At 73.3% G+C, this 57671-nt stretch carries 9 protein-coding genes (1 of these 9 running past the window's edge); all 9 read right to left on the reverse strand.

Annotated features, from left to right (window positions below):
• Positions 1–22943 (reverse strand): SDR family NAD(P)-dependent oxidoreductase (locus ABGB14_RS47270; RefSeq protein WP_347650446.1); only part of this gene is annotated, 22943 nt, incomplete at its 3' end.
• A 57-nt stretch (positions 22944–23000) separates the two neighbouring features.
• Positions 23001–23891 (reverse strand): VCBS repeat-containing protein, encoded by an 891-nt coding sequence (locus ABGB14_RS47275; protein ID WP_347650447.1) that lies wholly within the window; start codon positions 23889–23891, stop codon positions 23001–23003.
• A gap of 233 nt (positions 23892–24124) precedes the next feature.
• A complete protein-coding gene (locus ABGB14_RS47280) occupies positions 24125–24913 on the reverse strand; it encodes an ABC transporter permease (protein ID WP_347650448.1) in 789 nt (262 codons plus the stop codon).
• Positions 24910–25809: an ABC transporter ATP-binding protein gene (locus ABGB14_RS47285; protein ID WP_347650449.1), complete on the reverse strand. Its 900-nt coding sequence runs from the start codon at positions 25807–25809 to the stop codon at positions 24910–24912. Before ABGB14_RS47285 ends, ABGB14_RS47280 begins: the two co-directional genes overlap by 4 nt.
• Positions 25810–25857: 48 nt before the next feature.
• Positions 25858–27294 carry an isochorismate synthase gene (locus tag ABGB14_RS47290; protein ID WP_347650450.1) on the reverse strand — a complete coding sequence of 479 codons (1437 nt, stop codon included), beginning with the start codon at positions 27292–27294 and terminating at the stop codon, positions 25858–25860.
• A 27-nt stretch (positions 27295–27321) separates the two neighbouring features.
• Entirely contained in the window at positions 27322–28908 is a 1587-nt protein-coding gene (locus ABGB14_RS47295; protein ID WP_347650451.1) for an AMP-binding protein, read from the reverse strand.
• Positions 28909–28968: 60 nt separating this feature from the next.
• On the reverse strand, positions 28969–38643 hold the full coding sequence (locus ABGB14_RS47300; RefSeq protein ID WP_347650452.1) for a type I polyketide synthase: 9675 nt from the start codon (positions 38641–38643) through the stop codon (positions 28969–28971).
• Between the two features lie 33 nt (positions 38644–38676).
• On the reverse strand, positions 38677–49869 hold the full coding sequence (locus ABGB14_RS47305) for a type I polyketide synthase (RefSeq protein ID WP_347650453.1): 11193 nt from the start codon (positions 49867–49869) through the stop codon (positions 38677–38679).
• A 246-nt stretch (positions 49870–50115) separates the two neighbouring features.
• Positions 50116–57671: the 3' portion of an SDR family NAD(P)-dependent oxidoreductase gene (locus tag ABGB14_RS47310; protein ID WP_347650454.1), read on the reverse strand. It continues 6313 nt past the right edge of the window; only the last 7556 of its 13869 coding nucleotides appear in the window; its start codon lies off the right edge, out of view; it ends in the stop codon at positions 50116–50118.

Consider the following 57671-nt stretch of genomic DNA (forward strand, 5'->3'; position numbering starts at 1 on the left):
CCCAACCCATAGTCGTGATACATCACCCCCGCGAACACACCCGTCCGACTCCCCCGCAACCCCACCGGATCAATCCCCGCCCGCTCAACCGCCTCCCACGACGCCTCCAGCAACAACCGCTGCTGCGCATCCATCGCCAACGCCTCACGCGGCGAGATCCCGAAAAACCCCGGATCGAACTCAGCCGCGTCATACAGGAAGCCACCCTGGCGGGTGTAGGTCTTCCCCGGCGTGCCGGGCTCCGGCCCGTACACTCCTTCGACGTCCCAGCCGCGGTCGGCGGGGAAGTCTCCGATGGCGTCCTGAGCCTGTGCGACCAGCGCCCACAGATCCTCCGGCGACAGCACGCCGCCGGGGTAGCGACAGGCCATTCCCACGATCGCGATCGGCTCGTCGACCGCGGTGGCCGCCACGACGGCCTGCGCCGACTGCCCGCCGAACAGTTCGTCCGCCAGGAACTCCGCCACCGTCTCAGCGGTCGGGTAGTCGAAGATGAGCGTGGCCGGAAGCGGCAGCCCGGTGGCCGCCGTGAGCTGGTTGCGGAACTCGACGGCCGTCAGGGAGTCGAAGCCGAGCTCCTGGAACTGGCGTTGCCGGTCGATCGCCGACCCGTCCGCGAAGCCGAGGACCGTGGCCGCGGTGCCGCGTACGAGGTCCGAGAGCGCCGCCAGGCGTTCTGCCGGGCTCAGCGCGGCCAGGCGCTGCGCGAGCCCGCCGGACGAACCCGCGCGGCGCACCGCAGCGCGGCTGCCGGCCCGGGTCTGGACGAACCGTGCGGGGATCAGCGCGGCCCTGCCCGAGGACACGGCGGTGTCGAAGAGGGCCAGCCCGTCGTCGATGGACAGCGGCTTCACCCCCGCGCGCTCCATGCGGCGCAGGTCGGACTCGTCGAGCTCACCTGCCATGCCGCCGGTCGCCCACAACCCCCAGGCCAGCGAGGTCGCCGGCAGGCCGTGCACCTGACGGTGGTGGGCCAGGGCGTCCAGGTAGGCGTTGGCGGCGGCGTAGTTGGCCTGGCCCGCGCTGCCGAGCACCCCGGCCAGCGAGGAGAAGAGCACGAACGCTTTCAGGTCGAGGTGCCGGGTGAGCTCGTGCAGGTGGTGGGCGGCGTCGGCCTTGGGCCTCAACACCCCGTCCATGCGCTCGGGAGTGAGAGAGGCGATGACGCCGTCGTCCAGGACGCCGGCCGTGTGCACCACCCCAGCCAGCCCGTCCACGCCCTCCAGCAGCCGGGCGAGCGCGTCACGGTCGGCCACGTCGCAGGCCGCCACGTCCACCTCGGCACCCAGTTCGGACAGCTCCGCAGCCAGGTCGGCCGCGCCAGGCGCGTCCAGCCCGCGCCTGCTGACCAGCAGCAGCCGCCTGACCTCGTGCTCGGCCACCAGGTGACGCGCCACCAGCGCGCCGAGCCCGGCCGTGCCACCTGTGACCAGCACCGTGCCGTCGGGGCCGAACACCGGCGCACGATCGGCCAGCTCCGCGACCCGGCCCACACGCGGCACCAGCAGCCGGCCATCCCGCACCGCGACCTGCGGCTCGCCGGTCGCGAGCGCGTGACCGACCGTCTCGGCGTCCAGCCGCTCGGTGTCGGCGTCCAGCAGCACGAACCGGCCGGGCTGTTCGGACTGCGCGGCCCGTACCAGGCCCCACACGGGTGCCAGGCTCAGGTCCACGTCCTCGTCCGCCTGCACGGCCACCCCGCCACGGGTGACGACGACCAGCTGCGACGATGCCAGGCGCTCGTCGGCGAGCCACTCCTGCACCAGGGCCAGCGCCGCGCGGGTCGTGGCGTGCAGGTCCGCGCCCGCGCAGCGGGCCACGACCGCGTCCGGGACGTCCGCCGCGTCGATGGAGGCCAGATCCGGGTGGATCTCTGCCCCGGTGCCCAGGTCGTCGGTCCCCAGCACGACCCACCGGGCCGCGTCCTGCTCGGCGGCGGCCGGGGCCGCGGACCACTCGAGCTGGTGCAGCAGGCCCTGGCTTTCAGCCACGCTGAGCTCGGCCGCCGACACGGGCCTCAGGGTGAGGGCGTCGATCTCGGCCACCGGGGCGCCGGTCTCGTCCGCGATGCTCAACCTGACGCTGGTCTCGGAGGAGCCGCGGGTGACCTTGACCCGCAGGCCGGTCGCACCCGCCGCGTGCAACGACACGCCGCTCCAGGCGAACGGCAGATACGGCCGCCCTTCCGCCCCCGGCACCAGACCACCCAACGCCGCGGCGTGCAGCGACGCGTCCAGCAACGCCGGATGCAACCCGAACCGTCCCGCATCAGCGTGCCCCTGCTCGGGCAGGGCGATCTCGGCGAACACCGCGTCCTGCTGCTGCCAGGCAGCCACCAACCCCTGGAACAACGGCCCATACTCCAGACCGATCGCCGCCATGTCGTCATACAGGTGCCCGACATCAACCGGCCGGGCACCCGCCGGCGGCCACTGCGCCAGCCCGAGCAGCGGCTGCTCCGTCTGTCCGGCCAGGATGCCCTGCCCGTGCTGGACCCACTCGCCCGCGCCGGCGTTGCGGGAGTGGATGCTCACCTGGCGGCCACCCGACTCATCGCATGGCCCGGCCACCAACTGGACGTGTACTCCGCCGTCGGCCGGCACCAGAAGGGGCGCCTGGAGGGTCAGTTCGAGCAGGTGCGGGGAGTCCAGTTCCTGGCCGACGCGGAGCGCCAGCTCCACCAGCGCCGCGCCCGGCACCACCACCCGGCCGTTGACCTGGTGATCGGCCAGCCACGGCTGCGCGGCGAGCGACAACCGGCCCGTGAAGGTGTGGGTGTCGGAGTCCGGTGCGGAAATGGCGGCACGAAGCATGGGATGGTCGATGGCGCCCAGTCCGGCGGCGTCCACATCACCGGAGTCAGGGCTGACCGGCACCCAGAACCGCTCGTGCTGGAAGGCATAGGTCGGCAGGTCCACGAACCGGCCCGAAGCGAGGACCGCTTCCCAGTCCACGCCGACGCCCTCGACGTGCAGCCGCCCCAAAGCCTCGACCAGCGCCCGGACCTCGTCCCGATCCTTACGCACAGCCGGCACGAACACCGCATCCACGCTCTGCTGCGCCAACCCCGTCAGCACCCCATCCGGACCCACCTCCAAGAAATGAGCCGCCCCGCAAGCCGTCACCCCATCCGCGAACCGCACCGCACCACGCACGTGCTCGACCCAGTACGACGGGTCGGTCAGCTGACCAGGCTCAGCCAGACGACCCGTCACGTTCGAAACAATCGGCAGGCCCGGCTCGTGGAAGCCGATCCCGCTGATCGCCTCGGCGAAGTCGGCCAGTATCGGCTCCATCAACGGCGAATGGAACGCATGCGACACCCGCAACCGGCGCGTCCTCGCCTCCACCTGGCCCTCGATCTCCGCGATCGCCGCCTCGTCACCGGACACCACCACCGCAGCAGGACCGTTCACCGCCGCGATCCCCACCCGGTCCTCACGACCAGCCAAGAGCGGCAGGACCTCGACCTCCGGGGCAGCCACCGCCAGCATCGCCCCACCAGAAGGCAACGCCTGCATCAACCGCGCACGAGCCGCCACCAACGTGCAGGCATCCTCCAACGAGAACACCCCCGCCACATAAGCAGCAGCAATCTCCCCGATCGAATGCCCCACCAACACATCCGCCCGCACACCCAACGAAGCCAGCAACCTGTACAGCGCCACCTCGAAAGCGAACAACGCAGGCTGCGTCATCCCGGTTTCGTTGAGCACACCGTCCGGGTCGGCGAACATCACCTCACGCAGCGAATGCGGCAACAACGAATCAAACCAGGCGCAGATCTCCTCCAACGCCTCCGCGAACACCGGGAACGCCTCGATGAGGGAAGCCCCCATCCCGACCCGCTGACTGCCCTGACCCGCGAACAACAACGCCAGCTTCCCGCCAGAACCGCTACCCGAGATCGCAGCAGAGGGATCGTCAGCCAGCGCCCGCAACCCCGCCACCAACTCGTCCCGATCGCCGCCCACGACGACCGCACGCTGCTCCAGCACCGCCCGGCCCGTCGCCAGCGACCACGCCACATCCGACACCGACACCGGCACCGGCACCGGCACCGGCACCGGCACCGACGACCGCGACTCCACCCACGACGCGAGCCGACCGGCCTGCGCCCGCAACGCCCGCACATCCTTCGCCGACACCAGCCACGGCACCACCGGCGCCTGTCCCACCGGCTCAGGCTCCGGCTCCGCGACCGGGCCCTGCTCGATGATCACGTGAGCGTTCGTGCCACTGATGCCGAACGACGAGACGGCGGCGCGGCGTGGCCGGTCTGCCCGGTCCCACGGGCGGGCCTCGGTCAGCAGCTCGACCGCGCCGGCCGTCCAGTCCACGTGCGGCGACGGCTCGCCCACGTGAAGCGTCTGGGGCAGCATGCCGTTGCGCAGCGCCATGACCATCTTGATCACACCGCCCACACCGGCGGCGGCCTGCGTGTGACCGATGTTCGACTTCACCGACCCGAGCCAGAGCGGCTCCTGCCGATCCTGCCCATACGTGGCGATGAGCGCCTGCGCCTCGATCGGGTCACCGAGCTTCGTGCCGGTGCCGTGTGCCTCGACCGCGTCGACGTCCGCCGCCGACAGCCCTGCGTTGGCCAGGGCCTGCCGGATCACCCGCTGCTGCGAGGGCCCGTTCGGGGCGGTCAGGCCGTTGCTGGCGCCGTCCTGGTTGACCGCGCTGCCCCGCACCACGGCGAGCACCTGGTGCCCGTTACGTTCCGCGTCGGACAGCCGCTCCACCAGGAGCATGCCGACGCCCTCGCCCCAGCCGGTGCCGTCGGCGTCGGCGGAGAACGCCTTGCACCGGCCGTCGGGGGACAGGCCGCGCTGCCGCGAGAACTCCACGAAGGTGCCGGGCGTGGCCATCACCGTCACGCCGCCGGCCAGCGCCAGATCGCACTCGCCCGACCGCAACGCCTGGACTGCCAGGTGCAGGGCCACCAGCGAGGAGGAGCAGGCCGTGTCGACCGTGACGGCGGGGCCTTCCAGGCCCAGGCTGTAGGACACCCGGCCGGAGGCGATGCTGCCCGAGCTGCCCGTGCCGATGAGCCCTTCGAGCTCGCCCGGCACGGCCGACAGCTGGGGCGCGTAGTCGTGGTACATGACTCCGGCGAACACGCCGGTCCGGCTGCCGCGCAACCGGGTCGGGCTGATCCCGGCCCGCTCGATGGCCTCCCACGACGTCTCCAACAGCAGCCGCTGCTGCGGGTCCATGGCGAGGGCCTCACGCGGCGAGATCTCGAAGAACCCCGGGTCGAACTGGGCGGCGTCGTAGAGGAACCCGCCGTGCCGCGCGTACGAGGTGCCGCGGCTGTCGGGGTCGGGGTTGTAGAGCTTGTCCAGGTCCCAGCCACGGTCGGAGGGGAACTCCCCCACCCCGTCGCGGGCCTGCGCCACCAGCTCCCACAGATCCTCCGGCGACAGCACACCACCCGGATAGCGACACGCCATCCCCACGATCGCGATCGGCTCGTCGACCACCTTCGTGGCGGTCACGGCGGCCTGGGCGGCCTGCCCACCGGCCAGCTCGCCGGCCAGGAACTGTGCCACGGCCTCGGCCGTCGGGCAGTCGAAGACGAGGGTGGCCGGCAGGCGCAGCCCGGTGGCCGCGTTCAGCTGGTTGCGGAACTCGACGGCCGTGAGGGAGTCGAAGCCGAGCTCCTGGAACCGTTTGGCCGGCTCGACCGCCTCCGCGCCGTCGAAGCCGAGCACGGTCGCCGCATGGGTGCGGACCAGTTGGAGGAGGTCGGTCGGGTTCGTGCCCACCGTGCTCGTCCTGCGCGCGGGCACGCGGACCAACCCGTGCAGGAGCGCGGGCAGCGTACCCGCCTGTGCCTGGGCCTGGAGAGCCGGGATGCTCAGCACGGCCGGGACCAGGACGGGGTGTTGTGCGCGTACTGCGACGTCGAACAGGGCGAGCCCGTCGGCGACGGGCATGGGCATGATGCCGCCGCGTTCGAGGCGGCGCAGGTCGGACGCGTCGAGCTCGCCCGCCATGCCGCCGGTCGCCCACAGACCCCAGGCCAGCGAGGTGGCCGGAAGCCCTTGGGCCTGCCGCAGCTGGGCGAGCGCGTCCAGCGAGGTGTTGGCGGCGGCGTAGTTGCCCTGGCCGGCGCTGCCGAGCACCCCGGAGATGGAGGAGAACAGCACGAACGCCTTCAGATCGAGGTGCTGCGTGAGTTCGTGCAGGTGCCAGGCGGCGTCGGTTTTGGGCTTGAGCACGGCGTCCAGGCGCTCGGGGGTGAGGGCGGCGATGACGCCGTCGTCCAGGACGCCGGCCGTGTGCACCACGCCCGCCAGCTCGTCCACGCCCTCCAGCAGCCGGGCGAGCGCGTCGCGGTCGGCCACGTCGCACGCGGCCACGTCCACCTCGGCACCCAGTTCGGACAGCTCCGCGGCCAGGTCGGCCGCGCCAGGCGCGTCCGCCCCGCGCCTGCTGACCAGCAACAGGTCTCGGACGCCGTGCTCGGTGACCAGATGGCGCGCCACCAGCGCACCCAGCCCACCCGTGCCACCGGTGACCAGCACCGTGCCGTCGGGTCCGAACACCGGGTCGCGATCGGCCGGATCGGCGACCCGGCTCACACGCGGCACCAGCAGCTGACCGTCCCGCACCGCGACCTGCGACTCGCCGGTCGCCAGCGCCTGGGTCACCACTTCCGCGGCGTCGGTGTCCGCGTCCAGGTCCAGCAGCACGAACCGGTCCGGCTGCTCGGACTGCGCAGCCCGCACCAGGCCCCACGCCGCCGCCTGCGCCGGGTTCGGGACATCGTCCTGTCCCACCGCGAAGGCTCCGCGCGTGACGACGACCAGCCGCCGCCCCGGCTCGTCGGCGGCGCCGAACTCCTGCAGCGCGGCCAGCACGTCGTGCGTGGCCCGCCTGGTCGTGTCCGGGGCCGGCGTCTCGGACACCGGCACGTCGAAGATCTCGTACGGCGGCTCGGACCGAGCGGCGCGGCCGGCGGGCCGTACCCAGCCGACCGTGAACAGGCTGTCGTGACGGGCCGTCTCCTGTACGGCGGCGCTCGGGCGGAGCGTCACCGAGCCGACCTCCATGACGGGCGCCCCGGCGGTGTCGGCCATGGTCAGGACGACCACACCGTCGTTACCCGTGGGCGCGATCCTGACCCGCAGGACCGTCGCGCCATCCGCGTGCAGCGTCACCTGGTTCCAGGAGAACGGGACGTACGGCCGTCCTGGCTCGGCCCGCGGCAGCAGACCGGCCATGGGAATGGCGTGGAGGGACGCGTCCAGGAGCGCCGGGTGCAGCCCGAAGCGCCGGGCCTCGGCCTGGGCCGTCTCCGGCAGGGCGAGTTCGGCGTAGACGGCGCCGTCCCGCTGCCAGACGTTCTGGAGGCACCGGAAGGTGTCGCCGTACTCCATGCCGGTCGCGGCCAGGTCGTCATAGACGCCGCCCGTGTCGACGGGCTGAGCGCCGGGAGGCGGCCACTGCGCGAGGTCGAGGCCCGGCTCGGGGACGGCCTGGGTGAGCACGCCCTGGGCGTTCTGCCGCCAGTCGGTGCTCTCCTCCGCCCTGGAGTAGATGGTCACCTGGCGGCTGCCCGATTCGCCGGGCTCTGTCACCACCACCTGGAGATGCAGGCTCCCCCGCTCCGGCAGGACCATCGGCGCCTGGAGAGTGAGCTCGTCGAGCATCGAGCAGCCGGTCTCGTCGCCGGCCCGTACGGCGAGCTCCACCTGCGCCGTCCCCGGCACGATCACCTGGCCGGCCACCACGTGATCGGCCAGCCACGGCTGTTCCGCCAGCGACAGGCGGCCGATGAGCGTGAGGGTGCCCGTTCCGGGGGCGGGCACGGTGGCGGTCAGCAGCGGGTGGTTCACGGCCGCCAGCCCGCCGCCCGAGGCGACGTCGCCGGTGGCGTAACCGGCGTCGAGCCAGTACCGGCGGCGCTGGAACGCGTAGGTGGGCAGGTCGACGAATCGGGTGGGGACGCCGGCGAAGTAGGCGTCCCAGTCCACGGTGACGCCTTCGACGTGCAGCCGCCCCAGCGCTTCAACCAGCGCCCGGACCTCGTCCCGGTCCTTACGCACAGCCGGCACGAACACCGCATCCACGCTCTGCTGCGCCAACCCCGTCAGCACCCCATCCGGACCCACCTCCAGGAAATGAGCCGCCCCGCAAGCCGTCACCCCATCCGCGAACCGCACCGCACCACGCACGTGCTCGACCCAGTACGACGGGTCGGTCAGCTGACCAGGCTCAGCCAGACGACCCGTCACGTTCGAAACAATCGGGATCACCGGCTCGTGGAAAGTGATGTCGCTGATCGCCTCCGCGAACTCGGCCAGCATCGGCTCCATCAACGGCGAATGGAACGCATGCGACACCCGCAACCGGCGCGTCCGCACCAGCGCCTGGCCCTCGATCTCCGCGATCGCCGCCTCGTCACCGGACACCACCACCGCAGCAGGACCGTTCACCGCCGCGATCCCCACCCGGTCCTCACGACCAGCCAAGAGCGGCAGGACCTCGACCTCCGGGGCAGCCACCGCCAGCATCGCCCCACCAGAAGGCAACGCCTGCATCAACCGCGCACGAGCCGCCACCAACGTGCAGGCATCCTCCAACGAGAACACCCCCGCCACATGAGCAGCAGCAATCTCCCCGATCGAATGCCCCACCAACACATCCGCCCGCACACCCAACGAAGCCAGCAACCTGTACAGCGCCACCTCAAAGGCGAACAACGCAGGCTGCGTCATCCCGGTTTCGTTGAGCACACCGTCCGGGTCGGCGAACATCACCTCACGCAGCGAATGCGGCAACAACGCCTCGAACCGAGCGCAGATCTCCTCCAACGCCTCCGCAAACACCGGGAAGTGCTCAACCAGCACAGACCCCATCCCGACCCGCTGGCTACCCTGACCCGCGAACAACAACGCCAGCTTCCCGCCGGAACCACTCCCGGCGATCACTCCCGCTGTGTCCTCGGCCAGCGCCCGCAACCCGGCCACCAGCTCGTCCCGATCAGCACCCACGACCACCGCGCGCTGCTCCAGCATGGACCGCGCGGAGATCAGCGCCTTACCGGCGACGGCGGGTTCGACGTCGTTCGCCGAAGCCCAGGCGGCGAGCCTGCCCGCCTGTTCGTGCAGCGCGCCGGCGTCGTTGGCCGAGACCAACCACGGCACGGCGGGCAGGACGGGAGCGTCGGCGGGCTCGGGAACGGCCGGGCCCTGCTCGACGATCACATGGGCGTTGGTGCCGCTGACGCCGAACGACGAGACGCCGGCGCGGCGCGGACGGTCGAGCTCGTCCCACGGGCGGGCCTCGGTCAGCAGCTCCACCGCACCCGCCGACCAGTCCACATGCGGAGAAGGCTCGTCGGCGTGCAGCGTCTGGGGCAGCACCCCGTGCCGCATGGCCATCACCATTTTGATGATCCCGCCCACACCGGCGGCGGCCTGCGTGTGACCGATGTTCGACTTCAGCGACCCGAGCCAGAGCGGCTGCTCGCGGTCCTGCCCGTACGTGGCCAGAATGGCCTGCGCCTCGATCGGGTCACCGAGCTTCGTACCGGTGCCGTGCGCCTCGACCGCGTCCACGTCAGCCACCGACAGGCCGGCGTTGGCCAGCGCCTGCCGGATCACGCGTTCCTGGGAGGGCCCGTTCGGGGCGGTCAGGCCGTTGCTGGCGCCGTCCTGGTTGATCGCGGTCCCGCGTACGACGGCGAGGATGTGGTGCCCGTTGCGCTGGGCGTCCGACAGCCGCTCCACCAGGAGCATGCCCGCGCCCTCACCCCAGCCGGTGCCGTCGGCGTCGGCGGAGAACGCCCTGCACCGGCCGTCGGCCGACAGGCCGCGCTGCCGGGAGAACTCCACGAAGACGTTGGGCGTGGCCATCACCGTCACGCCGCCGGCGAGGGCGAGGTCGCATTCGCCCGACCGCAGGGACTGCGCCGCCAGGTGCAGCGCCACCAGCGACGACGAGCAGGCCGTGTCCACGGTCACCGCCGGCCCTTCGAGGCCGAACGTGTACGCGACCCGGCCGGAGGCGATGCTGCCCGCGCTGCCGTTGAGCACGAACCCCTCGAATCCGTCCGGCGCCTGCGGCAGGCGGGTGCCGTAGTCGTGGTACATCACGCCGGCGAACACGCCGGTGCGGCTGCCCCGCATGGCCTTCGGGCTGATCCCGGCCCGCTCGATCGCCTCCCACGACGTCTCCAGCAGCAACCGCTGCTGCGGGTCCATCGCGGTCGCCTCGCGTGGCGAGATGCCGAAGAGCCCGGGGTCGAACCGGTCGGCGTCGTGCAGGAAACCGCCCTCACGGGCGTAGCTGGTGCCGTGGTGGCCGGGGTCGGGATCGTACAGGCTCTCCAGGTCCCAGCCACGGTTGTCGGGGAAGGTGGTGATCGCGTCGCCCGCCTGGGTGAGCAGCCGCCAGAGGTCCTCGGGGGAGGCCACGCCGCCGGGATAGCGGCAGGCCATGCCGACGATCGCGATGGGCTCGTCGGCGGGCGCGGTCCGCACGGCTGCCTGCTCGGCCCTGGAGGCGCCGCTGAGCTCCGCGTACAGGTGCTCGGCCAGCTCGCCGGGGGTGGGGAAGTTGAACAACAGGGTGGCGGGCAGTCGCAGGCCGGTGGCGGTGTTGAGCCGGTTGCGCAGCTCGACGGAGCTCAGCGAGTCGAAGCCGAGGTCCTTGAACGCGGTGCCGGTGTCCACCGTGTCGGCGTTGGCGTGGCCGAGCACGTGCGCGACGTTCGTCCGGATGAGGGACAGCAGCGCGCCCCTGTCGGCCCGCGCGCTCGCGGACCTGGGCGCGGCCGTCTTCCGCGCCGGCGCCTTGACCAGGGCGCGGAAGACGGCGGGGATCTCGTCCTGGCGGCGCAGCGCGGCCGTGTCCAGGCGAGCCACGATCTGCACGGGCTTGTCGAGGGCGATCGCCGCGTCGAACAGGGACATGCCCTCCGCCACGGGGAGCGGCGCGAGCCCGACCCTGCTGAGCCGCGCCACGTCGAGCTGGCTGAGCGCGCCGGCCATGCCGTTGTCGGACTCCCACAGCCCCCACTGGAGGGAGACGGCCGGCAGTCCCCGGGCCCGGCGGTGCAGGGCCAGGGCGTCCAGGTACGCGTTGGCGGCCGCGTAGTTGGCCTGCCCCGCGCTGCCGACGGTGGCGGCGACCGACGAGTACAACACGAAGAACGACAGGTCGAGGTCCTGGGTGAGCTCGTGCAGGTGCCAGGCCGCGTCCGCCTTCGGCCCGAAGACCCGGTCGACGTGGTCGGGCGTCAGCGAGGTCACGGCGCCGTCGGCCACGATCCCGGCCAGGTGCACGACGCCCGTCAGGGGATGTTCGGCGGGGATGCCCGCCAGCAGGGCGGCGAGCTCGTCGCGGTCCGCCACGTCGCAGGCGGCCACGGTGACCTGCGCGCCGAGCTCTGTCAGCTCGCTCACCAGGTCGCCGGCGCCGGGCGCCGCGGGACCGCGCCGGCCGGCCAGCAGCAGGTGGCGTACGCCGTGCTCGGTGACCAGCCGCCGCGCGGCCAGCGCGCCAAGATCTCCTGTGCCGCCGGTCAGCAGCACCGTTCCACCCGCCGCCGCACCCGGACGCTCGGTCGCGGGCGGGCTCGTCACGGGGACGATGCGGGGCACGTGGATCTGCCCCTGCCGCAGGGCGGTCTGCGGCTCGCCGGACGCGCAGGCACGCAGCATCGCGTCCGCCGAATCGGGGTGCTCGTCGGTGTCGACGATGACGAAGCGGCCGGCGTGCTCGGACTGGGCTGAGCGCACCAGCCCCCAGACGGGCGCGGTGGACAGGTCCGGCGCCTCGCCTTCCGTCACGCTCACCGCGCCGATGGTCACCAGCGCCAGCCGGGACCGCGCGAACCGCTCCTCGGCCAGCCACTCCTGGAGGAGCGCGAGCACCTCGTACGTCCTGTCGCGGCCGTCGCCGGACCCGACCGGCGCCAGGACCAGGTCGGGGACCTCCTGGTCAGATCCGACCGCATCGCCCAGTGACGACAGGTCGTCGAGCATCAGCACCCGCTCCGGCACCGGCCCGGCGGCGGTCGAGGTCACCCAGTCCAGCGTGTACGGGATGCTCCCGGCCCGCAGGGCGGTCGTGACAGGCCGGACCACCAGCGAGTCCACCGTGAGGATGGGCGCGCCGGTGTGGTCCGCGACGCTCAGCGCCAGCTCGCCCGGCCCCTTCACCGTCGTACGGACACGTGCCGCCGTCCCGCCCGCCGCGTGCGGGGAGACGCCGGACCAGGCGAAGGGCAGGTAGGGCTGGCCCGGCTCGGTACGCGGCAGCAGGTCACCCAGCGTGATGGAGTGCAGCACGGCGTCGAGCAGCGCCGGGTGGAAACCGAATCGCTCCGCGCCCGCCTGTGCCTGCTCGGGCAGCACGATCTCGGCGTAGACCGTGCCGTCGTGCTGCCAGGCGCCCGCCAGTCCCTGGAACGCGTCGCCGTACTCCAGGCCCGTCACCGCGAAGTCGTCGTAGAGGGCGCCGACGTCGATGGGCCGCGCGCCGGGCGGCGGCCACTGCGCGAGATCGAAAGCGGGCTCAGCGGCGACCGGGCCGAGGGTTCCCTGGGCGTGCCGCTGCCATGCGGGGTCGCCTTCCGTACGGGAGTACACGGCGACGCCGCGCCGCCCCCCGTCATCCGGCCCGTCGATGACCACCTGGAGTTGTACGGAGTGCTCGTACGTGATGACGAGCGGAGCCTGGATGGCCAGCTCGGAGAGCGTCTCGCAGTCCTCGGTCTCCGCGGCGGCCCGCAACACGATCTCAAGGAAGGCGGTGCCGGGCAGGATGACCGTGCCGTTGACCACGTGGTCGGCGAGCCAGGGCAGCGCGGCCAGCGAGAGCCGCCCGGTGAGGGTGATGGAGTCGGAGTCGGGCGCGGGCACGGCGGCGCTGAGGATCGGATGCTCCACCGCGCTCAGCCCGGCGGCCGTCACGTCACCGACCGACCTGCCCGACTCCAGCCAGAACCGCTCATGCTGGAACGCGTACGTCGGCAGATCGACCAGCCGGCCCGGGGCCAGCGCCGCCGTCCAATCCACAGCAACGCCCTCGACGTGCAGCCGCCCCAAAGCCTCGACCAGCGCCCGGACCTCGTCCCGGTCCTTACGCACAGCCGGCACGAACACCGCATCCACGCTCTGCTGCGCCAACCCCGTCAGCACCCCATCCGGACCCACCTCCAGGAAATGAGCCGCCCCGCAAGCCGTCACCCCATCCGCGAACCGCACCGCACCACGCACGTGCTCGACCCAGTACGACGGGTCGGTCAGCTGACCAGGCTCGGCCAGACGACCCGTCACGTTCGAGACGACCGGGATCACCGGCTCGTGGAAAGTGATCCCGCTGATCGCCTCCGCGAACTCGGCCAGCATCGGCTCCATCAACGGCGAATGGAACGCATGCGACACCCGCAACCGGCGCGTCCGCACCAGCGCCTGGCCCTCGATCTCCGCGATGGCCGCCTCGTCACCGGACACCACCACCGCAGCCGGACCGTTCACCGCCGCGATGCCGGCGCGGTCCTCGTACCCGTCGAGCAGCGGCAGGACGTCCGCCTCCGGGGCAGCCACCGCCAGCATCGCCCCACCGGAAGGCAGCGCCTGCATCAACCGCGCACGAGCAGCCACCAACGTGCAGGCATCCTCCAACGAGAACACCCCCGCCACATGAGCAGCAGCAATCTCCCCGATCGAATGCCCCACCAGCACATCCGCCCGCACACCCAACGAAGCCAGCAACCTGTACAGCGCCACCTCAAAGGCGAACAACGCAGGCTGCGTCATCCCCGTCTCGCTCAACACACCCTCGGGATCGGAGAACATCACCTCACGCAGCGAATGCGGCAACAACGGCTCAAACCAGGCGCAGATCTCCTCCAACGCCTCCGCGAACACCGGGAACGCCTCGATGAGGGAAGCCCCCATCCCGACCCGCTGGCTACCCTGACCCGCGAACAACAACGCCAGCTTCCCGCCAGAACCGCTACCCGAGATCGCAGCAGAGGGATCGTCAGCCAGCGCCCGCAACCCCGCCACCAACTCGTCCCGATCGCCGCCCACCACGACCGCACGCTGCTCCAGCACCGCCCGGCCCGTCGCCAGCGACCACGCCACATCCGGCACCGGCACCGACGACCGCGACTCCACCCACGACGCGAGCCGACCGGCCTGCGCCCGCAACGCCCGCACATCCTTCGCCGACACCAGCCACGGCACCACCGGCAGCCGCCGGTCCTCGTGGACGGTCTCGCCGACGGGATCGCCCTGCTCGATGATCACGTGAGCGTTCGTGCCGCTCACGCCGAAGGAGGAGACGGCGGCGCGTCGGGGGCGGTCTGCCTGGTCCCACGGGCGGGCCTCGGTCAGCAGCTCGACCGCGCCGGCCGTCCAGTCCACGTGCGGAGAAGGCTCGCCCACGTGAAGCGTCTGGGGCAGCACCCCGTGCCGCATGGCCATCACCATCTTGATGACCCCCGCGACGCCGGCGGCGGCCTGGGCGTGCCCGAGGTTGGACTTCAGCGAGCCCAGCCAGAGCGGCTGGTCCTGCCGCTCCTGGCCGTAGGTGGCGATGAGCGCCTGAGCCTCGATCGGGTCGCCGAGCTTCGTGCCGGTGCCGTGCGCCTCGACCGCGTCGACGTCCGCCGCCGACAGGCCCGCGTTGGCCAGCGCCTGCCGGATCACCCGCTGCTGCGACGGGCCGTTGGGGGCGGCCAGGCCGTTGCTGGCGCCGTCCTGGTTGATCGCGCTGCCCCGGATGACCGCGAGGACCTGGTGGCCGTTGCGGCGCGCGTCGGACAGCCGCTCGACGAGCAGCACGCCGACACCCTCGCTCCAGCCGGTGCCGTCGGCGTCGGCGGAGAACGCCTTGCACCGGCCGTCAGGGGACAGGCCGCGCTGCCGCGAGAACTCCACGAACGTGCCCGGCGAGGCCATCACCATCGCGCCGCCGGCCATCGCCAGGTCGCACTCGCCCGACCGCAGGGCCTGCGCCGCCAGGTGCAGCGCCACCAGCGACGACGAGCACGCGGTGTCCACGGTCACCGCCGGGCCCTCGAACCCCAGCGTGTACGACACCCGCCCGGAGGCGACGCTGGCCAGGCCGCCGGTGAGGAGATAACCCTCCACGTGGTCGGCGCCCTCGTACCGGCGGGGGCCGTACTCCATGGGCGCGATGCCGGTGAACACCCCGGTCTGGCTGCCGCGCAGCGTGGCGGGGTCGATGCCGGCGTCTTCGAGGGCCTCCCACGAGGCCTCCAGCAACAACCGCTGCTGCGGATCCATCGCCAGCGCCTCGCGCGGCGAGATGCCGAAGAACGCCGCGTCGAAGTCGGCGGCGTCGTAGAGGAAGCCGCCGTGCCGGGTGTAGGTGGTGCCGCGCTTGCCGGGGTCGGGGTCGAAGAGCCGGTCCAGGTCCCATCCGCGGTCGGTCGGGAACTCGCCCACCGCGTCGCGGGCCTGCGCCACCAGCTCCCACAGGTCCTCGGGCGAGCGCACGCCGCCGGGGTAGCGGCAGGCCATGCCGACGATCGCGATCGGCTCGTCGTGCCCGGTCGTGCGGACCGCCGTGGCGGCGGTGGCGGAGCCGCCGAGCAGCTCGGTGCGCAGGTGCTCGGTCAACGCCTGCGGCGACGGGTAGTCGAACAGCAGGGAGCTGGGCAGGTGCAGGCCTGTGGCGGTGTTGAGCCGGTTGCGCAGCTCGACGGCGGTCAGCGAGTCGAAGCCCGCCTCCTTGAACGCGCCCGTGGCGCTGATGACGTTCGGCGTCACGTGCCCGAGCACCAGGGCCGCCTGGCCGCGTACGAGGTCGAGCAGCGTGCGTTCCTGCTCCTCGGGGCTCTGCCCGCGCAGGGCCTGCGCCAGCGGCACCTCGTCCGGCCCGCCGGCCGCGCGGCGCTCGATCGGCTTGCGCAACATCGCGCGCAGCATGACCGGGGCGGGGTCGGCGACGCCCGCCAGGCTGAGGCGGGCGGGCACCGTCGTGACGGCGTTCCCGGCGAGCGCGGAGTCGAGGAGTTCCAGCGCCTTGCCCTGCGGCATCGGGGCGACGCCGAGCCTGGCCCACCGGGCGAGGTCGGCGGTGGCGAGCGTGCCGGCCATGCCGCCGGCGGAGTTGTCCCACAGTCCCCAGGCCAGGGCGGTCGCGGGCAGGTCCAGCGCGCGGCGGTGCCGGGCGAGGGCGTCGAGGAAGGCGTTGGCGGCGGCGTAGTTGGCCTGGCCGGCGCTGCCGACGGTGGCGGCGACCGACGAGAACAGCACGAACGCGGACAGGTCGCGGTCGCGGGTCAGCTCGTGCAGGAGCCAGGCCGTCTCGGCCTTGGTACGCCACACGGTGTCGAGCCGTTCAGGGGTCAGCGCGGGCACGACGCCGTCGTCGAGGACGCCGGCGATGTGCACGACGCCGGTCAGGCTCTCGCAGGAGCCGACGAGCCCGGCCAGCGCGTCCCTGTCGGTGACGTCGCAGGCGACCAGCTCGGCGTGCGCGCCGAGCTCGGCCAGCTCGGCGGCCAGCGCCACCGCGCCGGACGACCGCGGGTCGCGGGTGACGAGCACGAGGTTCCGTACGCCGTGCGTGGCGACGAGATGCCGGGTCACGGTACGGCCCAGCGCGCCGGTGCCGCCGGTGACCAGCACCGTGCCGTCGGGGTTCCAGGGCGAGTCGCCCGCCGGCCGGTCCCGGCGGGCCAGTCTCGGAACGTGGATCGTGCCGGCTCTGATCGCCAGCTGGGGCTCGTCGTAGGCGAGCGCGGCGGCGACGATGCCGTCGGCGGCCCTTACAGTGGCGCTGTCGGTGGGGCCGTCGGTGGCGCTGTCGATGGGCCCGTCGAGGTCGAGGAGAACGAACCGGTCCGGGTACTCGGTCTGGACCGACCGGACCAGCCCCCACACGGCCGTGGCGGCGAGGTCGGGGGTGTCGCCGGTCGCGCCCTCGGTGACGATCACGAGGCGGCCGGACGCGGACCGGTTCCCGCTGAGCCGCTCCTGGACGGCGGCCAGCACGCGCAGTACGGCAGCGCGGGCGCGGGCGGGCTCGTCACCGTCGTCGGCGGGGCTCTCCCAGGGCAACAGCACGTCGCCGGACCCGGCCGCGGGCCCAGCGGCGGGCCCAGGAGCAGGCGCGGCTCCGGCGGCGGGCACCGGGACCCAGTCGACCTCGAACAGCCCGACGTGCTCGGTGGGCCGTTCGGCGGGGCCGGGCGCCTCCAGCCAGTACCGCTGCCGCTGGAAGGCGTAGGTGGGCAGGTCGACGTGGAGCGCGGGGGTGGCGCCGAAGTAGGCGTCCCAGTCGACGGTGACGCCGCTGGCGTGGAGCCGTCCGAGGGCCTGGACGAAGGTGCCGGCCTCCTCGCGGTCCCTGCGCGCGGCGGGGATGAAGACACCGTCGGCGAGCGCCTGCTGGGCCATGCCGGTGAGGATGCCGTCGGGCCCGACCTCCAGGAGGACGGCCGCGTCGGCGGCGGCCACGCCGTCGGCGAACCGCACCGCCACGCGCACGTGCTCGACCCAGTACGACGGGTCGGTCAGCTGGCCGGGCTCGGCCAGACGACCCGTCACGTTCGAGACGACCGGAATCACCGGCTCGTGGAAGCCGATTCCGCTGATCGCCTCCGCGAACTCGGCCAGCATCGGCTCCATCAACGGCGAATGGAACGCATGCGACACCCGCAACCGGCGCGTCCGCACCTGCGCGCGGCTCTCGATCTCCGCGATCGCCGCCTCGTCACCGGACACCACCACCGCCGCCGGACCGTTCACCGCCGCGATGCCGGCGCGGTCCTCGTACCCGTCGAGCAGCGGCAGGACGTCCGCCTCCGGGGCGGCGACGGCCAGCATCGCGCCGTCCTTGGGGAGCGCGTCCATGAGCCGGGCCCGCGTGGCGATCAGCGTGCAGGCGTCGGCGAGGGAGAAGACCCCGGCCACGTGGGCGGCGGCGATCTCGCCCACCGAGTGGCCGATCAGCACGTCCGGCCGCACGCCGAACGACTCCAGCAGCCGGTACAGCGCCACCTCGAAGGCGAACAGGGCGGGCTGCGTCATCCCGGTCTCGTTCAGCACACCGCCGGGGTCGGTGAACATGACCTCGCGCAGCGGGTACGGCAGCTGCGGATCGAGGAGGGCGCACGCCTCCTCCAGCGCCTCGGCGAACACGGGGAACGTCTCGGCGAGCTCGCGGCCCATGCCAGGCCGCTGGCTGCCCTGCCCGGTGAAGAGCAGGGCGAGCCGGCCGGCCTGGCCGCTGCCGGTGAGCACGCCGGGCGCGTCGGAGCCGCCGGCCAGCGCCCGCAGGCCGGCCAGCAGGTCGTCGCGCTCGCTGCCGACGATCACCGCCCGGTGGTCGAGTGCGGCCCGTCCGCCGGCCAGAGCGGCGCCGGCGGCGGTGACCGGGATGTCGGGCGTCGCCCAGGCGGCGAGCCGTCCGGCCTGCCCGGCCAGCGCCTCGGGGGTCTTGGCGGACAGGATCCAGGGCACCGCGGGGAGGTCGAACTCCTCGTCGGGGGCGGGTACGACCGGGTCGCCCTGCTCGATGATCACGTGGGCGTTGGTGCCGCTGATGCCGAAGGAGGAGACGGCGGCGCGGCGCGGGCGGTCGAGCTCGTCCCACGGGCGGGCCTCGGTCAGCAACTCCACCGCACCCGCCGACCAGTCCACATGCGGCGACGGCTCATCCACATGCAGCGTCTTCGGCAACGTGCCGTGCCGCAGCGCCATCACCATCTTGATCACACCGCCCACACCCGCAGCCGCCTGCGCATGACCGATGTTCGACTTCAACGACCCCAACCACAACGGCCGATCCCGATCCTGACCATAAGCAGCGATCAGCGCCTGCGCCTCGATCGGATCACCCAGCGACGTCCCCGTCCCATGCGCCTCCACCACATCCACCTCAGCCGCCGACAACCCCGCATTCGCCAACGCCTGCCGGATCACCCGCTGCTGCGACGGACCGTTCGGCGCCGTCAACCCGTTACTCGCACCGTCCTGATTGATCGCCGAACCACGCACCACCGCCAGCACCCGATGACCGAGCCGCCGCGCATCCGACAACCGCTCCACCAGCAACATCCCGACACCCTCAGCCCACCCCGTGCCATCAGCACCAGCCGAGAACGCCTTACAACGACCATCAGGCGACAGACCCCGCTGCCGCGAGAACTCCACGAACATGCCCGGTGAGGCCATCACGGTGGCGCCGCCGGCCAGGGCCAGGTCGCACTCGCCGGTCCGCAGCGACTGCGCGGCCAGGTGCAGGGCGACCAGGGACGAGGAGCACGCGGTGTCCACGGTCACCGCCGGGCCCTCGAACCCGAACGTGAAGGCGACCCGCCCGGAGATGACGCTGGCCGTGGTGCCGGTCAGCACGTACCCTTCGGCGCTGCCGGTGGCCTCGTGCAGGCGCGGCCCGTAGTCCTGCGCCGTGGCGCCGGCGAACACGCCGGTCCTGCTGCCCCGCAACCCCGCCGGATCGATCCCGGCCCGCTCCATCGCCTCCCACGAAGCCTCCAGCAACAACCGCTGCTGCGGATCCATCGCCAACGCCTCACGCGGCGAGATCCCGAAGAACGCCGGATCGAACTCCCCCGCCTCGTACAGGAACCCGCCGTGCCGCGCATACGTGGTCCCGTGACTGTCCGGATCGGGGTCGTACAGCGCCGCCAGATCCCAGCCCCGGTCCACGGGGAACTCCCCGATCGTGTCCTGCTCGCGGATCACGACGTTCCACAGGTCGTCAGGGGAGCTCACGCCGCCGGGGAAACGGCAGGCCATGCCGACGATCGCGATCGGCTCGTCCGCCACGGGCCTGGCGGCCACCACGGCCTGGGTGACGTGCTCGCCGGCCAGTTCGGCGCGCAGGAAGCCGGCCAGCGCCTGCGGCGACGGGTAGTCGAACAGCAGCGAGCTGGGCAGCTGGAGCCCGGTGGCGGTGTTGAGCCGGTTCCGCAGCTCGACGGCGCTGAAGGAGTCGAAGCCGAGCGCCTTGAAGGCGGTGCCGGTGTCCACGGTCGCGGCGTTGGCGTGGCCGAGGACGAGCGCGATGCAGGTGCGTACGAGCTCGAGGATCGCCTGCTCCTGCTCGGCCTCCGGCAGGCCGCGCAGCCGGTCGGCGAGCGACTGCGTCTCCTCTCCCGAGGCGGACGGCTCCGGAGCCGCGTGCGGGGGCGGGGGCGGCGCGGAGCCGTCCGCCTCGGGAAGCCAGTGGTAGGTGCGCTGGAAGGCGTAGGTGGGCAGCGGGACGCGGCGCGCGCCCGGCAGCACGGCGTCCCAGTCGAGCGTGGCGCCCCTGACCTGCAGCCCGGCCAGCGCCAGCGCGGCGCTGCGGCATTCCGCCCCAGGATCGCGCAGTGTGGCGACGAACTGCGTGTACGGGCTGGCGGGCAGGCAGTGCTGCCCCATGGCGGCCAGCACCGACCCGGGCCCCACCTCGACGAACGTGGTGACGCCCGTGTCGGCCAGGGCGCGGATGCCGTCGCAGAACCGTACGGCCTCGCGGACGTGCCACACCCAGTGTCCCGGCGAGCACAGGTCCTCGGCGGACGCGACGGCCCCGGTGAGATTGGAGACGATGGGGATGGCCGGCTCGCGGTAGGTGAGCGACTCGGCCACCTCCCTGAACTCCGCCAGCATCGGGTCCATCAGCGGGGAGTGGAAGGCGTGGCTGACCCGCAGGCGGTGGGTCTTGCGGCCGCGGCCGCGGAACTCCTCGGCGATCTCCATGACGCGGCTCTCCGAGCCGGAGACCACGGTGGAGTCCGGGCCGTTGATCGCGGCGATGCTGACCGTGGTGTCCAGGAAGGGCAGCACCTCCTCCTCGGTGGCCTGCACGGCGACCATCGCGCCGCCGGCCGGGAGGTTCTGCATCAGCCTGCCGCGCGCCGCGACCAGGGCGCAGGCGTCGGCCAGCGACAACACGCCGGCGACGTGGGCGGCCGAGATCTCGCCGATGGAGTGGCCGATGAGCCGGGCGGGGCGCACGCCCCAGTGCTCGTACAGGCGGGTGAGGGCGACCTCGAAGGCGAAGAGCGCGGGCTGGGCGAACCCGGTCTGGTCGAGCAGGCCGGCCTCATGGGAGCCCTCGTCGGCGAACATCACGTCGAGGAGCGGACGGTCGAGCGTGCCGTCGAAGCAGGAGGCGATCTCGTCGAGCGCACGTGCGAAGACCGGGTGCGCCGCGTACAGCTCGCGGCCCATGCCGGGCCGCTGGCTGCCCTGCCCCGAGTAGAGGAAGGCGATGTCGCCGGTGCTCGGCCGGCCGGTCACGATCCCGGCGGCCGGCTCGCCCTTGGCCAGCCGGTCCAGCACTCCGGCCAGCACGTCGGCCGGCACGTCGGCCGGCGCTGACGGCTCGTCCACGACGAGCGCCGCCCGCCGGTCGAAGGCCGTACGGGTCGTGGCCAGCGAGTACGCCAGGTCGGCGAGGCCGGCACCCGGCTCGTCGAGCAGTCCGTCGAGCAGGTGGTCACGCAGCCGGCCCGCCTGGGCGCGCAGCGCGGCCTCGCTCTGCCCAGCCACCGGCACGACCACCGGCACGGCCACCGGCATGGCCACCGGCCCTACCTGCGACCCGTCGGACGGCCGGTCCGCCCGCCCGTCCGACGGCGCGTCCAGCGACACGGCCAGCGGCTTGTCCTGGTGCGTGGAGGCGGCGGCGGGGGCCGCCTGCGGGGGTTCGGCGAGCACCACGTGGCAGTTGGCGCCGCCCATGCCGAAGGAGCTGACGCCGGCCACCAGCGGCGCGTCCTCGCGCGGCCACGCGGACGTCTCGGTGTTGACGCGCAGGTTGAGCTCGTCGAACGGGATCTGCGGGTTGGGCGTCTCGAAGTTCAGCGACGGCGGCAGCGTGCGGTGCCTGATGGCCAGCACCGTCTTCAGCAGGCCGACGATGCCCGCAGCGCCTTCGAGGTGGCCGACGTTGGTCTTGGCGGAGCCGACGACCAGCGGCGTGCCGGAGTCCTTGGCGGTGCCGATGGCCGCGCCGAGCGCGCGGGCCTCGATCGGGTCGCCGACGCGGGTCCCCGTGCCGTGCAGCTCGACGAACTGCACGTCGGCGGCCTCCACGCCGGCCCGCCCGCAGGCCAGCCGGATGACCTCCTCCTGGGCGCGCTGGTCGGGCACGGTGAGCCCGTCGCCGCCCCCGTCGTTGTTGATGGCGCTGCCGGCGATCACGCAGTACACCCGGTCGCCGTCGGCGAGCGCGCGGGCCAGCGGCTTCAGCACGACGACGCCGCCGCCCTCGCCGCGGACGTAGCCGTTGGCGCGGGCGTCGAAGGTGAAGCACCTGCCGTCGGGTGACAGGGCGCCGAACCGCAGCGCGGCGAGCGTGCTGTCGGCGGTCAGGTTGAGGTTCACGCCGCCGACGATGGCCAGGCCGGTCTCGCCGTTGCGCAGGCTCTCGCACGCCAGGTGCACGGCGGTCAGCGAGGCCGACTGCGCGGAGTCGACGGTCATGCTGGGCCCGTTGAGCCCCAGCGTGTACGAGATGCGGTTGGCGAGCAGGGCCCGGCTGATGCCGGTGAGGCTGTGCCGGGTCAGCGCCGCGCGCCCGTTGCCCTGGAGCAGCTGGGCGTAGTCGCCGGCCATGGCGCCGATGAAGACGGAGGCGGCGCTGTCGCGCAGGCTCGCCGGGACGATGCCGGCGTCTTCGAGCGCCTCCCAGCTCAGTTCCATGAGCAGCCGCTGCTGCGGGTCGATCATCTCGGCTTCGTTCGGGGAGACGCCGAAGAAGTCGGCGTCGAATTCCGCTATCCCGTCGATGAAGCCGCCGCGCAGGGAACTCGTCTCCGGCGCGTTCCACCGCCCGCTGGGCACGTCGGTGATCGCGTCGCGGCCGTCGCGCAGCAGCCGCCAGAAGGATCGCGGGTCCGGAGCCTGGGGGAGCCGGCACGAAATTCCGACGATCGCCACCGCGTCGTCGGAAAAACTACGAGAGGAGAGTTCGTAGGACATTGAACCAATCCAAATTCCGACGGAGCGGGAACAGGGCGGGGAAACGCTCTTGCGTGGTCAGCTGACGACGTCGTACTTGCCGAATCCGGTGGCCACGGTCACCGGCTCACGAAAGAGGTCGAGCGGAGCTTGGGGGTTGAAGGCGCCGGAGTGCGCGTACGCGTCGAGCGTGCCGTCGGGGCGCAGGCCGAGCAGGTCGGGCCGCCCGTCGAGGTCGATGTCCGTGAGCGTCATGATGCGCATGTCCTGCCAGCCGCGGGCGACGGTGTACCACGTGCCCTCGGCCGTCGTGCCCGGCTTGCCGGCGAACTCGAACAGGTCCATGTCGCCGTTGGCGCGGCGGACCAGGAGGTCGGGCGTGCCGTTGCCGGTGAAGTCGGCCATCGCGACGGGGAAGTCGTCGACGTCGACGTCGACGAGCCGCACCGGCTCCTTGTCGTAGGTGTCGTTCCTGACGACGCCCTGGTCGCGGTGCGGGAAGAGGTCGATGTTGCCGGCGTTCTTGCCCCGGCCGAACGTGTCGTCGGTGCCGGTGCCCGTCACGTCGGCGAAGCCGATGGTCTCCCATTCGCGGCCGTCGTCGCGCTTGCTGGACACGCGGAGCGGTTCGGCGAACGGGCCGATCTCGCCGGGCCCGCCGAGGTTGCGCAGCAGGAAGAAACCGAATTCGCCGTTCTCGCCGGGATTGATGTCGTATTCGCTGGTGCTGAAAGCGCATATGTCGGCGCGTCCGTCGCCGGACGCGTCCACGGCGCGGACGAAGAAGAAACGCCACCAGCCGAATCCGTCCCCGATCCTCACCGGCGCGCGGAACGTATCGGTCCCGTTGAACTCACCGCTGTGCGGGTGAACGAAGAGCTCGCCGGTTTCCGTGTCACGTACCAGCAGATCCGGCAGCCCGTCGCCCCGAAAGGACCGGCACTGACCGTTCGCGAAATTCGGCGCCATTGTTTAACGCTCCTCCCCGCCAGGATTTCCCGGTCAAGCGACATCAGTATTTGCGAGGCGGGATAAGGCGGGTAACCCCTAGCAGCCCACTAAATCGGCCGGTCGGCCCCAGTGCGGGAGGGCGCGGGCATGCCGCGGACCCGGCGCGCGGGGTGGCGCGCCGGGTGCCGGGTGAGGCGGCTCAGGCGAGGCGGGAGCGGGAGCGGCTCAGGCGACGCGGGAATGGACGCGGCTCAGGCGTCGCGGGAGCGGAACAGGGCGAACGCCGCGATCAGCAGCACGGCGGTGAAGGCGGCCATCACCCCGAACCCCGGCCACGGGAGCATGCGCTCGGCGTTCTGCACGGTGGTGGTGATCTGCAGGCCGGCCTGGATGGGCCAGTACGTCTGCACCCAGGCGCCGACCCCGTCGGGCAGCAGCCTGGGCCCGATGATCGGGATGATGAAGTTGACCGCGACCAGCACGGTCGTGGCGCTCATGGTGGAGCGCAGCAGGCCGCCCAGCGCCACGCCCGACAGGCCGACCAGCACCCAGAGGAGCCCCATGCCGACGACGGCGCGCAGGACGCCCGGCTCGCCGAGGGAGGCGGTGGGGGCGCCGCCGGAGCCGAGCACGGCCTGCCCGAGGAAGAACGAGCCGAAGCTGGACACCCAGCCCATCAGCAGGGCGATCAGCGCGAACGTGGCCACCTTGGCGCCCAGCAGCCGGCCGCGCCGCGGCACCACGGTCGTGCTGGTGCGGATCAGGCCCGTGGCGTATTCGTGGGTCACCACGAGCACGCCCAGCGCTCCCACGGTGATCTGGGCGAACAGGAACCCGCCGTACATGCTGATGTAGGCGGGGTCGAACACCGCCCTGGTGGCCTCGGAGGCGGCCTGGTAGTTCTCGCTGGCGCCGTTGGCGGTCAGGGCGCCGGGGAACACCATGAGCGCGACGGCGGTCAGCATGGTGGGGATGTTGGACGGGATCGTCCGGAACTTGGTCCATTCGGAGCGGACGGTGTCCGCGAACGCCACGCTCATGCCACACTCGCCTGGAACTCGATGCTGTCACGGGTCAGATCCATGTACGCCTGTTCCAGGGAACGTTGCGGCGTCAGCTCCGTCAGCACCACCTTGGCGTCGAGCGCGGCCTTGCCGACTTCCCTGGCCTCCAGGCCGGTGACGATGAGCGCCCCGTCGGCGCCGGGGAGCACGGTGCCGCCGGCCTCGGTCAGCTTGGCGGCGAGCCGCTCCTGGTCGTCGGCGCGTACGAGCACGTTGGAGCCCTGCCGGATGAACTCGGCGATCCCGATGTCGGCGATCAGCTTTCCCTTGCCGATGACGATGAGGTGGTCGGCGGTCTGCGCCATCTCGCTCATCAGGTGGCTGGAGACGAGGACGGTGCGGCCCTCGGCGGCCAGTCCGCGCATCAGCTCGCGGATCCACTTGATGCCCTCGGGGTCGAGCCCGTTGACGGGTTCGTCGAATAACAGCACCTTCGGGTCTCCGAGCAGCGCCACCGCGATGCCGAGCCGCTGCCCCATGCCCAGCGAGAAGCCTCCAGCGCGCTTGCGCGCCACCGACTCCAGCCCGACCACCTGCAGGACCTCGTCCACGCGCTTGGCGGGGATCCCGTTGGTCTGGGCGATGCAGAGCAGGTGGTTGCGTGCCGTGCGCCGGGGGTGCACGGCACGGGCGTCGAGCAGGGCGCCCACCTCGCGCATCGGCCGGGGCAGGCCGACGTAGGCGCGCCCGTTGACCGTCACGCTCCCGGCATGGGGACGGTCGAGGCCGAGGATCGCCCGCATGGTGGTCGATTTGCCCGCCCCGTTGGGTCCGAGAAAACCGGTGACCCGCCCAGGATGGACATTGAATGACAAACCATCCACTGCCGTCTTATTGCCATAACGCTTGGTCAAATCGGTTATTTCGATCATTTTTCCAGTCCCTTCACAGACGGGAGATGGAGCGCTGCTTCCACACCATCAGTCAAGATCTTTGCACTCGACCCGTCTATAGGGTGCCCCTTCCGATAAAGGAACCGCCAGGGCATTAAGCATGGGACGGAACTTCAACCGGGTCTCCTCAAGCTCCGCGTCCGGGTCGGAACCCGCCACGATCCCGCACCCCGCGTACAACGTGGCGGTGCCCTCCTCCAGGTGGGCCGAGCGGATGGCCACCGCGAAGTCGCCCTCCTGGTCGTCGTTCATCCACCCGACAGGGCCGGCGTACCAACCGCGGTCGAAGGGCTCGGCCTCGCCCAGCCACTCGAGCGCCGCGCGCCGCGGCTGCCCGCCGACGGCGGGCGTCGGGTGCAGCCGCTCGACGAGGTCGAGCACGCTGGCCGACTCCGGGTCGGCTACCTCGCCGACGATGCGGGTGTGCAGGTGCCGCAGGTTGGGCAGGTCGAGCACGTGCGGCTCGTCCGGCACCGTGACAGTGCCGCAGACCTGCTCGAACGCGCGCCGCAACGTCGCGGTGACGATCTTCTGCTCGCGCCGGGACTTGTCGTCCTCCAGCAGGGCCGCGCGCAGGCACGCGTCCTCCGCCGGGGTCGCGCCGCGGGGCATGGACGCCGCCAGGCTCATCGACTCGGCCCGCCCGCCGCGCAGGCTGACCAGCCGCTCCGGCGTCGCGCCGACAAAAGCCTGCCCGTACGCCGCCACGGCGAACGCGGTGCTGCCCGGCTGCGTGTCGAGCAGCGTCCCCATGACCGAGGGCAGGTCGTAGCCGCAGGGCGAGGTGACCCGCAACTGCCGGGCCAGCACCGCCTTGTCGAACCGGCCGCGCCGGATCTGCTCGACGGTGTGCGCGACCAGCGCCTTCCACTCCGACGCCGACGGGACCTCGATCATGTTCGTGCCCGCGAGCTGCGGGCTGGGGCATGGCCGCACCCCGGCGGAGCCGAGCAGGGCGGCGGCGTCCGCGGCCGTCCGCGCGGGACCGTCGGCCGTGGTGCCTCGCGGGTCGACGCACACGCTGAGCGCCAGCGTGGCCCTGCCGTCCCGGTCCTGCGTGATCAGCACGCGCGGCACCCACATCAGGGCCTCCGGCAACGAACCGGGACGCGGCGCGAAGGCGAAGCCGCCGACCAGCGCAGGAACGCCACGCGCTCCGGGACCGTCGGCCACGGCTGTCCTGGCCGCCTTCTCCCAGCCGCGCCGGATGCCGGCGAACCTGTCGCGGCCGAAATGCGTGAAGTCCGTGGCGCTGCCCATGGCGATGACGCTGGTTTCGGGCGACACCCAGACGAAGGTGCGCGTGGACCGCTCGAACAGCGGTCTGAGCAGCCCGGCCGGATCGAAGGGGCCGATGTCCTGGCGCCAGATCGCCAGGGCGGGGCACGCGTTGTTGCGCGCCTCGATGGTCGCTTTGGCGTGCACTTCCCGGAAACCCTGCAGGTCGATGTCTACGACGTGCATCGGCGATCGTCCTCTGCGTGCGTGGGGTCAGTGGAACATGCCGGCGAGCGTCTTCTTACTGACCTTGCCGAGCGGGGTGAGCGGGAGTCGGGGAACGATCTCCAGGCGGTCGGGGAACTTGAAGGCCGCGACACCGCGGTCGCGCAGGAAGGCGGCGAGCTCCGCCAGCGTCGGCGCCGTGCCGCGAGGCACCACGCAGGCGCAGGTCCGCTCGCCGAGCACCTCGTCAGGCAGGCCGACCAGGGCGACCTCCCTGACACCTGGATGGGCGAGCAGGTGGTTCTCCACCTCCTCGGCCGCGATCTTCTCCGCCCCCCTGTTGATCTGGTCCTTGACGCGTCCTTCGAAGATCACATGCCCGGTCGGCAGCAGCCGTACCAGGTCTCCGGTCCGGTAGAAGCCGTCTGCGGTGAACGTCCTGGCGTTGTGCTCGGGTGCCCGGTAGTACCCCCGCACCGTGTACGGGCCGCGCGCCAGGAGCCGGCCCACCTCGCCGGGAGCGACGTCGCTGTCGTCCTCGTCCACGACCCGGACCTCGTCCGCCGGGGAGACGGGCAGCCCCTGGCTGACGAGGACCACGTCCTGCGGGTCGTCCCACCGGTGGAACCCGCACAACCCCTCGGCCATGCCGAAGGCCTGCTGGAGCCGGCAGCCCAGCGCGGGCTCCACCCGGCGGGCCATCTCGGGCTGGAGCTTCGTCCCGCCGATCGTGACCCGCCGCAGGCTGGACAGGTCGTACTCGTCCCACTCCGCCGCCTCCATCCACAGCAGCGCCGCGCCAGGGATCAGCCCGGTCTCGGTCACTCTTTCCCGTTCGATGAGCGGGAAAGCCTCGTCCGGGCTGGGGCCCGGGGCCAGCACGAGGGTCCCGGCCGCGTGGAAGGTGGCCAGCAGCCCGTGGGTCAGCGGCCAGTTGTGGCTCAGCGGCAGGCTCACCAGGTGAACGGTCTCCTCGCCGTAGTCGCACGCCTCGGCCACCGCGCGCCCGCTGTACGACCATTCCTGGTGGGCGCGCGGCACCAGCTTGGGAACGCCGGTCGTCCCGCCCGACAGCAGGAAGAGCGCCACGCCGGCGGGGTCGGGCCTGGGCAGGTCGACCGGATCGCCGTCCAGGGGAAGCGCGGCGAAGTCCCCCGGATCCCCCGCGACCAGCACGTGCTTGAGCGTGGGCACCCGCGCCGTCACCTCGGCGGCCAGCCCTCGGTAGTCGAAGCCGACGTGCACGTCGGGAATGACGTACGCCACCGCGTCGGTGAACTCGCAGAAGTACGTGATCTCGCTGCTGCGGTGGGCCGGCAGCGCCAGGACCGGCTGGGCGCCGATCCTGAACAGCGCGAACATCAGCGTGACCAGCTCCGGGATGTTCGGCAGCTGCACGACCACGCGGTCGTCGGCGCCGATGCCGATCCGGTGCAGGCCGGCCGCCATCCGGTCGGTCCTGGCGTCCAGCTCGGCATAGCTCCACCGCTCCCCGCCCGCCACGAGGGCGGTCCTGCCGGGGTACGAGCGGGCCAGCCCGCGCAGGAGCTCGCCCAGCGTCTCGTCGCGCCAGTAGCCGGCCGAACGGTACCGCTCGGCGAACTCCTCAGGCCAGGGGGTGCATCCATCCAGCACGTGTCCGTCCTTTCCTCGGCGGGGGCCTCGCGGGCCGACCGCGATCTCAGCCGGGATGGCTCAGCTCATGGCCTCGGCGAGCAGGTGCTCGGCCAGCTCGGCCGGGGTCGGGTAGTCGTAGATCGCGTCGGCCGCCACCTCGATGCCGGTCAGCTCGACGAGCCGGTTGCGCAGCTCCACCGCGGCCATCGAGGAGAAGCCGAGCTCGAAGAACTCCGCGTCCTGCTCGACCGCGTCGGGCATGGGCAGCTGCAGGATCGCCGCCGCCTCGCCGCGCACCACGCCGAGCACGATGTCCCGGTGCTCCTCGGCCGGACTGCCGGACAGCAGCCGGCGGAAGGCCGCCGCGTCGTCGACGGCCTCGCCGGAGCCGTCATCCTCCCCGGCCGCCTGCGGGATCTCCTCCAGCAGCCGGACGTGGCCGGACGCGTTGAGCGCGGCCCAGTCGGTGTCGGCGAGCACGAGCGTCCTGTCGCCCTGGTGCAGCGCGTGGCGGATGGCCGACGCCGCGTCCCCGGGCTCCTTCAGCCCGGCGGCCACGGCCAGCGCGGGCTGTCCCGCGGCCAGCCGCTCGTCCGCCAGCGCGGCGAAGAACTCGTACGCCTCGGCGCCGTCCCCGCCCCAGGCGGCCCGCGCGGGGGCCAGCATGACGAAGATTCCCACGCCGGCGGCTCTGGCCGGCTCGTCCAGCACGCGAGCCGCCTCCGCCGTCGTGCACACGACCGCCGACACCCCTCCGGCGCCCGCATGCCCGTTCACCGCGCCGGTCGGGTTCAGGACACCCGCGGCCGCGGCGAGGCCGGTCATGCCCGGCTCCCCCGGAGGGCCGGCGGCCGGTCCGGTGAGGACGGTCACGCCCGGCTCGCCTTCGAGGCCGGCGGCCGGTTCGGTGAGGACGACCCGTTCCGCGCCGTTGCGGGCGGCCCATCTGGCCAGTTCCGTGGCGGTCTCGTCGAGGTGGCCCGCCAGCAGGACCGTGCCGCCGGGCCGCCACTCGCGACCGACCGGGGTGCCGCGCGGCGGCGCGGGCCGCAGCCTGCGGGCGAAGACCCCGCCGGAGCGTACGGCCACCTCGGCCTCGCCCGTCAGCCCGGACAGGACCCCGCACAACCGGCGGATGGCCTGGTCGTCGAGCCTGACCGGCAGATCGATCAGCCCGCCGCGCCGCAGCAGCCCCTCGCCGGCCGCGCTCCGGAGGCCGCCCCAGTCCGCGGCCGTCTCGGGTCCGGCCACGCGGTCGGACGGCACCACCTGGATCGCGCCGCGGGTGAGGAACCAGACCGGCGCCGAACCCTCGGGGACCGCCGGAGCCCGCACGCCGTCCGGCAGCAGGCACACGATGCCCGCCACGCCACCGTCGGAGGTACCAGGCAGCACGACGGTGTCAGCCGCGCCTCCGCCGGAAGAGCCGGGCGTCTGGGGCAGCACCACCGTGTCCGCCCCGTGGGCGGCCAGCCCCGCTGCCAGTGCCTCCACCGGTGCGGCGTCGTCCCCCACCACCAGCCAGGTACCGGAGAGCGCGGGGGCGGGCAGGTCCGTGAGGGGGCGCCAGCCGAGCTGGTAACGCACGTCCCCGTGGCCGGCGCCGTCCTGGCCGCGCAGCCGGGCCAGCGCGGGCAGCAGGTCGGCGACCGTGGCGCCGCTCTCCAGGCCGAGCACCGCGAGCAGGCCGTCGAGGTCGTCGCGGCCGACGGCGTCCCAGAGCCCCTGGTCGGGCCGTACGTCCTCCTCCTGGCGAGGAGGGTCGGGCCAGTACCGCTGGCGCTGGAAGGGGTAGGTGGGCAGCGGCACGGCCCGCCCTGAGCCGATCACGGCGGCCCAGTCGACGCCGACCCCGTGCGTGTACGCCTGGGCCAGGGCCTCGATCAGGGTGCCGGTCTCGGCCCGGTCGCGGCGCAGCGCCGGAGCGGCCACCCCGGTCCAGCCGTCCAGGCAGTCCTTCACCATGGCGGACAGCACCGCGTCGGGGCCGAGCTCGATGAAGGTGGACACGCCCTGGTCGCGCAGGGTCCGTACGCCGTCGCAGAAGCGCACGGCCTGGCGCAGGTGGCGGGCCCAGTACTCCGGCGAGGTCAGCTCCTCGACGGTGGCGAGCTCGCCGGTGACGTTGGAGACGACGGGGATCTCCGGCGGCTGGAAGGCCAGCCCGCGGGCGACGTTCACGAACTCCTCGATCGCCGGCTCCATCAGCGGCGAGTGGAACGCGTGGCTGACGGTCAGCCGCCTGGTCTTGCAGCCGCGCGAGGCCAGCCGCTCGGCCAGCTCCAGCACGCTCGCCTCGTCGCCGGACAGGACCAGCGACGAGGGGCCGTTGACGGAGGCGATGCCGACGCGCTCCTCGTGCCCGGCCAGCAGCGGCAGCACGTCCTCCTCGGTCGCGCCGCGCACCGAGACCATGGCGCCGCCGGGCGGCAGCGCCTGCATGAGGCCGCCCCTGGCGGCCACGAGCGTGACCGCGTCGTCCAGCGACAACACGCCGGCGACGTGCGCGGCGGCGATCTCGCCGATCGAGTGTCCGGCCAGGAAGTCGGGCCGCACGCCCCACGCCTCCAGGCAGCGGAACAGGGCGACCTCGACGGCGAACAGCGCGGCCTGGGTGTACCGGGTCTGGGCGAGCAGGTCGGCGTCGCCGGTGATGACCTCGCGCAGGGGCCGGTCGAGGTGCCGGTCGAAGCGGGCGCAGACCTCGTCGAAGGCCGCGGCGTACTCGGGGTAGGCCGCGTACAGCTCCTCTCCCATGCCCGGCCGCTGGCTGCCCTGGCCGGTGAAGAGGTACGCCGTCCGTCCACGGGCGGCCGAGCCGGTGATCACGTTGTCGGCGGGAGTGCCGGCGAGCGCGGACTCCAGCCCGGCGACGAGCTCGTCGCGGGTGGCGCCCAGGACGACCGTCCGCCGCTTGAACGAGGCCCGCGTCGTGGCCAGCGACCAGGCGACGTCCGCGGCCCGCCGGTCGGCGCCCAGGTGGTCGCGGAGCCTGCGGGCCTGCGCCTTCAGCGCCTCCGCGCTCTTGGCCGACAACACCCACGGGATGACCGGGCGCGGGGTCTCCTCGGCCTCGGCGGGTTCGTCCCGCTCCGGGGCCTGCTCGATGATGACGTGGGCGTTGGTGCCGCTGATGCCGAACGAGGAGACGCCCGCGCGGCGCGGCCTGCCCGTCTCCGGCCACGGGACGGCCTCGGTGAGCACCTTGACCGCGCCCGCGTCCCACGCGACGTGGGTGGTGGGCTCGTCCACGTGCAGCGTCCGCGGCAGCACGCCGTGCCGCATGGCCATCACCATCTTGATGATGCCCGCGACGCCGGCCGCGGCCTGGGTGTGGCCGAGGTTCGACTTCACCGAGCCGAGCCAGAGCGGCCGGTCCTCCGGGCGGTCCTGACCGTACGTCGCGACGACGGCCTGCGCCTCGATCGGGTCGCCCAGCGTGGTGCCGGTGCCGTGGCCCTCGACGGCGTCGACGTCGGCGGTGGTCAGCCGCGCGTCGGCCAGCGCCTCCTCGATGAGCCGCTGCTGCGAAGGGCCGTTGGGCGCGGTCAGGCCGTAGCTGGCGCCGTCCTGGTTGATCGCGGTGCCGCGCACCACGGCCAGGATCGGGTGGCCGTTGCGCCGGGCGTCCGAGAGCCGCTCGACCAGCAGCAGGCCCACGCCCTCCGCCCAGCCGGTGCCGTCGGCGCCCGTGGCGAACGACTTGCAGCGGCCGTCGGGGGCGAGGCCGCGCTGGCGGCTGAAGTCGACGAACACGCTGGGCGTGGAGAGCACGGTGACGCCGCCGGCCAGGGCGAGCGAGCACTCGCCGCGCCGCAGCGCCTGGATCGCCATGTGCAGGGCCACCAGCGACGACGAGCAGGCCGTGTCGATGGTGACCGACGGGCCCTCGAAGCCGAAGGTGTACGACACGCGGCCGGAGGCGACGCCCGCCGAGATGCCGGTGCCGACCAGGCCCTCCAGGTCGCTCGTCGGGTTCTGCAGGTGGAAGCCGTAGTCGTGGTACATCAGGCCGACGTACACGCCGGTCCGGCTGCCGCGCAGCGTGCCCGGGTCGATGCCGGCGTTCTCCATCGCCTCCCACGAGCCCTCGAGCAGCAGCCGCTGCTGGGGATCCATGGCCACGGCCTCGCGCGGCGAGATGCTGAAGAACGCCGGGTCGAACGTGGTGGCGTCGTAGACGAAGCCCCCCTCGCGGGTGTACGTGGTGCCCGGGTGCTCCGGGTCCGGGTGGTAGAGCTCGTCCAGGTTCCAGTTGCGGTCGGCGGGGAACATCGACATCGCGTCGCCGCCCTCGGCCACCAGGTTCCACAACCCGTCCGGGTCGGTGACGCCGCCGGGCAGCCGGCAGCTCATGCCGACGATGACGATCGGCTCCTCCTCGCCGGACTGCGTCCTGGCCGAGGCGGCCGACCGTGGCCCGTCGAGCAGCCGGGTCCGCAGATATTCGACCAGGCCGGCGGGTGTCGGGTAGTCGAAGACGAGGGTGGCGGGCAGCCGCAGGCCGGTGGCCGCGTTCATGCGGTTGCGGAATTCGACGGCGGTCAGCGAGTCGAACCCGGCCTCGTTGAACGGGCGGTCCTGCTCGACGGCGCTGGGGTCCCGGTAGCCGAGAACGGTCGCCACCTGGCCGAGCACGAGGTCGAGCAGCACCCTGGCGTGCTCGGACTCCGGCATGCGGGCCAGGCGCTCGCGCAGCTCCGACGCGGCGGCCGGGTCGTTGCCCACCACCCGCCGCTTCGACGTGGGGACCAGTTCCTGCAGGATCGTGGGGAGCGCCCCGAACTGGGCCGCCATCCGCAGCGCGGCGAACTCCAGCCGGATCGGCACCAGCGCCGCCCGGTCCGCGGCGCAGGCGGCGTCCAGCAGCGCGAGCCCGTCGGCGGTGGACAGCGGCGCGACCCCGGTGCGGGCCAGCCGCGCCCTGTCGGTCTCGCTGAGCGTCCCGGTGAGCCCGCTGTCCTGCTCCCACAGGCCCCACGCCAACGACAGCGCGGGCAGGCCGAGCCTTCCGCGCCGCTCGGCGAGGGCGTCGACGAACGCGTTGGCCGCCGCGTAGTTGCCCTGGCCCGGCCCGCCGAAGACGCCGGCCGCCGAGGAGAACAGCACGAACGCGGTCAGCGGCAGGTCCTCGGTCAGCTCGTGCAGGTTCAGCACGGCGTCGGCCTTGGCCCGCAGCACGGTGTCGATCCGCTCGGGCGTCAGCGCGGACAGCACGCCGTCGTCCAGGGCGCCGGCGGTGTGCACGACGCCGGTCAGCGGATGCTCGGTGGGGATGCCGGCCAGCACGTCCGCCAGCGCCTGCCGGTCGGAGGCGTCGCAGGAGGTGACGGTGACGTCGGCGCCGAGCGCGGTCAGCTCCGACATCAACTCGGCCGCGCCTTCCGCGGCGGGGCCGCGGCGGCTGATCAGCAGCAGATGGCGGACGCCGTGCTCGCTCACCAGGTGGCGGGCGACGATCCCGCCGAGGGTGCCGGTGCCGCCGGTGATCAGTACGGTCCCGTCGGGGTCCCACGAGGCGGCGGCCGGTCGCGTGTCCACGGGTGCCTCGGAGCCCGCCCCTGCTTCCGCGGGTGCGTTGGCACGCTGCCGGGACAGTCGCGGCACCAGGGCCTCGCCCCCGGCGAGCGCGATCTGGGGTTCGCCGGACGCGACCGCGGCGGGCAGCGCCTGCCACGACTCGTCCGTGCCGTCGAGGTCGAGCAGGACGAAACGGCCCGGGTTCTCCGACTGCGCCGAACGGATCAGCCCCCACACCGCGGCGACCGGCAGGTCGCCGCCCTGAGCCATCGTGCCCTGGGTGACGATGACGAGGGGCACGTCGGCGTACCGCTCCTCGGCGAGCCACGCCTGGGCTGCGGCCAGCACCTCGCCGGTCGCGTTGCGGGCTCCCGCCGCCGGATCGGCTCCGGGGTCGGGAGCGCACACCAGGAACGCCAGGTGCGGCGTGGCGCCGTCCGGGTCGAGGGCGCTCACCTGGGCTCCCGCCGCTTCGAGCGCGGCCGTGAGCCGGGTGCCGTCGCCGCCGACGATCGCGTACCGGGCGCCGTCGTGCCCGGTGACCGGGCCGGCGGCCGGGCCTGCGGGCACCCAGTCGAGGGCGAACAGGGCGTCGCGCAGCGGGTCGGTGGCGGCCTTGAGGTCGGCGGCGGCCATCGCGCGGACGACCAGCGAGTCCACGGAGGCGACGGGCGCGCCGGTGGCGTCGGCGACCTCGATCCGCACCGCGTTGGCGCCCTCGGGCGCGAGCCGGACCCGCAGCGTGGCGGCTCCGGTGGCGGCCAGGCGCACGCCGGTCCAGGCGAACGGCAGCACGGGCCCGCCGGTGGCCTGGGCGGGGAAGAAGTCGCCCACGGCGAGCGGCTGCAGCGCCGCGTCGAGCAGCGCCGGGTGCAGCCCGAAGCCGCCGGCCTCGGTGCCTTCCGGCAGGGCGACCTCGGCGAACAGCTCCCGGTCGCGCCGCCACACGGCCCGCACGCCGCGGAAGGCGGGGCCGTAGTCGACGCCGATGCCCGACAGCAGCTCGTACACGCCGTCGGCGCCGACGGCGGTCGCTCCGGCGGGCGGCCACGACGCCTCTGCGAAGGCGGCCGCCCCGGTGTCCCTGGCGAGGAAGCCGGTGGCGTGCCGGGTCCACGGCTCGTCGTCGAGCCTGGAGTGAATGGTCAGCGCCCGCCGCCCGTCCTCGTCGGGCGCGCCGACGGCCACCTGCACCTGGACGCCGCCGCGCTCGGGCAGGACCAGCGGGGCCTGCAGGGTCAGCTCCTCCAGCAGGTCGCAGCCGGCCTCGTCGCCGGCCCTGACGGCCAGCTCCACGAAGGCGGTGCCGGGCAGCAGCACCTGCCCGCTGACCATGTGGTCGGCCAGCCACGGGTGGGTCTTCAGCGACAGCCGGCCGGTGAGCAGCACGCCTTCGCCGTCGGCCAGCGACACGGTGGCCGCCAGCAGGGGGTGCCCGGCCTGGCCCATGCCGAGCTGGGTGAGGTCGGCGTTCGACTGGATGTTCTTCGGCCAGTACGGCTCCCGCTCGAAGGCGTAGGTGGGCAGGTCGACCCGGCGAGGACGCGCGGGGGCGTAGGCCTGGGCCCAGTCGACGTCCACGCCGCGCACCCACAACTCGGCCGCGCTGGACCACAACCGGCGCAGGCCGCCGTCGTCGCGGCGCAGCGTGCCGACGGACACCGCCTCGACGCCCGACTCCTCCAGCGTCTCCCGCATGCCGATCTGCAACACGGGATGCGCACTGGCCTCCACGAAGAACCGGTGACCCGCCTCCGCCAGAGCACTCACCGCCGGAGCGAACCACACCGTCTGCCGCAAATTCTCATACCAGTACGCGGCATCGACCTCGGTTCCGGCCAACCACCCCCGCCGCACCGTCGAATACCACGCCACCCCCGCCTCACGCGGCCTCACCGGAGCCAGCAACCGCGCCAGCTCCTCCTCAATGGACGCAACGTGCGCCGAATGCGAGGCATAATCCACCTCGATCCGCCTGGCCCGCACCCCCTGCCCCTCGCAATGAGCCAGCACCTCATCGATCGCATCCACATCACCGGACACCACCGTCGAAGCAGGACCATTCACAGCAGCAACCGACAACCGGCCGTCCCAACGCGCCAGCAGCTCACCCACCTCACCCGAGCCGAGCGGCACCGACGCCATACCACCACGCCCAGCCAGAGCCACGATCGCCTGACTACGCAACGCCACCACCCGAGCGCCGTCCTCCAACGACAACGCCCCCGCCACCACCGCAGCCGCGATCTCCCCCTGCGAATGCCCGACCACCGCCGCCGGAACCACACCGACAGACCGCCACACCTCCGCAAGCGACACCATCACCGCCCACAACACCGGCTGCACCACATCCACCCGGTCAAAACCCGGCTGGCCGTCCTCACCCCGCAACACACCCGTCAACGACCAATCCACAAACCGAGCCAGCACCGCCTCACACTCAGCCATCCGCGCCGCGAACACCGGCGAACACTCCAGCAACTCCACACCCATACCGAGCCACTGCGACCCCTGGCCAGGGAACACGAACACCGACTTGCCACCACCACCGGCGACACCCTGCACCACGTCGGGCACCGGCACGCCGTCCGCCAGGCCGTCCAGACCGGCCAGCAGCTCGTCCTGGCCGGCGCCCACCACCACCGCGCGGTGGTCGAAGGCCGTCCGGCCCGTCAGCAGCGACCAGCCGACGTCGGCGGGGCTCTCGCCGGGACGGGAGCGCGTCCACGCGGACAGCCGCCCGGCCTGCCGCCGCAGGCTCTCCGCGCCGCGCCCCGACAGCAGCCAGGGGACCGCGGGAGGCTCCTGGCGCGGCCCGTCCTCGGCCGGCGGCGCGGCGGCCGGCGGGGCCGGCGCCTCCTCGATGATCACGTGCGCGTTGGTGCCGCTCATGCCGAACGACGACACGCCGGCCCTGCGCGGCTCCGCCCCGGCGGGCCACGGGCGGGCGTCCGTCAGGAGCTCCACCGCGCCCTTCGACCAGTCGATGTGCTCCGAGCGCTCCTCCGCGTGCAGGGTCGCGGGCAGCACGCCGTTGCGCAGCGCCATCACCATCTTGATGACGCCCGCGGCGCCGGCGGCGGCCTGCGCGTGGCCGATGTTGGTCTTCACCGACCCGAGCCAGAGCGGGCGCTCCTCCGGCCGGTCCTGGCCGTAGGTGGCGATGAGCGCCTGCGCCTCGATCGGGTCGCCCAGCTCGGTGCCCGTGCCGTGCGCCTCCACGGCGTCCACCTGGACGGGCGCGAGCCTCGCGTCGGCGAGCGCGGCGCGGATGACCCGCTGCTGCGACGGGCCGTTCGGGGCCGTGAGCCCGTTGCTGGCGCCGTCCTGGTTGATCGCCGAGCCGCGGACGACGGCCAGCACCGGGTGGCCGTTGCGGCGGGCGTCCGACAGGCGCTCGACCAGGAGGACGCCCGCGCCCTCGGCGAGCGCCATGCCGTCCGCGGCGGCGGCGAACGCCTTGGAGCGGCCGTCCCTGGCCAGCGCGCGCACCCGGCTGAAGCCGATGAACGTGCCGGGCGACGACAGCACGGTGACCGCTCCGGCCAGCGCCAGGGAGCAGTCGCCGTTGCGCAGCGCCCGTACCGCCAGGTGCAGCGCCACCAGCGACGACGAGCAGGCCGTGTCGATCGTGACGGCCGGCCCCTCCAGGCCCAGCGTGTACGAGATGCGGCCCGACACCACGCTGGTGGCGACGCCGGTCATCAGGTAACCCTGCAGCTCGGGCGGCGCCTGCGTCATCAGCGTGAGGAACTCGGAGCTGTTGGCCCCCACGAACACGCCGGTCCTGCTGCCGTGCAGGGCCGCCGGGTCGATGCCGGCCCGCTCGATCGCCTCCCACGACGTCTCCAGCAGCAGCCGCTGCTGCGGGTCCATCGCCTGCGCCTCGCGCGGGGAGATGCCGAAGAACGCCGGGTCGAACGCCGTGACGTCCTTCACGAAGCCGCCCTCGCGGACGTACGAGGTGCCGAACGCGTCAGGGTCGGGGTTGTACATCGACTCCAGGTCCCAGCCGCGGTCGTCGGGCAGCCCGGAGATGGCGTCGGTCCCGCCTGACACGATCCGCCACAGGTCCTCGGGGCTCTCGATCTCCCCGGGGTAGCGGCATCCGATGCCGACGATGGCGATCGGCTCGTGGTCCTTGTCCTCGGCCGCCTGCAGCCGCTTCTTGCTGTCGTGGAGCTCGGTCGTCACCCGCTTGAGATATTCGACGAGCTGTTCCTCTGTCGCCATGCTGTTGCCTTCCTAGCCGTCGGTGACGCCTGCTCAGGAGAGTCCGAGTTCGCTGTCGATGAAGTTGATGATCTCGTCGGCGGTCGCCGAGCTGAGCTGGCCCGCCACGTCCTCGGCGGCGGTGTCGGCCTCGTGGTGCCGTTCCTTCCACGAGAAGGCCAGCTGTTCGAGCCGGGAGGTGATCTCCCCTGCGGTGGCGCAGCCGGCCGCCATGACGGCCAGCCTGGCCTCGATCCGGTCGAGCTCCGCCAGGATCTGCTGCTCGGCGCTGTGGGCCGGCGGCGCCAGCTCCTCCAGCAGGTGCCCGGCGAGCGCGGCGGAGTTCGGGTAGTCGAACACCAGCGAGGCCGGCAGCCGCAACCCGGTGACCGTCTTCAGGCGGTTGCGCAGCTCCACGGCCGTCAGCGAGTCGAACCCGATCTCCTTGAACGCCCGCGCCGGTTCGACCGCCTCGGGCCCGGGGAAGCCGAGCACCGCGGCGACGTGGCCGCGTACCAGGTCGAGCAGCATCGGCAGCCGGTCGTCGTCGGGAAGGGCGGCCAGCCGGTCGGTGAGCGAGTCGGCCTGCGGCGCCTCGGCCGCCACCACCGCGCGGCGGGTGGCGATGCGGACCAGGCCGCGGAACATCGGGTGCCCGAAGCCCTTGGCCGCTCCCGCGCGCAGGACGGCGAGGTCGAGGTTGATCGGTACGAGCGCCGCCTCGTCCACGCCCAGTGCCCGGTCGAGCAGCTCCAGGCCCTGGTCGACGCCGAGTGCTCCCATGCCGGACCGGCTGAGCCTGCCCAGGTCGGCCTCGTCGAGGTGCCCGGTCATGCCGCTGCCGCTCTGCGGCGTCCACAGGCCCCAGGCCAGGGACGTCGCGGCCAGGCCGCGGGCCCGGCGGTGCTGGGCGAGCGCGTCCAGGAACGTGTTCGCCGCCGCGTAGTTGCCCTGCCCCGGGCTGCCGAGCACGCCGGCCGCGCCCGAGTACAGGACGAACTGGGCCAGGTCGAGGTGCTCGGTCAGCTCGTGCAGGTTCACGGCCGCGTCCACCTTCGGGCGCAGCACGGCCGCGACCCGTTCCGGGGTGAGCGACGAGATCATGCCGTCGTCGAGCACTCCCGCCGTGCTGACGACCCCGGTGAGCGGGTGCTCGGCGGGGATCGCCGCGAGCAGTCCGGCCAGGGCGTCGCGGTCGGCGGCGTCGCAGGCGACGATCCGTACGGCGGCGCCCAGCCCGGTCAGCTCCTCCTCCAGCGCCGCCGCGCCGTCGGCGGCGGGGCCACGCCGGCCGGCCAGCACCAGGTGCCGGACGCCGTGCTCGGTGACCAGGCGCCGGGCGGCCATGGCGCCGAGCGCGCCGGTCCCGCCGGTGACGAGCACGGTGCCGTCGGGGTCGAACGCGGGCGGCGCGGTCAGCACGACCTTGCCGATGTGGCGGGCCTGGGCGACGTGCCGGAACGCCTCGGGGGCGCGGCGCACGTCCCAGGTCCGCAGCGGCGGCAGGCGGAGCGCGCCGCGCTCGAACAGCTCGGCGATCTCCGCCAGGATCTCGCCGGTCCTGGACGGGTCGAGCAGGGTGAGGTCGAAGTTCTGGTAACGAACTCCGGGCAGGCCGTCGGGGTCGCGCACGTCCGTCTTGCCCATCTCGATGAAGCGCCCGCCGGGCCGCAGCAGGCCGAGCGAGGCGTCCACGAACTCTCCGGCGAGGGAGTTGAGCACGACGTCCACGCCCGCCTCGAAGGTCCGCGCGAACTCCAGCGTCCTGGAGGAGGCGATGCGCTCCGCCGGGACTCCCAGCTCGCGTACCGCGGGCCACTTGGGCTCGCTCGCGGTGCCGTACACCTCGGCGCCCAGGTGGTGGGCGAGCTGCACCGCGGCCATGCCGACACCGCCGGCGGCGGCGTGCACGAGCAGCGACTCGCCGGCCCTGAGACCGGCCAGGTCCACCAGGGCGTGGTAGGCGGTGACGAAGGCGATCGGCACGGACGCGGCCTGCGCGTACGACCAGTCGCCGGGGATGCGGGCGAGCATCCGGTGGTCGGCGACCGCCTGCTGGGCGAACCCGTCGATGATGCCCATCACCCGGTCTCCCGGCGCGAACGCGGTGACGTCGTCCGCCACTTCGATGACGACGCCGGCGCCCTCGCCGCCCATGGGCGCGTCGCCCGGGTACATGTCCAGGGCGATCAGCACGTCGCGGAAGTTCAGCCCCATGGCCTGGGTGCTGATGCGCACCTGGCCGGGGGCGAGCGGCGCGACGGGCGCGGGCATCAGGTCGAGGTCGTCGACCGTGCCGCGGCTGGTCACGTCCAGCCGCCAGTTCGCCGCCCCGGCGGGCGGGACGAGCGCGCCGCCGCTGCCCGGACGGCCCAGGCGGGGCGCGTACGCGGTGCCCTTCCTGATCGCGAGCTGGGTCTCCCCCGTCGCGAGCGCGGCGGGCAGCGCACGGTACGACTCCGGGTCGCGGTCGAGGTCGGCGATGACGACCCGTTCGGGGGTCTCCGACTGCGCGGACCTGACCAGGCCCCAGACCGCGGCGTTGACCAGGTCCGCCACCTCGTCGTCCGCGGTGGCGCCGACCGCGCCGTGGGTGATGAGGACGAGCCTGGACGCCGGGTGGTCCTCGTCGGCCAGCCACGTCCGCAGCAGGTCGAGCACGTGGCAGGTCCGGTCGTGCACCGCCGCCGCCAGTTCGCCGCCGTGCCCGCCCTCCAGCGGTACGGCCACCCAGTCGGGCACCTGCCCGCCGGCGATCAGGTCGGCCACGGTCCCGGTGGCAGTGAACTCGGCCACGGACCCGGTGGCAGTCAGATCCGCCACGGACCCGGTGGCAGTGAACTCAGCCACGGACCCGGTGGCAGTCAGATCCGCCACGGACCCGGTGGCAGCCAGATCCGCCACGGACCCGGTGGCAGTCAGGTCGGTGAGGGTGTCGGGCGCCTGCGGGGCGGCACCCGGCACCGCCAGGGCCGACGGGTCGCCGACGACCGCCCACCGCTGCTCCCCCGCGGGTTCGCCGGTGGGGACGGGCGCCCATTCGAGGGTGTAGAGCGCGTCGTCGTCCGCGACTCGCGCCGGCGTGCCGAGTTCGGCGGGCAGGGGGCGCAGGATCAGCGAGTCCACGTCGGCGACGGGGACGCCGGTGGTGTCGGTGACGGCCAGCGCCACGCGGTCGGCGTCGCGGGGCGTGAGCCGTACGCGGATCGACGCGGCGCCCGTCGCGTGCAGCCGCACGCCGGTCCAGGCGAACGGCATGCGCGGCCCGTCCTCCGCGGTGGCCGCGTTGAGCGCGACGGCGTGCAGGGCGGCGTCGAGCAGCGCGGGGTGCAGCCCGAACCCGCCGGTGCCGGTGTCGTCCGGCAGGGCGACCTCGGCGAACAGCTCCTCGTCGCGCCGCCAGACGGCCTTGAGCCCCTGGAAGATCGGTCCGTAGCCCAGGCCGACCTCGCCGAGCCAGCCGTACATGCCGTCCAGCGGGAGCGGCTGCGCGCCCTCGGGCGGCCATGCGGCCGTCTCCTGCGCGGGCGGTGGCGCGGTCACCGGGGCGAGCACGCCGGTGGCGTGGCAGGTCCACGGGTCGTCGGCGGTCCCGCCGTCGGGCCGGCTGTGCACGGTGAGCTGCCGCCGCCCGTCCTCACCGGCGGCGCCCACGGCCAGCTGCAGCTGGACGGCGCCGCGTTCGGGGACGATGAGGGGCGCCTGGATGGTCAGCTCTTCGAGGAGGCCGCAGCCGGCCTCGTCGCCTGCCCGGATGGCCAGGTCGACGAATGCCGTGCCGGGCAGCAGCACCTGCCCGTTGACCTTGTGGTCGGCCAGCCACGGGTGGGTCCTGAGCGACAACCTTCCGGTGAGCAGCACTCCGTCGGCGTCGGCCAGCGAGACGGCCGCGCCGAGGAGGGGGTGTCCGGCGGCGCCGAGCCCGGCCGCGCCGACGTCGCCCGCGACGACGGTGCGCTCCTCCAGCCAGAAGTGCTGGTGTTGGAAGGCGTAGGTGGGCAGGTCGATGATCCGCGGGCCGGACTCGGCGTAGGTTTGCGGCCAGTCGACGTCGACGCCGCGTACCCACAACTCGGCCGCACTCGACCACACCCGGGCAAGACCACCATCATCACGCCGCAACGTGCCACACACCACCACCTCCCCGCCCGCACGCTCAACCGTCTCCTGCACCGCCATCGTCAACACCGGATGCGCGCTGACCTCAACAAAAACCCCGAAGCCCTGCTCCGCCAGCGCACCCACCGACGGCTCCAACCACACCGTCCGCCGCAGGTTCTCATACCAGTACGAGGCATCCACCTCGCCCCCGGACAACCACTCCCGCCGCACCGTCGAGTACCACGCCACGTCGGCCTCACGGGGCGTCACCGGAGCCAGCAACCGGGCCAGCTCCCCCTCGATGGCCTCCACATGCGCCGAATGCGAGGCATAATCCACCTCGATCCGCCTGGCCCGCACCCCCTCCGCCTCGCAATGCGCCAGCAGCTCGTCGATCGCGTCCACATCACCCGACACCACCGTCGAAGCGGGACCGTTCACCGCCGCAACCGACAGCCGGCCCTCCCAGCGGGACAGCAGCTCACCCACCTCCGCGGAGCCGAGCGCCACCGACGCCATGCCGCCGCGCCCGGCCAGCGCCACGATCGCCTGGCTACGCAACGCCACCACCCGAGCGCCGTCCTCCAGCGACAACGCACCCGCCACCACCGCCGCGGCGATCTCCCCCTGCGAATGCCCGATCACCGCAGCCGGAACAACCCCGAGCGACCGCCACACCTCCGCCAAAGAGACCATCACCGCCCACAACACCGGCTGCACCACATCCACCCGGTCAAGACCAGGCTGGCCGTCCTCGCCACGCAACACACCCGTCAACGACCAGTCCACGAACGGAGCCAGCGCCGCCTCACACTCGGCCATCCGCGCCCCGAACACCGGCGAGGCGTCCAGCAACTCCACACCCATCCCCAGCCACTGCGACCCCTGGCCAGGGAAGACGAACACCGACTTACCACCACCACCGGCGACGCCCTGCACCACACTCGAGACGGCACCATCGGCCAGCTCACGCAGCCCGGCTATCAGCTCATCCCGATCAGCGCCCACCACCACCGCACGGTGATCGAACACCGACCGCGAAACCACCAGCGAATGCGCCACATCCACCGGCCGCGCACCAGCGCCCGCACCGGCCACCGCATCAGCCAACCGGCCCGCCTGAGCCCGCAACGCCTCCGCACTACGACCCGACACCACCCACGGCACCACCGGCACCCCATCCACCGGCTCACTCACCGGCCCACTCACCGGCCCACTCACCGGCTCAGGTTCCTGCTCCGTGGCGGGCCCCTGCTCGATGATCACGTGGGCGTTGGTGCCGCTGATCCCGAACGACGAGACGGCCGCGCGGCGGGCGTGCCCGTTCTGCTGCCACGGCTGCGGCTCGGTCAGGAGCTCGACCGCGCCGGCCGACCAGTCCACGTGCGGCGACGGCTCATCCACGTGCAACGTCTTCGGCAACACCCCATGACGCAGCGCCATCACCATCTTGATCACACCAGCCACACCCGCAGCCGCCTGCGTATGACCGATGTTCGACTTCACCGACCCCAACCACAACGGCTCCCGCCGGTCCTGCCCATACGTCGCGATAACCGCCTGCGCCTCGATCGGATCACCCAACGTCGTCCCCGTGCCATGCGCCTCCACCACATCCACCTCAGCCGCCGACAGACCGGAATTCGCCAACGCCTGCCGAATCACCCGCTGCTGAGACGGACCATTCGGCGCCGTCAGACCATTACTCGCACCGTCCTGATTCACCGCACTGCCCCGCACCACGGCGAGCACCCGATGCCCCAGCCGCTCGGCATCCGACAGTCGCTCCACCAGCAACATCCCGACGCCTTCCGACAGGCCGAAGCCGTCCGCCGCGCCGGCGAAGGACTTGCACCTGCCGTCCCTGGCGAGCGCGCCCTGCAGGCTGAACCCGATGAACCCGACGGGGCTGCACATCACCGTCACGCCACCGGCCAGCGCGAGGTCGCAGTCGCCGTTCCGCAGCGCCTGCACGGCCAGGTGCAGCGCCACCAGCGACGACGAGCAGGCGGTGTCGACCGTCACGGCCGGACCTTCGAGGCCCAGCGTGTAGGCGACCCGTCCGGACACGATGCTGCTGAGCGTGCCGGTGACGAGGTGCCCCACCGATTCCAGCGGGATCTGGTCGGAGTTGCGGCCGTACTCCTCGTAGGCGGCGCCCACGAACACGCCGGTACGGGTGCCGCGCAGCGAGGCGGGGGCGATCCTGCCGTGCTCGATGGCCTCCCACGAGGCTTCGAGGAGGAGCCGCTGCTGCGGGTCCATGGCCAGGGCCTCACGCGGCGAGATCCCGAAGAACGCCGGGTCGAACTCGCCCGCGTCGTACACGAATCCGCCGTCCTGCGTGTACGAGGCGAGCGGCGCGTCCGGGTCGGGGTCGTAGATGCCCTCGACGTCCCAGCCGCGGTTGTCGGGGAGCGGGGAGATGGCGTCCCTGCCCTCGAAGACCAGCCGCCACAGGTCGTCGGCGTTGTGCACGCCGCCGGGCAGCCGGCAGGCCATCCCGACGATCACGATCGGGTCGTCGGCGACGGGGCCGCCCGCTCCGCTCGCGGGCACGATCTCGGCCTGCGTGCCGAGCAGCTCGTCGCGGACCAGGCTCGCGAGCACCTTGACGTTCGGGTAGTCGAAGATCACGGTCGCGGGCAGCCGGACGCCGAGTGCGGCGTTGAGCCGGCCGCGCAGCTCGACCGCCGTGACCGAGTCGAAGCCGAGGTCCTTGAACGCCCGGTCCACCTCCACCTCGGCGGGGGCGTACCCGAGCACGGCGGCCACCTGCTCGCGCACCTGCTCCACCAGCAGGCGCTCGCGGTCCTCGTCGCTCATCGGCAGGAGGCGGGCGCGCAGTTCCGAGGACTCGGTGGTGGTCTCCGTCTCGTTCTCGCGGACCGCGAGGGCCTCGGGTACGCCGTCGAGCAGGGGGCGCGGCCGGGAGGCGGTGAAGACGGGGGTGAAGCGCGCCCAGTCGACGTCGGCGATGACGAGGTTGCCCTCGCCGTCGTCGAGCGCCTGCCGCAGGCCGTCGATGGCCATCGCGGGATCCATGAACGCGACGCCGGTCCTGCGGGCGTCCTCCTCGTCGAGGAGGGTGGTCATGCCGCCGCCCGCGGCGTCCCAGAAGCCCCAGGCCACGGCCGTGCCGGCGAGGCCGCGGCCGCGGCGGTGCGCGGCGAGCGCGTCGAGGTAGGCGTTGCCGGCGGCGTAGGCGCCGTTGTGCGCGCCGCCCCAGATGCCGGCGCCGGAGGAGAAGAGCACGAAGGCGTCGAGCGGGACGGTGAGGATCCGGTCCAGGTTGGCCGCTCCGGTGATCTTGGCCTGGGTTGCCCGGACCAGCTCGTCCGGCGTGAGCCCGGTGATCGTCTGGATGTGGGGCACGCCCGCCGTGTGGAAGACCGACCGGATGGTGTCGCCACCGTCCTCGACCTCGCGTACGAGTGCGGCGAGCGCGTCGCCGTCGGCCACGTCGCACTTGGCCACGGTCACCCGCGCGCCGAGCTCTTCCAGCTCGGACACCAGTTCGGCGGCTCCCGGCGCGTCGGCGCCGCGCCGGCTGGTGAGCACCAGGTGCCCGGCGCCGCCGCCGGCGAGCCAGCGCGCGACGTGCGCGCCGAGGCCGCCGGTGCCGCCGGTGATCAGTGCGCTGCCGCGCGGCCGCCAGCCCTCGGCGGGGCCGGTGCCCGTTCTGGGCGCCCTGGTGAGCCTGCGGGCGAAGACGCCGGAGGCGCGGACGGCCACCTGGTCCTCGTCCTCGATGCCGGCGAGCACGGCCACCAGGCGGGCCGCCACCCGCTGGTCGATCGTCTCCGGCAGGTCGACGTGGCCGCCCCAGCGGCCAGGGTGCTCCAGGCCGAAGACGCGGGCGAGCCCGGCGACCGCGGCCTGTTCGGGGTCGCGCAGCAGGTCGACCCGGCTGACGCTCTCGGCGCCGTCGGTGGCGACCCAGAGCGGCGCGTCCACGCCGGCGTCGTCCATGGCCTGCATCAGCGCGAGCGTCTCGGCCGGGCCGCAGAAGAGGGACAGCACGCCGGCCGGCTGGTCGTCCTCGCGCAGCAGCGCGGCGAGGTCCTCCCTGCCGGCGGCACGGACCGTCACGCACCGGGCCCCGTGCCGTTCGAGCGCGTCGACGACGCAGCTCACCGCGTCGTCCGCGTCGCTGCCTGCGTCCCCGTCCGGGGTCCTGCCGGCCGGGACGACGACGCGCCACGTGCCGGACAGCGCGGGCGGTTTCCCGCCGGGAACGGTGAGGGGCGCCCAGGTGACGCGGTAGCGCCAGGAGTCGAGCACGTCCTGGTCGCGCCTGCGCCGCCGCCAGGACGACAGCGCCGGCAGGATCGCGGCCAGCGGGGAGCCGTCCTCGATGCCGAGCGTGGCGGCGAGGGCGGCCACGTCCTCCCGCTCGACCGCCGCCCAGAACTCGGGGTCGACGGAGTCCGCGGCCGGCTGCTCCGCCGCGCCGGTGCCCGGCATGTACCAGAAACGCTTGCGCTGGAAGGCGTACGTGGGCAGGTCGACACGCCGGGGGCAGGCGTCGGCGAAGTAGGCGTTCCAGTCGACGGTGACGCCCCGGCAGTGCAGGTGGCCGAGCGCCTCCGCGAAGGCGCGGGCCTCGTCGCGGTCCTTGCGCGCGGCGGTGACGAAGGCCGCGGCGTCGTCGCCGTCGAGTGTCTGCCTGGCCAGGCTGGTCAGGGTCCCGTCGGGGCCGATCTCCACGAACACCGTGGCGCCGCCGGCGCGGGCGGCGGTGACGGCGTCGGCGAAGCGGACCGCCTGGCGTACGTGGTCGACCCAGTAGCGGGCGTCGGTGAGCTGCCCGGCCTCCGCCTTCCTGCCGGTGACGTCGGAGATGACGGGGATGGCGGGCTCGTGGTACGTGAGCGACCCGGCGACCTGCCCGAACTCCTCCAGCATCGGCTCGACCAGCGGCGAGTGGAAGGCGTGGGAGACGCGCAGCCGCCGGGTGCGCACCTGCCGCCCGGCGAGCGCTTCGGCGATCTCGTCGATGTCCGCCTCGGAGCCGGAGACGACAACCGCGCCCGGCGCGTTGACGGCGGCGATGCCGGTCCGGCCGGCGCGGCCCTCCAGCAGCGGCAGCACGTCCTCCTCGGGTGCGGCGACGGCGAGCATGGCGCCGCCCGCGGGCAGGGCCTGCATGAGCCGGGCGCGGGCGGCGACCAGCGTGCAGGCGTCGGGGAGCGAGAGCACGCCCGCCACGTGGGCGGCGGCGATCTCGCCGACCGAGTGCCCGGCGAGCACGTCGGCCTCGACGCCCAGCGAGGTCAGCAGCCGGTACAGCGCCACCTCGAAGGCGAACAGCGCGGGCTGGGTCATGCCCGTCTCGTCCAGCACGCCGTCGGGGTCGGTGAACATCACGTCCCTGATGGGGTGCGGCAGCAGCGGGTCGAGGACCTTGCAGACGTCCTCCAGCGCGTCGGCGAACACGGGGAACGTCTCGGCCAGCGCGGCGCCCATGCCGACCCGCTGGCTGCCCTGGCCGGCGAACAGGAAGGCGACCTTGCCGCCCGCCCCGGCGCCGGTGACGGTTCCCGGCGCGGCGGAGCCGCCGGCGAGGGCCAGGAGCCCGGCCATGAGCTCGTCCCTGCTCTCCCCCACGATGACCGCGCGCTGGTCCAGCGAGGCCCGGCCGGTGGCGAGCGACCAGCCCACGTCGGCGGGGCGCAGGTCCGGCCGCTCGTCCAGCCAGCCGGCCAGCCTCTCCGCCTGCGCGGCGAGCGCCTGCCGGTCGCGGGCGGAGACCGCCCACGGCACCAGCGGCAGGGCGAGCCCGGCGGCCTCCTGCTCGTCCTCGGCCGGCGCCTCCTCGATGATCAGGTGGGCGTTGGTGCCGCTGAAGCCGAACGCGGAGACGGCGGCGCGTCGGGGCGCCTCGTCCCGCTCCCATTCCCGGCCCTCGGTGAGCAGCTCGACCGCGCCGGCCGACCAGTCGACGTGCGTGGACGGCTCGTCCACGTGCAGCGTGCGCGGCAGCGCGGCGTTCCGCAGGGCCATCACCATCTTGATCACGCCGCCGACGCCCGCGGCGGCCTGCGCGTGGCCGATGTTCGACTTGAGCGAGCCCAGCCAGAGCGGCCGGCCGCCGTCACGGTCCTGCCCGTACGCGGTGATGAGCGCCTGCGCCTCGATCGGGTCGCCCAGGGTCGTGCCGGTGCCGTGTGCTTCGACGGCGTCGACCTGGGAGGCCGACAGTCCCGCGTTGGCCAGCGCCTGCCGGATCACCCGGACCTGGGAGGGCCCGTTCGGGGCGGACAGGCCGTTGCTGGCGCCGTCCTGGTTGACCGCGCTGCCCCGGATGACGGCCAGCACCTGGTGGCCGTTGCGCTGGGCGTCCGACAGCCGCTCGACCAGCAGCACGCCCACGCCCTCGCTCCAGCCGGTGCCGTCGGCGGAGTCGGCGAACGACTTGCACCGGCCGTCGGCGGACAGTCCGCGCTGCTGCGAGAACTCGATGAACGTGTTGGGGGTTGCCATGACGGTGACGCCGCCGGCCAGCGCCAGCGAGCACTCGCCGCGGCGCAGCGCCTGGACGGCGAGGTGCAGGGCCACCAGGGACGAGGAGCAGGCCGTGTCGATGGAGACCGCCGGCCCCTCCAGGCCGAGCGCGTACGAGACGCGACCGGAGATGACGCTGCCGAGCGCCTCGGCCCGGAAGTAGTCGTGGTACATGACGCCGGCGTAGACGCCGGTGCGGCTGCCGCGTACCGAGGCCGGGTCGATGCCGGCGCGTTCGAACGCCTCCCAGCACGACTCCAGGAACATCCGCTGCTGCGGGTCGGTCCCGAACGCCTCGCGCGGGGAGATGGCGAAGAAGCCGGCGTCGAAGTCGGCGGCGTCGTAGACGAAGCCGCCCTTGCGCGCCGTGGTCGTGCCGGGGTTGTCGGGGTCGGGGTGGTAGAGGTTCTCGCTCCAGCCCCGGTCGGTGGGGAACTCGGAGATCGCGTCGCCGCCGCCGTCGACGAGCCGCCACAGCTCCTCGGGCGAGGTGACCCCGCCGGGGTAGCGGCAGCTCATGCCGACGATCGCGATCGGCTCGTGCTCCCTGCCCTCGATCTCTCGCAGTTGCTGCCTGGTCTGGTGCAGGTCGGCCGTGACCCGCTTCAGGTAGCCCCGGAGCTTGTCTTCGTTTGCCATCAGAGCCTCCTGAGGGGGCCGTCGCCTTCAGGCGATGGAGGAATCGGAAGCCGGAGGGCCGCCAAGGCCCGAGCGTGGATAGGCAGAACCTCAGACATGGTCGCCACCTCCGGATAGGATTGAGCTTGTGCTTTCGGGCATCGGTCAGGGCTTGGCCGTCGTCTCCCGCGCGAGCGGGGCGAGAAGCTGCTCCCTTCATGGAGCGGAGGAGTCACCGAACTAGCCCTTCTCAGTCGCTGCGAAATATCAAGAGATCTCAAGCTCGTTGTCGATGAAGGCGAACATCTCGTCGTCGGAGGCGGACTCGATCTGGTCCACGACGTCGGATGTCCCGCCTGGGCCGTTGAGGCCGGACAGGAGCTCCTTGAGGCGCGTGGTGAGCCGGCTGCGCACCGTGCTGTCCTCGGCGAGTGTGGTGAGTGATTCTTCGATCTGGTCCAGCTCCGCGAAGAACCGCAGGATGCCGGCCTCCTCGTCCTTCGTCTCGGCGAAGTACCCCATGAGGTGCTCGGTCAGGGCGACCGGGGTGGGGTAGTCGAAGACGGCGGTGGCGGGGATCCGCAGCCCCGTGGCCTTGCCGAGCTGGTTGCGGAACTCGACCGCGGTCAGCGAGTCGAACCCGAGGTCCTGGAACGGGCGCTGGGGGTCGATCGCCGATCCGTCGCTGAAGCCCAGCACGGTGGCCGCCTGGCCGCGGACGATGTCCGCCAGCGCCGAGCGGCGCTCGTCGGGTTCCAGCGTGGCCAGCCGGTCGGCGAGCCCGTCGCCGGTGCCGGCCCGCCGTACGGAGGTCCTGGCGCTGGTGCGGGCCTGCACGAAGCGGGCGGGGATGAGCAGTGCCTTTCCTGCCGGTACGGCGGCGTCGAACAGGGCGAGCCCGTCGTCGGCGGACAGCGGCGCCAGCCCCATCCGCGCCAGCCTGCGCAGGTCGGCCTCGGACAGCTCGCCCGACATGCCGCCCTGCTCCCACAGCCCCCACGCCAGCGACGTCGCCGCCAGCCCTTCGGCGGCCCGCAGCTGGGCGAGCCCGTCGAGGAAGGCGTTCGCCGCCGCGTAGTTGCCCTGACCCGCTCCCCCCAGCACGCCCGCCATCGACGAGAACAACACGAACGCCGACAAGTCCAGACCACGCGTCAGCTCGTGCAGATGCCAAGCCGCATCCGCCTTCGGCCCCAGCACCCGGTCCAGCCGCTCACCCGACAACGACGTGACCACGCCGTCGTCCAGCACGCCCGCCGTGTGCACCACACCCGCCAGCTCGTCCACGCCCTCCAGCAGCCGGGCGAGCGCGTCGCGGTCGGCCACGTCGCACGCGGCCACGTCCACCTCGGCACCCAGTTCGGACAGCTCCGCGGCCAGGTCGGCCGCGCCAGGCGCGTCCGGCCCGCGCCTGCTGACCAGCAACAGCCGCCTGACCTCGTGCTCGGTGACCAGATGGCGCGCCACCAGCGCACCCAGCCCACCCGTACCGCCCGTGATCAGCACCGTTCCGTCAGGTCCGAACACCGGCTCCGGCTCCGCCAGGTCCGCGGCCCTGCCGAGCCGCGGCGCAAGCAGCTCACCGCCTCTGATCGCCAGTTGCGGCTCCCCGGTGGCCAGCGCCTGGCCGACGACCGCCGGGTCCAGCCGGTCGGTGTCCGCGTCGCCGTCGAGGTCCAGCAGCACGAACCTGCCGGGCTGCTCCGCCTGCGCGGCCCTGACGAGCCCGCCCACCGCCGCGTGGGCGAGGTCGGGACGCTCGCCGGGGGCGGTGGCGACGGCGCCACGCGTGAGGATGACCAGCCGCGCCGATTCGAGCTGCTCCTCGGCCAGCCAGCTCTGCAGCAGTTCGAGGGTCTCGTGCGTCGCGGCGTGGTGGTCCCCGGCCGGGCAGCGGACCAGGACGGCCTCGGGCAGGTCGGCCGGGTCGTGCAGCGAGCCGAGGGTGGCCGCGTCCGGGTAGGTCGCCGCGCCGGTGCCGAGGTCGTCGGCGCCGAGCAGCGCCCACCTGACCGTCTCCTGCGCGGGCTCGCCGGTGACGGGCGTCCACTGGATCTCGTGGAGTGCGCCCCTGTTCGTGCCGCCCAGTCGCGCGGCGGCCAGGGGGCGCAGGGAAAGGGTGTCGACGACGGCGACCGGCGCGCCCAGCTCGTCGGCGATGGCCAGCGTGACGGCGCTCCCACCGGCGTTGGCGAGCCTGACGCGCAGGCTCGTCGCCCCCGCCGCGTGCAGGGACACGCCCGACCAGGCGAACGGCAGGTACGGCCGTCCGGGCTCCGGCCGGGGCAGCAGGCCGCCCAGCGCGGTGGCGTGCAGCGCGGCGTCCAGCAGCGCGGGATGCAGCCCGAACCGGCCGGCGTCCGCGTGCGCCTCCTCGGGCAGGACGATCTCGGCGAACACCTCGCCGCGCCGCTCCCAGGCGCTGGTCAGCCCCTGGAACGTCGGCCCGTAGTCGAGCCCGATCGCCACCATGTCGTCGTAGAGGTCATGGACGGCGACCGGCTGGGCGCCCGCGGGCGGCCACTGCGCGAGATCGACGTCGGGCTCCGGCACGCTCGCCGTGAGGGTGGCCTGCGCGTGCTGGGTCCACTCGGTGGAGTCCTGCGCCCGCGAGTGGATGGCCAGCGCCCGCCGGCCCGGCTCCTCGGTGGCCGTGGACACCAGCTGGAGCTGCACGCCGCCGTCCTCGGGCACCACCAGCGGGGACTGGAGGGTGAGCTCCTGCAGGTGCGGGCAGCCGCTCTCGTCCCCGGCCCGGACGGCGAGCTCCACCAGCGCCGTGCCCGGCACGATGACGCTGCCGCCGACCACGTGGTCGGCCAGCCAGGGGTGCGTGGCGACCGACAGCCGCCCGCTGAAGATCACCGTCTCGCCGCCGGCCACCTCGGTCGCCGCGCTGAGCAGCGGGTGCTCGACGGCTCCCAGGCCCGCGGTGGTGACGTCGCCGGTGCCGGGTCCCGGCCGGAGCCAGAAGTGCTCGTGCTGGAAGGCGTAGGTGGGCAGATCCACGCGGGACGGGCGCGCCGCCGCGAAGTACGCCGCCCAGTCGACGGTGACGCCGTGCGCGTGCATCCGGCCCAGCGCCTGGACGAACGTGCCCGCCTCGGGCCGGTCCTTGGCCCTCGTGCTGACGAAGGTCTCGTCTCCCGTGAGGGTCTGCTGGGCGAGCCCGGTCAGCGTGGTGTCGGGGCCGAGCTCGACGAAGACGGTGGCTCCGGCCGTACGGGCGGCGGCGACGCCGTCGGCGAACCGGACGGCTCCGCGTACGTGCTCGACCCAGTAGGACGGGTCGGTCAGCCGGCCGGGCTCGGCCAGGCGGCCGGTCACGTTGGAGACGACCGGGATCGTGGGCTCGTGGAAGGTGATGCCGCCGATCGCCTCGGCGAACTCGGCGAGCATCGGCTCCATCAGCGGCGAGTGGAAGGCGTGCGAGACCCGCAGCCGCCGGGTGCGCGCCTCCGTCCGGCTCTCGATCTCCGTGATGGCCGCCTCGTCACCGGACACCACCACCGCAGCCGGACCGTTCACCGCCGCGATGCCGGCGCGGTCCTCGTACCCGTCGAGCAGCGGCAGGACGTCCGCCTCCGGGGCGGCGACGGCCAGCATCGCGCCACCGGCGGGCAGCGCCTGCATCAGGCGGGCGCGGGCCGCGACCAGCGTGCAGGCGTCCTCCAGCGAGAACACCCCCGCCACGTGGGCGGCCGCGATCTCGCCGACCGAGTGCCCGGCCAGCACCGCGGGCGCGACGCCCAGCGATTCCAGCAACCGGTACAGGGCGACCTCGAAGGCGAACAGCGCCGGCTGGGTCATGCCCGTCTCGTCCAGCACCTCGGCGGGGCCGCCGGCCATGGTCGCCCGCAGCGGGTGCGGCAGCAGCGGGTCGATCACCCGGCAGATGTCGTCCAGCGCCTGCGCGAAGACCGGGAACGCGTCGGCGAGTTCCCGTCCCATGCCGACCCGCTGGCTGCCCTGGCCGGCGAACAACATCGCCGCCTTGGCCCTCGACCGGGCCAGGCCGGTCTCGACCGCCGGCTCGCCGTGCCTGCCGTCGGCCACCGCCGCCAGCGCCGCCAGCAGCTCGGCGCGGTCCGCGCCGGCGACGACCGCACGGTGCTCCAGCACCGCCCTGCCCGTCGCGAGCGACCAGCCGACGTCGGCCACGTCCAGGTCCCGGCGCGACTCCATCCAGGTGCGCAACCGTGCCGCCTGCGCCGCCAGCGCCTCCTCGCTCCTGCCGGACAACACCCACGGCACCACCGGCAGCTCGGCCGCCGGCTCGGGCACCTGCTCCGGCTCGGCCGGCGACTCCTCCAGCACGACGTGCGCGTTGGTGCCGCTGATGCCGAAGGAGGAGACGGCGGCGCGTCGGGGCGCCTCGTCGCGCTCCCACGGCCGGGCCTCGGTGAGCAGCTCGACCGCGCCGGCCGACCAGTCCACGTGCGTGGACGGCTCGTCCGCGTGCAGGGTCCGCGGCAGCTCGCCGTTCCGCAGGGCCATGACCATCTTGATGACGCCCGCGACTCCGGCGGCGGCCTGCGCGTGGCCGATGTTGGACTTGATCGACCCCAGCCACACCGGCCGGTCCTCGGCGCGGTCCTGCCCGTACGTGGCCAGGATCGCCTGCGCCTCGATCGGGTCGCCCAGGGTCGTGCCGGTGCCGTGGGCCTCGACCGCGTCCACGTCGGCCGCCGACAGGCCGGCGTTGGCCAGCGCCTGCCGGATCACCCGCTGCTGCGAGGGCCCGTTCGGGGCGGTCAGGCCGTTGCTGGCGCCGTCCTGGTTGACCGCGGAGCCGCGCACCACGGCGAGCACCTGGTGCCCGTTGCGCCGCGCGTCCGACAGCCGCTCCACCAGCAGCACGCCCGAGCCCTCCGAGAGCCCGACGCCGCCTTCCGACTCGGCGAACGCCCGGCACCTGCCGTCGACGGACAGGTTGCGCTGCCGGGAGAACTCGATGAACGTCCACGGCGTCGCCATCACCGTCACGCCGCCGGCCAGGGCGAGGTCGCAGTCGCCGGACCGCAGTGCCTGCACCGCCAGGTGCAGCGCCACGAGCGACGACGAGCACGCCGTGTCCACGGTCATCGCCGGACCTTCGAGCCCGAAGACGTACGACACGCGGCCGGAGGCGACGCTGCCGGAGTTGCCGGTGCCGATCAGCCCTTCGAGCTGGTCGGGCACGGAGGACAGCTGGCTGGCGTAGTCGTGGTACATGACGCCGGCGAACACGCCGGTCCTGCTGCCGCGCAGCGCGGTCGGGTCGATCCCGGCCCGTTCGATCGCCTCCCACGACGTCTCCAGGAGCAGCCGCTGCTGCGGGTCCATGGCCAGGGCCTCGCGCGGGCTGATCCCGAAGAAGCCCGGGTCGAACTCGCCCGCGTCGTGCAGGAAACCGCCGTGCCGGGAGTAGGAGGTGCCGCGGTTGCCGGGCTCGGGGTCGTACAGCGTGTCCAGGTCCCAGCCGCGGTCGGCGGGGAACTCGGAGATCGCGTCGCCCCCTTGGGCGAGCAGCCGCCACAGTTCCTCAGGGGATTCGACGCCGCCGGGGAAGCGGCAGGCCATGCCGACGATCGCGATCGGCTCGTCGTCGGCCGCCGTGTTCCGCGCCTGGACGGCGCTCTCCTGCGTGCCGAGGAGCTCGCCTGCCAGGTAGCGGACGAGCGCTTCCGGGGTCGGATAGTCGAAGATCAGGGTGGCGGGGAGCCGCAGGCCCGTGACCGCGTTGAGCCGGTTGCGGAACTCGACCGCCATCAGCGAGTCGAATCCCAGCTCCTGGAACGGCATCCCGTCGTCGACCGCCGACGGGTCGGCCAGGCCGAGCACCACGGCGACCTGGGAGGCGACGAGATCCCGCAGCGCGGCCTGCTGCCCGGCCGGCGGCAGGGCAGCCAGCTGCTGCTTGAGCGTGGCCGCGGCCTCCGACGCGGCGGTCACCACGCGCCTGCCGGACCCGGAGACCAGGCCGCGCAGCAGCGGGGGAACGGTGTCGGCCTGGGCGCCCATGGCCTTGATGTCGAGGTGCGCGGGGACCAGCAGGGCGCGGTCGTGCCGGAGCGCGGCGTCGAACAGGGCGAGCCCGTCGTCGGCGGACAGCGGCGTCACGCCCATCCGCGCCAGCCTGCGCAGGTCGGCCTCGGACAGCTCACCCGTCATGCCGCCCTGCTCCCACAGCCCCCACGCCAGCGACGTCGCCGCCAGCCCTTCGGCGGCCCGCAGCTGGGCGAGCCCGTCGAGGAAGGCGTTCGCCGCCGCGTAGTTGCCCTGACCCGCTCCCCCCAGCACGCCCGCCATCGACGAGAACAACACGAACGCCGACAAGTCCAGGCCACGCGTCAGCTCGTGCAGATGCCAGGCCGCATCCGCCTTCGGCCCCAGCACCCGGTCCAGCCGCTCACCCGACAACGACGTGACCACGCCGTCGTCCAGCACGCCCGCCGTGTGCACCACACCCACCAGCGAGTCCGCGACCGAGGTGATCACTCCGTAGAGCGCCTCGCGGTCGGCCACGTCGCAGGCCGCCACGTCCACCCGGGCGCCCAGCTCCGACAACTCCGCCACCAGCTCGGCCGCGCCGGGCGCCTCCGCCCCGCGCCTGCTGACCAGCAACAGCCGCCTGACCTCGTGCTCGGTGACCAGATGGCGCGCCACCAGCGCACCCAGCCCACCCGTACCGCCCGTGATCAGCACGGTCCCGCCCGCGCCGAACGCGGGCCGCCCCTCACCGCTCGGCACGGTCCGGCTCAGCCTCGGCACCCACACCTGGCCGTCGCGCACGGCCAGCTGCGGCTCGTCCGAAGCCAGAGCCTCGCCGACCGCGTCGCCGTCCGCGTCGCCGTCGAGGTCCAGCAGCACGAACCTGCCGGGCTGCTCCGCCTGCGCGGCCCGCACGAGCCCCCACACGGCGGCCTGATGCACATCCTGTACGGGCGCGTCACCGGCGGGCACGGCGCCCCGGGTGACCACGACCAGCCGCGACGCCGCGAACCGGTCGTCGGCCAGCCACTCCTGCAGCGCCGCCAGCACGTCGTGGACGGCCAGGCGGGAGCCGGCGGGCGCTTCGATCAGCACGCGCTCGGGAACCGTCGCGGCTCCGGCCAGCGCCGCCAGGCTGGAGACGAACTCGTGGCCCGCCTCGGCCGCGTCGTTCTGCGGCAGCCTCACCCAGTCGAGCTGGAACAGCTTGTCGCGATGCTTTCTCGTGCCGGAGCCGTCCTGCGGCCCGACCGGCACCGGGCGGGCGGCCAGAGCGCCGATCGTGGCCACGGCCAGCCCTTCGGTGTCCATCAGCGTCACGGAGACCGCTCCCTGGCCGGCCGGGGAGATCCGCACGCGCAGCCTCGTCGCCCCGGACGCGTGCAGCGCCACATCGCTCCAGGCGAACGGCAGGTACGGCCTGCCGGGCTCGGGATCGGCCAGGAACCCGCCGAGGGAGATCGCGTGCAGGGCGGCGTCGAACAGTGCCGGATGCAGCCCGTACCCGCCGGCGTCGGTGTCGTCCGGCAGCGCCACCTCGGCGAAGACGTCGTCGCCCCGCCGCCAGGCCGCCCGCAGCCCGCGGAACGTCGTGCCGTAGTCGAGGCCCATGCCGGCGAGGTCGTCGTAATGCTCGTCCAGGGCCACGGCCCGCGCCTGCTCCGGCGGCCAGGTGCCGACCGGCTCAGGGACCGCCGCATCGGCCGCGGCGAGCACGCCCGCGGCGTGCCGCACCCAGTCGGTCTCGTCCTGGATCCGCGAGTAGATGCCGAGCTGCCGCCGCCCGTCCTCGTCCGGTGCGCCCACGGCCAGCTGCAGCTGGACCGCTCCTGGCTCGGGGACGATGAGCG

The sequence above is a fragment of the Nonomuraea sp. B10E15 genome, assembly GCF_039871615.1.
Taxonomy (GTDB): Bacteria; Actinomycetota; Actinomycetes; order Streptosporangiales; family Streptosporangiaceae; genus Nonomuraea.

Excerpts from the sequence above, each read along its gene's own strand:
- ABGB14_RS47280 (WP_347650448.1), bottom strand. The coding sequence starts at position 24,913 with ATGAGCGTGGCGTTCGCGGACACCGTCCGCTCCGAATGGACCAAGTTC.
- ABGB14_RS47305 (WP_347650453.1), bottom strand. The coding sequence starts at position 49,869 with ATGGCAAACGAAGACAAGCTCCGGGGCTACCTGAAGCGGGTCACGGCC.
- ABGB14_RS47300 (WP_347650452.1), bottom strand. The coding sequence starts at position 38,643 with ATGGCGACAGAGGAACAGCTCGTCGAATATCTCAAGCGGGTGACGACC.
- ABGB14_RS47275 (WP_347650447.1), bottom strand. The coding sequence starts at position 23,891 with ATGGCGCCGAATTTCGCGAACGGTCAGTGCCGGTCCTTTCGGGGCGAC.
- ABGB14_RS47290 (WP_347650450.1), bottom strand. The coding sequence starts at position 27,294 with ATGCACGTCGTAGACATCGACCTGCAGGGTTTCCGGGAAGTGCACGCC.
- ABGB14_RS47285 (WP_347650449.1), bottom strand. The coding sequence starts at position 25,809 with ATGATCGAAATAACCGATTTGACCAAGCGTTATGGCAATAAGACGGCA.